The organism is Dorea sp. Marseille-P4042 (genome assembly GCF_900290215.1).
Classification (GTDB): Bacteria; Bacillota; Clostridia; order Lachnospirales; family Lachnospiraceae; genus Dorea; species Dorea formicigenerans.
The window spans coordinates 459,570-517,240 of record NZ_OLMI01000003.1 but is presented as its reverse complement, the minus strand read 5'-3'; the positions used below and the strand labels follow the sequence as shown (position 1 = coordinate 517,240).

Here is a 57,671-nt window from a genome sequence, read left to right as displayed (position 1 = left end):
GAAGAAGTGGCAGCAGTTGTTGAAAATAATACAGGTATTGAAATAGAGCCTTTATTTGAGGAGCAGGTTGATTTTGATACATTCTCAAAGTCAGACTTCCGTGTTGTAAAGGTAAAAAATTGTGAGGCAGTACCTAAGAGTAAGAAACTTCTTAGATTTACACTTGATGATGGTACAGAGAATGAAAGGACTATTCTTTCAGGAGTACATGCATTTTATGAGCCGGAGGAACTTGTAGGTAAAACTTTACTTGCAATCGTAAATCTTCCACCACGTTCTATGATGGGAATAGATTCATGTGGTATGCTTCTTTCTGCAATTCACAATGTAAATGGAGAAGAAAAACTGAATCTGGTAATGTTAGATGATGCAATCCCAGCAGGTGCAAAATTGTATTAAGAGTATAAATGTCACATGGTTGTTAATAACTGTGTGGCATTTTATCGTTGTTGTTGATAAGGAATGAAAAGATGTCTAAAATAGAAGGAGAGCCGGATTGCTGCTCCGACTCAATCTTCCACATGGAATACATCTTCCACTAGCATATTAAAGTACTTTGATATCCGCAGCATAAATTCGGCAGATGGGGTACTGTCCCCACGTTCTATCCTGCCGACAGTCTTGGTGCTGTATCCGATAGCAGCGGCAAGGTCATCCTGGTAAATGCCACGCTGTTCCCGGATTTCTCTGATATTATTAGTAACCGCCATAAAAATCCCTTCTTTCAGTTCTATAGATATTTTCTTATTTTCAATTATGCAAAATAATGTGTCCAATAAAAAGGACTTGCAATTTTATCAGCAATGTCCTGTGATAGCAGAAGCATCAGATTTTCCAAGAACTTTTCCAAATATGTCTAAGCGGTCGTTTTCTCCAACCTTGATAGGTGCATACTTTTCATTAAGCGAGATAAGGAAAATTCCGTCTTTATCGTTTTGTAATTTCTTGATGTAGGCTTCTCCGTTTAGAGCGAAGATGCCGATTTCTCCATTAGCAACAGATTCCTGTTGTAATACCCATGCAATCTGACCATCGTGGAATTCAGGTTCCATACTGTCACCACTAATGCGGACACCGAAAGTAGTATCTTCCGGCAGGATAGATTCATCTATGCGTACAGTCTCTTTCGGTCCGTCTACAAGGAAGTTACCGGTTCCGGCTGATACGGCATTTTCAAAAATATCAATGCTACGGAATGGAATTATCTTAGCAGTCTGCTTTTCATACATTCCGGATGCGTGGAGCAGATTGATATAATCCATAGCTTTTTCCCTGCCTTCATCAGTAAGTGATGAGAAAGGATCGGCAGGATTTACTCCAAAATATGCCTCATACATGTTAGTAATAGCAAGGATTCTACACACTTTGTAAAATATGGTAACGCTTGGTTCAGCAAGATTTCTCTCCCAGTTGGATATGGCTTTATAGGAAATGGTGATGCCTTCCTTTGCCAGTTCATCAGCGAGATCCTGTTGGAGCAAGCCTTTCTTTTTTCTATATGATGAAATGATTTCTCCGATTGAGTACATACATACGCCTCTTTTCTTTCATTTTGTTGATTTCAAATGTCTCTTTTCACTCCATAGTATATAGCAATAGTACCAATTATTCAAGTTAAAAATCCAATATAATGAGAAAAAAGGACACATGTGTCCGTTGACAGTCGATTATTCTTGGGGTTATACTATGCCCTGTAAGGAACATTACTCATATACTTGGACTAAAGGTTATGGTAGTGACAGATTAAATGCAGGAGGTGATGCAGATGGGAGACAGGGTAATACTTCATTCAGATATCAACTGTTGCTATGCTTCGATTGAGCATCTGCATCATCCGGAGCTTGCAGGAAAGCCATTGGCAGTAGGCGGTGACCCGGAGGCAAGACATGGGATTGTCTTAACAGCTGACTATATTGCCAAGAAGTACGGTGTGAAAACAGGAATGGCACTCTGGCAGGCAAAGCAGGTCTGCCCGGACATAACATTTGTTTCACCAAGAATGGACTTATATCTTCGGTTTTCAAGGATGGCTCGTGAGATATATGCAGAATATACGGACAGGCAGGAGCCATATGGGATTGATGAGTGCTGGCTTGATGTGACAGGGAGCAGCTCCCTTAAAGGGGATGGATTGCTCATTGCACAGGAAATCAGCAGGAGAATGAAGTCAGAGCTTGGCATCACAGTGAGTGTTGGTGTTTCTTTCAATAAGATATTTGCAAAGATTGGTTCAGATTATAAGAAGCCTGATGCAATCACAACTATGTATAAGAGTGAATTTAAGCAGAAGGCTTGGTCACTTCCGGTGGCAGATCTTCTATACGTTGGCAAAAGTACGAACAGAAAGCTTGCATTATTTGGTATTAAAACCATAGGTGATCTTGCAAGGGCAGATGAAGATGTGCTTAACAGTCACCTTGGAAAGATGGGCAGTATCTTATGGTCGTTTGCTAATGGCTATGATGATTCACCTGTAAAGCTGGAGAATACCCACGCTCCAATCAAATCGGTGGGAAACAGCACAACGACACCAAAGGATTTAGTATGCGATGAGGATGTAAAGATTGTTCTTTATATTTTGGCTGAGAGTGTTGCAGCAAGACTTCGTGAGAATGGATTCCGGTGCAGATTGGTTGAGATAAGTGTCAGGGATAATGAGCTATTCTCTTTTACCCGTCAGAAAAAGATTGACCACGCAACGAATATCACCGGAGAGATAGCTGCATACACTTATCAGATATTTAAGGAAAACTATAACTGGAGCAAGCCAATCCGCAGTGTTGGTGTCCGAGGTGCAGATTTAGTGACAGATAATTATTGGGAACAGATTGATCTGTTCTCAAGTGTGGAGAAGCGTGAAAAACAGATGAAGATGGATTTGTCGGTGGATGAGATACGCAGAAGATTTGGATTTTACAGTATCCAGAGGGGACTCATGTACCGGGACAGGATTTTGTCGGCAGTCAATGCAAAAGAAGAACACACAGTACATCCACATGGATACTTTGGATAAAGAGGGAGGCGGAACATGAGCGAAGCAGCAAGAATTGATCTGGCAGACAGAGCACCATTGACGGAGAAGCAACAGAATGTGTATGAAAGCATTATGCAGTATCAGCGTGTGAATGGTTATGCTCCTACTATCAGGGAGATATGCAAGATGGTAGGGGTGGCATCGACTTCAAGTGTTTATGCACATCTGAAAATATTAGAAGAAAAAGGCTATATAGTAAGGAAGATGGATGCTTCCAGAGCAATAGCAATCTTGTAAGGAAGGTGATTACATTGAACAATAAGGTATATGGTGATGTACTTGCAGAGTTTTCAAAGGACGGACTGCTCATTCCCAAAGAGATAACGTGGGAAGATGGCAGAAAGTATGAGATTACACGAGTAAAAGACAAGCGCAGAGCAACCAGTACAAGGGCTGGCGGAGTTGGAGAGCGTTATACCTGTGTGGTAGATGGAAAGGAAATATTCCTTTTCTATGAAGATAACAATATGTGGTTTATGGAAAGAGCCGGAGCCTGATGTGATTGTGTGCTGACAGCACAATTCATATCAGTTGGCTTTAGATCAGCAAAGCCGGGGAATGTGCAGACATTCATCGGAACTCCCGGCACAAGGCTTGCAAAGGTGATTTCCCTTTCCTTTACGAGTACAGAATTGTAGATTGATGATTTTGTATGAATAAGGAGCGAACTGAATTGAACAAAGGAAATGTTATAGAAATTAGATGTAAAAAATGCAACAAGTTAATGATGGAATACTTTGTATGCGGTGATGATTCCGCTGTAGCACTTCAGAATATTGGAATTAAGTGTGACAGATGCAAGCGAGTGATGATACTCAAGAAGTATTCCGAGGGAATGATGAAGGAACATTCTGAGAATGGGACTTTCAGAATATAACGATTGACAATTAAATTACAGCCCACCTGATAAGGGCACATCGAAAGATGGAAGCACCAGAGACGCAGGGGAAACGAACAGTATTTATGATACTGGTTTCCTCGTGCGTCTTTTTTTGTGCTGTAAAGGTAATCCGACTTGTTCGTTTCCAAGGGCGGCAAGGAGGATTTATGAGCAGTAGAGCACAGACAAGGGAAAAGGATTATGAGAGAGGACTGAGAATTGCTGACAGGAGAAAAGCAATGGGATTATCACAGGATGAGTTGGCTCATAGAGCTGATATAGGCAGACAAGCATTATCAGCTATTGAAAATGGTGGAGATTTTAAGACACAGACATTAGATAATCTGGCAATCGTACTTGGTGTATCTGTTGATTTCATAATGTATGGGAAGAATGAAGAAAATTCAGAACTATTATCTGAGGCAATGGATGTTCTTTCAGATATGGATGAATTGCAGGTTAGGCAATGCCTTGCAATGATTAAGGCAATGAAAAGCGTGTCAGTAGAAAAGTAATTGTCGTGTTTACACGACATAAGTGTCGCCTACACACGGTCGGCAATTAAAGGCTGGCAGGATACAATAATCATGTGCTTGAGATACAGCACACCACGAGAGTGGAGGCGCCAAAACTCTCCAATACAAAAATGTAAAGGAGACAACAAAATGGATAAAAGAGATTTTAACGTAGTAGGAAACGAAGGTACAGATAATCAGGAGATTGCAAAGGGAATTGCATTTGTAAAGTCCCGCAGAGCAGAACTCAATGTAGTCCAGATGGTCGAGAATATGCGTGATCAGGCAATGCCTAATGGAGTAATAATAAATGATGCATATTGTGATCGCTCAATGACAAGGGACTATGACAGAGAAGCACTGAATGCTTTCTTTGCAACACTTAAAGAGGAAGATTTTGAGGTTGTAGTAGTCAGAAGTCTAAATGAGATCACCGATGACATTTATGATCTGGAGGAATTTGTAAAGACGATCACAGATATGGGCATATGGCTCTATTCTCTTGAAGTCGGTCCGGTGCCAATTATTATATCTCATGCAGGGGATTTTGGATGCTAACGGAGTCCTTTGGTAGAGCGAGAACAGAAAATCATTCCGGTCGGGACAAACAAGTCCCGGCTGTGAAGGATTGCAGATTTACACAGACTGCATTCGGAACAGTAGTACATGATTCAAGTGGGAAGTGGCTTGGTCAGTACGAGACAGAAGATGCAGCTGTAGAGATGATTAGAGAAATGGCACAGGACATTGGAGGGTACGACGATGAAATATGAAGGATATAAAATTGGTCCGGTGATTCGTGATATCCGTAAGGACAAGGGACTTCTCATTGAAGAGGTTGCTACTAAAACTGGAATAAGTGTTTCGACACTTGGACAGGTGGAGCAAGGAGGAAGAAACCTGAGCATGAAAAATTTGTATATGCTTATGGAAGTTTATGAAACAGACGCAAATAGCTTACTTGCAATAGACTGTACACCGGATTCGTTAGATTCGAGACTAAAGCGGTTACCTGCAGATAAGCAGGATTATTTGAAAAAGACATTTGATTTTATGATAGAGCAGGCTTTGAAGTCAGCATAGGAGGCAGAGAATGAGAAGAAAGATTAAAAAGATGGATTGCATAGAATATCTTTCAGTGCAGGCTCCATTGGAAAAAGTAAATATGCTTGAAGACAAGCAGAGCAAATATATACATGAATTTGTAAAGAGAAAAGAATATACAATCGTGGGAAAGATGAGACGCAATGGCTTTTCGCAGAGAGATGTTGATCGCCAGTGGAATCAGATTGTGAATATGATCCGTAAAAAGCAAATCAGTGGAGTAGTTGTTGCGAATATGGCAGCTATATCCAGCAGTGTTGCAGATGCTTATTTTAAGGTAGGATTGGTTATTGAAGCAGGCGGCATTGTGGTGACTGTAGATGAGGGCAGATTGGATATGCACATCAAGAAGGGAGCATAGATATGAGTAGACGAACAGAAAAAAGAAGATATGGTAAATATAATAAATTTGATGTTGTGTATGCGGATTTTGGAAAAAATCCACATGGCATTCAGGGCGGAATCAGACCAGGAATAATTATTTCATGTGATGCAAGCAATCATGATGGTGCACCGCAGGTGTCAGTAGTCCCTTTGAGCAGTAAGTTAAAGGATATCCCGGTACATGTAATTTTAAATCCGAAGGATGTGAGTGGATTTGGATTAAGTAAGATCTCTGATTTTATGCCTGAAGATGCACAGACAATTTCAAAAGGCTGCATTAGAGCAAAAAGTGGAACTGTCATTGAGGATTCAGGCGTGAGAGAAGAAATAGACAGAGCATTGATACGACAGTTTGATCTGTTACCTGTAGCTCGCAAAATGGTAATGGAGGAGTTGGCAAATGGACAGCAGAACTAAAAAGACTAATAATAAAAGATTTGTCAGATATTCAGAAGGAGCAGAGATGTATTCAATGAGTGTGTCAAAGTTTATGCAGTTAGCGAAGGATGCAAAGGCATGTTACAAAGTGAATCAGCTGGTGTTGGTTAATCTGGATATTATTGACGAATATCTTGAAACTTTCCACATTGTAGATGACGAGTTTTATAAGTAATTATGAGAAATGACGCATTAGTATAGAAGAAATACAAACAAGTATGGAGAAAAATGAGCCAAAAGAGAAAAAATGTATTGACTTTCGGTCAGACCAAAAGTATAATATGATTAAGATATGAAGGAGGCATACAGATGGCTAGAACTGGAAGACCAAAAGCAGATAAACCTTTTGATCATAAGGTGACTGTTAAATTTAAAGAAGAGGAATACCAGATAATGGTTGAGTATGCTGAGACTCATAATCTATCCATTTCGCAATTGATTAGAATGGGTGTTGAATTACAAATGAAGCAACAGGCTAATCAGTAGAACAGGCTCTTTTCTCCGGAAAGGAGAGAATAATGGCTTGTAGAAAAGACGGTAAAGGCAGAGTATTAAGAAAGGGTGAGGGTTACAGAAAAGGCGACGGAAGATACTCATATGTATATATTGATCCATTAGGTAAGAAAAGGACCATTTATGCAAAGTCTTTGGTAAAACTTCGAGAAAGAGAAGAACAGTTACAAAAAGACCAGTTGGATGGACTTGATATCTATGTCGCAGGAAAGGCTGATGTAAACTTTTTGTTTGACAGGTACATATCAACTAAAACAGAATTGCGCAGCACTACTTACAGTAATTATTTGTATACATGGAATCATTTTATTCGTGATACATTTGGCAAGAAGAAAGTAAGAGATGTGAAATACTCAGACGTGTTGTTCTTTTATACAGACTTGATTAATAATCAGGGATTACAGATTAATACGCTTGAGACAATTAACACAGTATTAAGACCTACATTTCAGCTTGCCGTCAGAGATGATATTATAAGGAAGAATCCGGTAGACGGAGCATACTGTGAAGTAAAGAAGCGTAATGGTGGTGCCAGAAAAACAAGGCGAGCGTTGACTGTGGATCAGCAGAGAAAATTCATGGAGTATGTAGCAAAGAATCCGTTCTTTTATCACTGGTATCCATTCTTTGTATTTTTGTTAGGGACTGGATGCAGAATAGGAGAAGCAATTGGGATACGCTGGGATGATATTGATTTGGAGAATCGAATCATTGATATCAATCATAGCTTAACCTATTACCAGAGAGCGGATGATTCATATAAATGTGAGTTTAGAGTATCTTTGCCAAAGACGGAAGCTGGTAATCGTAGAATACCTATGATGCAGCAGGTATATGATGTGCTTCAGGAAGAATATGAGAGACAGAAGCANTATTACCAGAGAGCGGATGATTCATATAAATGTGAGTTTAGAGTATCTTTGCCAAAGACGGAAGCTGGTAATCGTAGAATACCTATGATGCAGCAGGTATATGATGTGCTTCAGGAAGAATATGAGAGACAGAAGCAGGAAGGCTTTTGCGTTGAGAATGTGGATGGAATGACCAATTTTGTATTTACAAACCGATTTGGGATGCCACATAACCCAGCAGCAGTAAACCGGGCAATCAAGAGAATTGTGGATACACATAATTCAGAAGAAGAGGTGGCTGCTAAAAAGGAGAAGAGAGAACCTGTTATGATTCCAAGATTCTCCTGCCATATCTTCAGACATACGTTTGCATCAAGATTTTGCGAGAATGAAACCAACATCAAAGTAATTCAAGAGGTAATGGGACATGCTGATGTATCGACTACCATGAACATATATGCAGAAGCAAACCCGGATGTTACCAAATCAGTAATTGAGAAATTATCAAAAAACATGGATATTTTTTAGAAAAGAGTCCTGCGATTGAACTCTTTGAAGATTGAAAAATATACCTATTCATACTGAGATAAATATGCTATACTCATCAAGTATTGTAGTGTTTGACATGTCAGTACATGTCTTAAAATAAAAAGACGTATTTGAAGGCGAATGACATCTTTTGGACGCACAAAAGTCAAAAAAACGTCCAAGAGTATCCAAGTATATAGAATACGGGAAAGCCCATTTTTCCAAGGGTTTGCAGGAATATACAAGAGTTAGCTTAGCAATCAAAAAAATTCCCGACAATGAAATCACTGGACGCTGACAAGAAGTCTGCGAAGTCAGAAAACAGCACTTCCACAGCAGCACCTGAGAAGGAAGAAGTTATCGACTTCTCCAAGGTAAAGGTAGAGCCTTTATTTGAGGAATTTGTTGATTTTGATACATTCAGCAAGTCAGATTTCCGTGCAGTAAAAGTTAAAGAGTGCGTTGCAGTACCGAAGTCAAAGAAGCTGTTACAGTTTACTCTTGATGACGGAACAGGCACAGACAGAACCATTTTAAGCGGTATTCACGCTTATTATGAGCCAGAAGAGTTAGTTGGAAAGACACTGATTGCAATCACTAACCTGCCACCGAGAGCCATGATGGGAATTGAATCTTGCGGTATGCTCCTCAGTGCTATTCATGAAGAAGAAGGCGAAGAAAAGCTTCATCTTCTGATGGTAGATGACCACATTCCAGCAGGTGCAAAGCTCTATTAAGATGAGAAACTGAGCCTTGCGGCGGTGTGCGCTTGCGAACACCGACATAAGGCGAAAAACGCACGGAGACGCCAGTCGACGTGATGTAAAGATGTACCGTTTCACCAAATAGACGGGACGTACTTCATTTGACAAAAAACTAAAAAAACAGCGATTTACATCAAACTTACATCAATTGATGCAGAAATCGGTACAGGCAAGAAAAAATCGCATAATTAGTGCAGTGAGTGGGCAATTCCAATCGGAGTTGCCCATTTTTAAAACAAACAGAAATACAAATCGGGATTGACCGAACTGAAGGTGAAGAATGCTTCTTGCCTAAGGGGCAAGAAGCTGGGGATTAGAAAGTGTTTTTTACAAGGAGGTGCTTAGGTGAATGATCAATTCATACAAGGAGTAATATTTGATTGGGATAAAATTGATAAGGATAGTTATCTGAAGGGAATCAGGGCTTTTAAGGGAGTTGAAAAACTTGATTTTAACAAACCAATTACTTTTTTTGTAGGGGAAAATGGCAGCGGTAAATCAACTTTATTGGAAGCACTTGCCGTAGCACATGGTTTTAATCCTGAGGGTGGAACGAAGAATTATGTTTTTTCTACGCATGATACACATTCAGAGTTGTGTGATGCGATAAGAATTGCCAAAGGCTATCGGAAGGAAAAGTGGGGATATTTTCTTAGGGCAGAAAGCTTTTATAATGTTGCAACGCAGGAAGAAGAATATGCAGATATTACACATCCTTCCGCTAAATATCATGAAAAATCACATGGAGAGAGTTTTCTCGCATTAGCACAGAATAATATGAATCCAAATGGCTTGTATCTTTTTGACGAGCCGGAAGCTGCATTATCGCCGCAGAGACAGCTTACATTGTTGATGCAAATATACAGATGTGCAAAAGAGGGAGCACAGTTTATTATAGTTACGCATTCGCCAATTTTGTTAGGAATACCAGATGCAGATATCTATTGTTTTGATAATGGATGCATACATCTGTGCGAATATGAGGATACAGAGAGTTACCAGGTAACAGAAATGTTTATAAATAATAGGCAGATGCTGTTGGATAGATTACTAACAGATTAGATAATAAAGAAATCGATTAATTCAAGTTTGGAGAATTGAGAAAATCGAAGTTTGTGATGGTAGATAATATGGAATGGTTTAATGTTTTTGGGCTGATTTTTATTGCAGTCATTATGATACCCAATGTTGTATTTGCGATTAAGTGCAAAGATGGATTTGATAATAAGTGGAACAATAAATATGTTGAGGTCACAGAACAAGTAGGGAGATTGGGTTGTTTCGGATTCATGATAATCAATATTCCGGGAACTTGGTTCGGGTGGTGGTCTGACGAAGCATTTGCACTATATCTGATTGTAGATACCATATTGGTAATGCTTTATTGTGCTATTTGGATTATATGTTTTAAGAAAAACAGCGTTTTCAGAGCATTAGCACTTTCTATTATTCCTTCAATGTTGTTCTTATTTAGTGGGATTATGAGTAGGTCAGTGCTATTGATTATTGCATCAGTATTATTTGCACCAAGTCATATTGTGATTTCATATAAAAATGTAAAATGATATTTACAAATTCCAGTTTGGAGAATTGAGAAAATCGAAATTTAACGCTTGAAAAAAGTCCAGCTAATAAATGTCAATAGTTAAATGAGAAAAAAATTATTTTGTTTTCTGACTAAAAAAGGGCAAACTTCCCCCTTGGTGAAAATATCATTTTTTGAAAGATATTGAATCATTGGGTTCATAGTATTTTATGCAGCTATGTCGCATTTAGCAGCATTGTATTGTTTGATATGCTCCTGAGGAGCAATGATTTTAAATGGTTTGTTGTCTCTGAGTATTGCAAATATCATATTGCATACCTTATGTGAAACAGCTCCCATTGCTACGAGCTTTGGTTTTGAGTCACATTTCTTGAGGTAGTACTCACGAAGAACTGGATTTTTAGCTTCTCCATTACGGGAGATACTGATGCTTTGTAAGGTTAACGTGTGAATCACACGTCTAGCTATGGCAGAACCACGCTTAGACATTTGAACCTTGGTACCTTCAAATTTTCCGGATTGTTTTACTGCCGGATCAAGACCGAAATAAGCGAAAAGTTGTTTTGGTTTTGAAAATGCTGAAAAGTCACCAATCTCACCCATGATGGATACAGCAGACAAGAAACCGGCACCTTTAAATGTTTCAATCAAATGAATCTGCTTGACAAAGTCGGCATCTTCATTAGCATCAACAAGCTCATGGAGCGATTCAAGAATGTTGTTGATTTCTTCATCATATTTACGTATGAAGCTGATATAAAGGCGAATACGCTTGATGTTGCTGTCTATGATGTAACCAAACTGATTTGCATCAGTTGCCGCCTGAATTATGGCATTATACTTATTTTGAGCATATGTAAGTCCAAAGCGAGCTGTTGATTTGATGATATCAATAATCTCTTGCTTGTCTGCTTTAAGAAAAGCTGATGGAGAGGTATAAGTCTCCAATAATGTAAGAGAAGTGTTGATAGTAACCTTGGAAAAGATGTCAAGATACTGTGGAAACACCATGCGTAATTCACCCTGAAGCTTATTCACATAGGCACTGCGATTATCCATTAAATCGTAGTATTCACGGCATAGGTTACGGCAGTTTAGAGCAAGATCTGAAGGCATAAGTGAAACCTTTAAATCAGGTTTCAAACCAACCAAAGCAGCTTTTTTAGAATCAAAACGATCATTATGTACTTTTCGTATGTTGATGTTTGTGCTATTCTTAGTGATGATAGGATTAATAACAGAGCAGTTAAAACCCTTATCACGAAGATAGCAGAAGAGTGGGTAATGATAAATTCCCGTGGATTCGAGGAAAATGTGACTTTCCAAAGAATACAACTCTTCTGCTTCTTTTATTTTAGAAACAGCGGTTGTAATGGAATCAATACTGTTATGTAGGATTTTGTAAGGTTTTCCTACGAATTGTTGGTTTGGAAGTGCTATAGACATCCATGAGAAATCAGCACCGATATCAATACCAACAGAGATGAATAAATCATCGAGATTAAAGAAAACTTTGTTTGACATGAGCAATAGCTCCTTTCTGATAGGAATCCATTTCCAATCTGGCAGGTACACAACCTAGCGCGTTATTCGGGTATGGCCTTCCGGCTCCCAACCAGCTAAAACATAAAACCCTGTCGAATGGACTAATTGACTTAATTACAGGTATCCACTGATAATCAGTGTCCCAAGGAGAAATACATTCTTTGTCCTATCCTAAGAGATGATACCTTATGTTTTATCTAGTGTCTATCAGGAACCGTCAGACATGATCATTATTATGGATAACATCTGATGAAGGAAGAATCCCTTCTTCTGTTATCTGATTTATAGAAACTTATTAACCAAGTAGTCTTGATTGACTACATCATTATTATACTAGGNTGTCTATCAGGAACCGTCAGACATGATCATTATTATGGATAACATCTGATGAAGGAAGAATCCCTTCTTCTGTTATCTGATTTATAGAAACTTATTAACCAAGTAGTCTTGATTGACTACATCATTATTATACTAGGAGAAATAAAATGAGTACAAAAAAAGCAATTAGCACATCATTTGTTGCCATATTTATTTTAATAATCACACAGATTATTGCACAAACCATTGCAAGTATGTTTGTTATAATAAAAATTCCAACTGGCATTTGTAATATTATCGCTGGAATTATATATGCTGGATTGACATATCTTATTCTGAAAATGTTTATTAGCAAAATTATTAAATTGCCGACTTCTGATTTCGGAATGCCTAAATTTGCTATTAAAATAAGATGGATTTTGATAGCTGTATTATTACCATTTGTTATAAAAGGAAGTTATCTTTTAATATTCAACGGTAAGTATGTATCCTCAAATATGAATGGAAATCAGATGTTCATTACTTTAAGTGCAGGGGTTGCATTTACCGGAATAGCGGCTGGATTTGTTGAAGAAATGGTGTTTAGAGGAGTTATACTTAATGCATTAAAGAAAAGATGGAATATTAAGGTGGCTGTAATTGTTCCATCAATGTTATTTGGTATTGTACATGTTCTTGGACAGGATTTTTCAATAGGCAGTTGTTTATTAGTAATTATCGCCGGAACGATGGTAGGCGTTATGTTTTCGATGATTGCAATAGAAAGTGGTTCAGTTTGGAATAGTGGAATAGTTCATGCTATCTGGAACGTTGTGATTATTGGTGGAGGATTAGCTATTGGGGAAAAAATGGATAAATATTCTATAATGACATATGTACTTAATTCAAAAGATTTCGCCATCACAGGTGGAGAATTTGGAATTGAATCATCTGTTATTTCATTGTTCGGATACATAATAGTTGCTGGTATAGCATTTTTTATGATTAAATCAAGAAAAAATTGATATAATAGGTTTGAAAATATGAAGCTATAAGGTACTTGTCAAATTCCAGTTTATTGGGAAGTCGCAGAGAACGAAAAATCGGAAGTTTACAGCGAGGTGAAAGAGGTTGAATTATGTAGAATATGGAAAAGAAAACAAATATGATGATAATATATTTTTTCAAAAATACAGTCAAATGAGTCGCTCACAGCAGGGACTAGCCGGTGCAGGAGAATGGGAAACATTGAGAAAGCTGCTACCGGATTTTAAAGATAAGCGTGTGCTTGATTTAGGATGCGGCTATGGATGGCACTGTATTTATGCGATGGAACACGGAGCGTCTTCTGTTGTAGGTGTTGATATTTCTCATAAAATGCTCGAGGTAGCCAAAGAAAAAACACATTTTCCACAGGTTGAATATAAATGCTGTGCTATAGAAGATGTGGAATTCCCAGAGGAGAGTTTTGATGTAATATTAAGTTCACTTGCGTTTCACTATGTAGCAGATTATGAGATTTTAGTAAAAAAGATATATAGAATACTGAAGTCTGGTGGTAAGCTAGTTTTTACGGTTGAACATCCTGTTTTTACTGCCTATGGAACACAAGACTGGTATTATAACGAAAAAGGAGAAATACTGCATTTTCCGGTGGATAATTATTATTATGAGGGCAAACGAACAGCTGTGTTTTTGGGAGAAAAGGTTACAAAATTTCATAGAACACTGACCACATATCTAAATACACTGCTTTCAAATGGTTTTATAATAAATCATATTGTGGAGCCGCAGCCGCCGGAATACATGATGGATATTCCGGGGATGCAGGATGAAATGCGCCGTCCCATGATGCTGATTGTATCGGCGAACAAAAAAGTGGATAGATAGAACTAAAACACCTATAAGGTATAAATGAAGGTAATTTATGTTTAAAGAAAAAATTATTATAGAGATGAAAGAAGTATTCAAAGAAATTCCTTTTGGCATAGAGCATACTCTCAACGTTTTGAAAAATGCAGAAGATATAATGAAAGGAGAAAATATCGGAGAGGAAGAAAAAGAATTCATCAGTATTATTGCTATACTACATGATATTGGTGCGGTTGAAGCACAAAAAAAATACGGTTCTATTGATGGTGTCTATCAAGAAAAGGAAGGACCAGAAGTAGCGAAAGAAATATTAAAAAAGGTAGGCTATAACAAAAATATTGATAGAATATGCTTTATAATAGGCAACCATCATACTCCATCTAAAATTGATGGACTTGATTTTCAAATACAATGGGAAGCTGATTTGCTTGAAAATTTAACGGTTATGGATAAAGAAAAAGAACAAGAAAAGATAAAAAAGTGTATAGATGAAAATTTTAAAACAAACACAGGAAAAAGGATAGCTTATAATCGCTTTATTTTAGATTAGTAGTAGATTATTACAGTTATGTATTTTATATCGCAAAGAAAAAATAGTAGTTAAGTTTAACCCTAGTATGATATTTGTAACGGATGCGAACCCTACAAAAATATTAGAAGAATAACGTATGCAAAACTTCCAGTTTGCCAACTTGCCCTTTGAGAGAGGAAAAATCCTTTTCTCAAAGGGCTTTTCAGGGGCATACTTGAGGGACGAAGATGAGGGTCTGGCTTTCGCCAGACCCTTTAAATTTTATGCGGATATTCGAGAACACACAAGGCACACAAGGTGCAAGGCACCATTAAATTTCTTTTATGTCCTTCAATGTTGAGTTGATTAAAAATAAACCAGTGATGCCAGCGGAGCATTGTCATTTCAGATGATCCGTTTGCAGTAGTCTCTGAAAATCAAATTTCCCTTACGACACACAGGACAAAGAAATTATAGAATTTTTGAAAAAAATTATGTATAATTAAGCAAGAAAACACGCAAGATAATAAGTAAGATAAAATGCTGAGAGGTGAAAAATTATGGCAGATTATACTCCACCGTTTACGATTACAAACACAATGTTGGATTGCGTTGCATCTATATCGGAGAAAATCGGAAAAATGAGTGTATTAAAAAAATTGGAAGCAAAACCTCATTTAAGAAAGAACAATAGGATTAGATCCATTTATTCATCTTTGAGAATTGAAGCAAATTCGTTGAGTATCGGTCAGGTAAGAGATGTTATCAGTGGACAACTTGTATTGGGCGAACAAAAAGAAATTCAAGAAGTAAAAAATGCATACGAAGCATATGCACAGATAAGCGTAATCAATCCGTATGATATAGAAGAATTGAAACGAATCCATGCAATTATGACGAAATATCTGGTAGATGAATCGGGATGTTTTCGACATGGAGAAGAAGGTGTGTTCAATGGAGAACAGTGTATTTTTATGGCACCACCAGCAAGATTGGTGCCACAACTTATAGATGAGCTGTTTGCTTGGATGAATCGTGTGCAAGGTGAAGTACATCCGTTGATTTTAGCAAGTGTATTTCATTATGAATTTGTATTTATCCATCCATTTTCAGATGGAAATGGGCGTATGGCAAGATTATGGCACACATGTCTTTTGTCAAAATGGAAGTCAGTTTTTCAATATATTCCAATTGAAAGTCAGATAGAAAAGTTTCAGGATGAATATTATAATGCAATAGCAAAGTGTCATATCAATGGGGATTCGAATGTTTTTATTGAATTCATGTTGAAACAGATAGATAAAATATTGGAAGAGATATTATTAAGAGCAGATGAACAGGATGAGCATGTAACAGAATATGTAAAAAAATTATTGAATGTTATGGAATACGAAGTGCCATATACAAGCACTGCTTTGATGGAAAAACTCGGACTTAAGTCAAAGGAAACTTTTCGCAAAAATTACATGAATCCGGCTATGGAACTTCAGTTGGTACAAATGACAATTCCAGAAAAACCGAAAAGTAGAAACCAAAGATATGTAAGAAGGTGACAACATGAAGAGAACCACAACATTTCGCATTATAATCTACACAGCCAGTATGTAGAGAGAAGGGGCATATCAAAATGACCGCCCCTTCTCTCTACATTTTTTTATAGGCGTTCCCCCATTCGACCATTGAGTCGAGAATAGGCTTCAGAGTAAGTCCAAGTTCGCTGAGACTGTACTCAACTCTTGGGGGAACCTCCGGATAAACGGTGCGAATAATGAGACCATCATTTTCCATGGAGCGCAAACTATCGGTAAGAACTTTCTGGCTGATTCCTTCGAGATCTTTTTTTAACTCATTGAATCGCCAGGGGCGTTCCAGCAGATTTCGGATAATCAGCAATTTCCATTTACTGCCGATGAGCGAAACAGTGGTTGCAACCGGACATTCCGGTAATTCTTCTTTTGTTAACATATGATTGCCTCCTCATATAACATTCCTTTTTGTTGTTATATTTCATTTTAATCTAACAATAAAAAAGAAGCAATAGGTTACAAAAAAGTAACCAGGGTCACCTTTTTATGCCTATGTAATAAAAAAGTGCGTACTTTTGTCGGTTAAGAACTCCTGATATTATAATCTTGCAACAAAGATAACAACAAACAAAAATATCAGGAGGTAACAAAATGGCATTATCAAATCTTTTCGGATGGAAAAAGAAAGCAGAAACAGAAACCAGTGCAGCATGCGGAACAGCGTGCGGAGCAGCAGGTAAACCGGAGGAAAAACCAGCAGCATGCGGAACAGCATGTGGAGCATCTGACAAACCGGAAGAGAAAACAACAGCATGCGGAACAGCATGTGGAGCATCTGACAAGTAAAATAAGTTAAGGAAGGAGTTGGATAGGATGAGTCAGTATTTTTCTTTTCAGTGGCATATTACAGATGAATGTGATCAGCGGTGTAAGCATTGTTATATTTTCTCAGGCGAAGGCTGTAAGGAATTAAAGTCCATGACCTGGAAGCAGATGACAGAGGTAGTGGCAAGCTGTGAGGATTTCTGCAAAGTATATGGCAGAGTACCATATTTTTACATTACTGGCGGAGATCCTATCCTTCATCCGGATTTTTGGAAATTAATGGTATTGCTGAAATCGAAAAAGATACCTTTTACCTTAATGGGCAATCCATTTCATTTGAACGACGAAATTTGCAGAATGTTAAAGGTTTGTGGTTGTGAGAAGTACCAGATGTCCCTTGATGGAATGAGAGAAACTCATGACTGGTTCAGAAAGCCGGGAAGTTTTGATCTGACGATTGAAAAAATCGGATGTCTGAACAGAGCAGGAATAAAAAGTGTAATTATGAGTACGGTATCCAAAACAAATATGGATGAGATACCGGATATTATTGATGAAGTTGTAAAAGCAAAAGCAAAGGTTTTTGCATTTTCGCGCTATGTGCCTACAGGTGGTGAAGTTGACACAAGCATGACACCGGAAGAATACAGAAAACTTCTGGAAGTCTGTGATGCAAAGTATAAGGCATATGAAAAGGCAGGATGCGAGACCTATTTTAATAAAAAGGATCATTTGTGGACGTTGTATGAATATGAAACGGGACAGTTTAAGCTTCCTGAGAGTACAGAGGCAGGAATGATCTATGGTGGCTGCAATTGTGGAAACTGTCATATTACCATATCTTCGAACGGAGATATTATGGCATGCAGAAGGGTGACAGACAGTAAAGTGGCCAATATTTTTGAAAATCGACTGGCAGATGTCTGGATCTGTCAGATGGAAAAATACAGGGATTACGATAAATTTGTAAAATGCAGCAAATGTGAACTTAAGGCATGGTGCCGTGGATGTCCGGCGGTTGCCAATGGAACAAGCGGTAACTTTTATGGGGCAGATCCGCAGTGCTGGAAGACAAGAAATGAGATTACCGGGGAGGTGCTTCCATGTTAATGGATATCATCAAAGCCAGACATTCCATTCGGAAATATACCGGTGAGCAGATAAGACGTGATGACCTGGAAAAGATTCTGGAAGCTGGAAATTTTGCACCGAATGCCGGAGGCGGACAGAGAAGTATGATGGTTGCAATCCATAATAAAGAACTGGCAGCTTATGTGGGAAAGATGAATATAGCAGATTTTGACCGTTCACATCTGGCAGGCAGTTTTGTCTCGAAGGAACAGCCAAGTACAATTGATGATCCGACCATAAAAAATGGATTTTATGATGCACCGACAGTTGTATGTGTATTCTGCCAGAATAATTTTCTTTTCAAGACAGCAGATGCCTTTTGTATGATGGAAAATATGATTCTGCAGGCAACAGAGCTTGGAATTGCATCATGTATTATCTCAAGGGGCTATGAAACATTTGATTCAGAAGAAGGAAGAAGACTGATGAACGAATGGGGAGTGCCAGAAGGATACGCATGTCAGGGATTTGTTATATTAGGATATATAGACGGTGAACAGCCGAACAGTAAACCAAGAAAACCAGAAAGAATTAAAATTGTAGAATAGGTGGAGAACAGATGGATTTAGCAACATGTCTGAAAAAAATGGAACTGGTGGGAGTGCTTGCATTTGCAACCGTGGACAGTGAAGGAGCACCACAGATACGGAATATCAGTGCGATTCATTATGAACCGGATGCACTCTATTTTTTTACCGCCAGAGGTAAAAATTTTTGTAAAGAATTAATGGAAGATGGCAGGGTTCAGATTCTTGCTTATACCAAATATAAAGAAATGATTCGTTTGTCAGGAAAGGCTTACGCAGTAACGGAAAACGAACAGAAAAAATGGATGGATATCATTTTTGAAGAACAGCCATATCTTGCGAATGTATATCCGGGGGATACAAGAGAAATCGGTATTATTTTCTGTATTGATAAGGCGGAATTGGAGTATTTTAATCTTGGCGTAAATCCAATTTTCCGGGAGACGTATATTCTGGGAAATGTAAGTGTAAAAGAAAAGGGATATTACATAACGGAATCCTGTATCGGCTGCGGGACATGCATGAAACATTGTCCACAGAAATGTATTGAGAAGGGAACACCTTTTGTCATCCAGCAGGAGCACTGTCTGCATTGTGGAAACTGTTATGAAAACTGTCCGGTGAAAGCGGTGATCAGGAAATGAATCAGAATGGCAGAAGAAAATGAGAAGAAGGGTATTGTCACATTTGCAGATATAAGGGAGGTACAGCCTGATCTTTCTATCTGGAAGGGTGATATTACAAGGCTTAAGGTGGGAGCAATCGTAAATGCGGCAAATAGCGGTATGACAGGCTGCTATCAGCCTTGCCATAATTGTATTGATAATTGCATTCATACTTATGCAGGAATTCAGCTTCGAAACTATTGCAATAATATGATGATAAAACAGAGACATGAAGAACCGACAGGGCAGGCAAAGATTACTCCATCGTTTAATCTGCCCTGTGATCATGTGATTCATACAGTTGGTCCGATCGTGCAGGGAAAGCTGACAAAGGAACATGAACGTTTACTGATATCCTGCTATGAATCGTGTCTTAGGATAGCTGATGAAAACGAAGTAAAGAGTATTGCTTTTTGTTGTATTTCGACAGGAGTGTTTATGTTCCCGAATAAAAGAGCTGCCGAGCTTGCAGTACAGACAGTAAAGCAATATAAAGAAAAGACAAAATCAAAGATAAAGGTGATATTTAATGTTTTTAAAGAGGAAGATGAACGACTCTATAAACAGTTACTCAGATAAGATATTACAGATAAAAGAAAAAATTGAGGAAGCAGATGCTATTATAATTGGGGCAGGTGCGGGATTTTCCACATCAGCAGGTTTTGTGTATAACGGTGAAAGATTTGAAAAATATTTTTCAGATTTCAGAAAGAAATATGGATTTTCTGATATGTATTCGGGAGGCTTCTATCCATATAAAACATTGGAAAAACACTGGGGATACTGGTGCAGATATATCTATATTAATCGATATATGGATGCGCCAAAACCGGTATATCAGAACTTGCATGATCTGGTGAAAGAGAAGGATTATTTTGTACTGACGACAAATGTGGATCATTGTTTCCAGAAGTCCGGGTTCGATAAAAACAGAATCTTTTATACACAGGGAGATTATGGTCTGTTTCAATGTAGTGAACCTTGCCATAAGGAAACCTATGACAATGAAGAGGCTATTAAAAAAATGGTGCTGAGTCAGGGATTCCAGATTAAAGACGGGGAACTGCAAAAACCGGAAAATGGAGAAATAAAGCTTACGGTTCCAACGGGGCTGATTCCATATTGCCCACACTGTGGCAAGCCGATGAGCATGAACCTCAGATCGGATCAGACATTTGTTGAAGATGACGGATGGCACCAGGCAGCAGAACGGTATGAGAAATTTATACAGGATCATAAAAAGCAGAAAATAGTGTTCCTTGAACTTGGTGTGGGATATAATACTCCCGGGATTATAAAATATCCGTTCTGGCAGATGACAAACAAATTTCAACATATATTTTATGTGTGTCTGAACCGGGGGGAAGCATATGCACCGGAAGAAATAGGGAGAAAGTCTGTCTGCATGAATGAAGATATCGGAGAGGTTCTGAAAGAACTGTAGACTTGACAGACAGATTCGATTGGAGTCTTAGAATAGAATTGCATAATAACGGTAATAGAGAAAAGCTACTTAGAACATAAGGTATGCTGATCTCAGCAGTACACGAGGAAGATGGCCACGAAGGACTGCACCTTCTGATGGTAGATGACAGAATCCTGGCAGGTGCAAAACTGTACTAATCGATGAAATGAATCGTTTGGTTCGTCGGTATAGACGTCCAATCAAGAAAAGTGGTTCCATGGATAGAAATAGTCTTATATGAAAACACAGGATGCCGAATAAGTCATGTTGTTCGTGGCAATAACAACAACGCCTTAGTGTTTGATACCCTAGACGAAGTCTTGCTTAAAAATCCTGGTGCACAACCGTTATTTCACAGTGACAGAAGATTTCAATATACGAATAGGGCATTTCATACAAAACTTGTAAATGCTGGAATAACACAAAGCATGTCGAGGGGTGCTAAATGTATCGACAATGGACCGATGGGAGGTTTTTGGGGAATTTTGAAGAGAGAACGATACTATGGAAAACGATTTACTGATAGAGTAACTCTCGTAAGAATGATCGAAGAGTATATAGATTACTACAATAATAAACGATTGCAAAGAAATCTCGGAATTTTAACACCAATGGAAAAATACGAAATTTACTTGCAAGCTGCATAAAAAACTGCCAGCAGATAAATTTCTACTGGCAGAAAAATTATATTTTTTCAATTGTCTACTTGACGGGGAGCGGTTCAAATGGCATTTTATCTATTTCCTGACAGCCCCTTTTCTCTGTAATCATGTTAACCGATTTTGATCGAGGTTACAATCGCTCTGCATGCGGAGTAAAAAATACCCACATCGACAGAATTGGCAATATATTTTACGCCCAAGGATTTCCAGTAGAGCGCATCTTTTGATGTGTCAACAAAAGTGCCGACAGCAACATTAGCATTTTGGGCTTTTTTAACAATAAGTTTCATTTGCTCGATTACCTTTGGGTGATGTACATTTCCTGGAAGTCCAAGTGACTGAGATAAATCGTAAGGTCCGATGAAAATAATATCGATCCCTGGGACAGATAATATTTCATCTAAATTCTGGATTCCCTCGATTCCTTCTATTTGCAGGATGATCATTGCTTTGTTTGCTTCTTTGAAATATTGAGATTTTTCAAGAGAAGAGTATTCTGCCGCTCTTACGTATCTGCATACGCCACGATTTCCCTGGGGATAAAATTTTGCATATTGTATGGCTTTTTCTGCTGCTGTTTTATTACTTATTTGTGGGATCTGAATCCCGGCAGCGCCTAGATCCAAAGCTTTGCTTATATATTCATCACAGTTATCGGCTACACGTACGATGGGCAGCGTATCCGTGCATTCGCAGGCGCGTATCAGATTGGGCAGGTGTTCATAGCTGACCGGACCATGTTCCATATCGAGTATGCAAAAGTCGATTCCGCTTTTTCCGGAACTTTCAATAAATGAACCATCGTTGGTTTTGGAAAAGATACCAATGACGCAATCGGAATCCATCTGTTGTTTAAATGTGCATATATTTGACAGTTTCATTGAGAAAGCCTCCTTTACTTAAATGATAGAGATGAAGAAAAGGTTATTCTTCCTTATTTGTTTCCGTGTTTGTATTTGACTCTTTCCTGATAAGATCCAGGTAATTATAAAGAGTAAATCGCGATACCTTTAAATGTTCACAAATTCGTTCGCTGGACTTAGTTACTAAAAAAGCGCCCTTTTGATCTAAATATCTGACGAATTCAATTTTTTCTTCTCGTGAAAGTCCGTCCACAGGTTTTCCAGCTCTCTTGTCAGCTTGGGCGATTAAAAATTCCAGTACTTCTGTAATATTATTTGCAAATACTTCTGAATCAGAAGGGGGATTAGAAGAGGAGTCAGAAGGCACGGTATTTGCTTCGGCGTGTTTTTTTGAAGTGGGAAGAATACTTTGGGCATTATCCTCCTCTATCTCATAGCTATTGTATCGCTTCAAAAATTCTTCTAATCGGACAGTTTCGGTGATGTCAAGATTGATGCACAGGCATCCGATCACATTGCCTTCGTCATTTTTGATGAACATAGTAGAGGAACGAAGGATTTTGCCATCTCTTGTGTATACAACATAATTGTAACGGTCTCCTTCCTGGACGGTACCGCGAAGGACTTCTAGACCAAGATTACTTCCGCAGTCTCCTATATTTCTATCTGTAATGTGTCCGTTTCTTATGTCGACAATTGTATGATTATAATCTTTTGTTAGATCATGAAGGATTATTTCGCAATTTGAACCAAATTGATATTCTAACATGGACATAAGTCGTTGCCATGTATCCCAATCGTCATAAAGAGTTTTCATTATAAAGTTCCATCTCCTTTATATTAGTTTTGATAATGAAATGTTAGCATATAAAATGTCATCTGTAAAGATGGAATATAACAAAAAGTATGATTTCGTGGATTATGAGTGAAAAAATAAATATAAAAAGGAATGAAACTGACAAAAAATTATAAGGTTATTAGGTGAAGACTGGAGAGAAACAGACAAATTGTATTGACTTTTTGCGGTTGAATAAGGATACAAAACATGGAAAAACAAGAGAAATAGAGTGAAAAAGGTTGCGAAAATTAAAAACTGTTGAATGTGCACAAAAATATAGGATATAATTATGAAAATTTACTATTTACAAAAACCAAATTAATTGTTAGTATTCAAATAAATAGTTTGATTAATCAAAAAGCACGTGTAAAATGAAAGTAACTAGAAAATTTAGTGAAGATGGAGGTTGGAATATGAGTGTAGAGGAAAGAGTAAAGGAATTAGGCATTATTCTTCCTGTTCCTGCAAAGCCGGTGGCAGAATATGTTCCTGTGAAGCAGGTAGGAAAGCTCTTATATATATCAGGGCAGGACTGTAAAAAGGATGGCAAACTTCTTTATGAAGGAAAAGTAGGAAAAGAACTTAGTGTAGAGCAAGGACAGGAAGCAGCGAGACAGTGCATGGTTAATGCACTTGCGGTTTTGAAACAATATTTGGGAAATTTAGATGAGATAAAACAAGTTGTGAAAGTCTTAGGTTTTGTCAATTCTGCAGATGGATTTGTGCTGCAACCGGCGGTGATAAATGGGGGGTCAAAGTTATTGGTAGAAGTATTCGGCGAAGAGGGAAGACACAGCAGAAGCGCCATATCTTCAAATGAACTGCCTTTTAATACACCGGTAGAAATTGAATTGATCGTGGAAATAAAGTAAAAGGACGATAGAGGAGGAGAGAGAATGGATATCATTACAATTTTGATTATGGCATCGATCGTAGTGTCTACGCTTTTGATGATCATTGGACCGATTTTGGAATTCAGAGGTAAAATTTTCTTCTTAGAAAGCAAACATGCGCCTGTTACAAGCAAGCGCTATGGAATGTGGATCATGACACTGGGTGCAGTTATGTTTATAGGCGGCTGTGTGCTGAGAAGCATGGTTTCCGGACAGATCATCAACATTCTTGTTCTTGGAGGATATGCAGTATGGTTTGTAGGTGGCTTTATTAGTGTAAGCCGAAATGAGGTTATTAAGATGTTGGAAAAATAAAGGGGGTGTTTTTGTGCATATTTCATTTCTTGATATTGCAATTATGGTATTATATTTAGTATTCACATTATTCATAGGATACTATGTCTCAAAAAAAGTAAATGGTTTTGAAGATTTTGCCTTGGGCGGCCGATCATTTGGACCATTTGCTTTGGCGGCAACATTTGGAGCAACGAATTTTTCTACATGGAGTATGGTTGGAAAGCCGGGGGTTGTGTACAATTCAGGTATCTCTGTTGTGTGGATTGCATTGAATGCCTGTGCCTGTGTATTGGCAGCGGTCGTGTTTGTACCTATTTATCGTAAGTTACGTTATACAACGATGTCAGAAATTTTTGAAGACAGATATGACGGAAAGGTACGAAGTGCGATCAGTGTGATCTGGGTGATTGCAGATACAATGAACCGTATGGGGGTTACCACTTATGCAGCAGCAGTGATTTTAAGTCTGTTATTCGATATTCCTTTGTGGATCGTGATCATCGGTACAGCAATCATTGTTTTGATCTATACATATCTTGGCGGTCTGACATCCGTTGTTGTAACAGATGTCATTCAATTCGTATTGATGTGGATCGGATTATTTATTGGAATGATATTTATTTTTAAAGAATTTGGCGGATGGACGGGACTGGTTGATGCGGTTCCGCCGGAAATCATGGAAGTGGTTCCGGGGATCGAACATCCAAATGGATGGCCGTACATTATTGCTATGACATTATTAGGCTTCCCGTATTTTATTACAAGTCAGTTTGTTATGCAGAGAGGCTTAGGAGCCAAAACAGTAAATGTTGCCAGATGGGGAATTTTAATTGCAGGACTGATTGCGATCCCAATGGCGATCATGGAAATCCTTCCGGGAATTGCTGCGAAAGCAATGCTTGATTCGGCTACAGTTGCGTCTATGAATCCGGATATGGTCGGACCGACTATCTTTATGCAGTTGCTGCCGACAGGCTTGCTGGGGATTTTCTTCTCCGCACTTATAGCAGCCGGACTGTCTACTGCTGATTCAGCGCTGTGCGCTTCCTCTTCTTTGATCACAGAAGATTTTTATAGAAAATGGAAACCAAATGAATCTTCAGAAAAGTACTTGAAAGTATCTCGTATCGTAACGATCATCATGGCTGTTTTAGGAACATGTTGGGCATTGTTAGTTCCAAAGATCGGCGGTGCATTGAATGCAATCCTGAATGTAATCGCAATAACAGATATGCCGATATTTGTAATTATTGTTCTGGGATTATTTGTGAAGAAGATTAATGCGACAGGAGCATTAACAGGACTGATCGCAGGAACTGTGTGCGGAGCAATCGTATCCTTTACCGGAACCGGTGGGATTCAGGCGCTGGCAACTACAACGGCTACAAGTACAGGTGTATCACTGATTATCTGCCTGCTTGTTTCTTATCTGACTAGAAGAGCAGTAGGAGAAGAAACCAGAATGAACAAGTTCTTTAACAGAATTTCTATGCCGGAAGAAGAGTAATGAAAAGAAGAGGGTGTCTTAATTTGCAGGATTAAGGGACCCTCTTTGATAAGTAGGAGGTTTATATGAAAAAAGTTAAATTTGGAATCGTAGGAGTCGGAGACTTTGGAGTCATGCATATTCAGGCTTTAAAACAATTGCCCGAGGCGGAAGTACATGCAGTCAGCTGCAGAACAGAAAGCCGATTGAAAGCAATCTGTGAGAAATATAAAATCCCTAACTGGTATACAAATGTGGATGATCTTATGAATGATCCAGAGATTGATGTGATCATTGTCGCAACAGGTGAGGATACCCATTACAGCTTTACAGAGAAAGCAATCCGGGAAGGAAAGCATGTGTTGTTAGAAAAACCGATTTGTTTAAATGTCGAAGATGGGAAAAAGCTGCTCGAATTAGAGCAAAGTACGGATCTATATATTTTGCCGGGACATATCTTGCGCTATGACGCATCTTACAATAATGCTTATAGAATATTACAAAATGAAGATATGTATGGCAAAATTTTATCTATTAGGGTAAAAAGGAACGTACCGATCGAGAGATTTTCGCTGCATTCAAGAACACATCCGGTTTTTATGGCATTGGCACATGATATAGATATCATTACATGGTTGACAAATTCTCGTATAAAAAGTGTCTGCGGGGTCCAGAAAAAATCGAAAGAGGAATATAGAAGTCCTGACATTGTGTTTGGAATCGCAGAAATGGAAAATGGTGTCGTATGTAATCTGGAAACGCAGTGGAGGCTGCCTAATGAATTTGGACAGTATTTGGATACGGAATTGACAGTGATGACGGAAAAAGGGCAGTTGAAACTGAATTGTCCGGGGAATACACTTGTATCCATGTTTGACGGAAAGTTGGAAAGTCATGATATGACATTATGGCCGGAAATTAATGGTGAGATTACAGGAGCGTTGGTAAATGAAAATAAGCATATGATCGATTTGGTTTTGGGGAGAACGAAGAAACCAATCGTGACTGTCGAACAGGCAGTGCGTGGCATTGAATTTTGCCAGTATTTGATTGAATCTTGTAATACAGGAAAGATTGTTGAAAGGGGATGCATGACCAAATGAGGTTGACAGAAGATATTTACTTGGTAGGGAGTGCGGAATTTGGGCTTTCCAATGCCTATGACTGTCATGTCTATTTACTCGACGGCGGCGAGGAAGCGACGCTGATTGATTGCGGCGTGGGTTATGATACCGGACAGATTATCCGAAATATAGAAAAATATATAGATATAGAAAAAGTAAAAAAAGTATATCTTACACACTTGCATGCAGATCATTGCGGGGGTGGAAGGGACCTGCAGGAGTTAGGGATAGAAATTGTTGCGCCCCGAAATGAATGGGAAGATATGCAGGCGCATCCGGATGAGGTAAGAGAAGCTTATGAAATTTCTCGAAATTCAGGGTGTTATCCGGAAGGTAAAGAATTTATTTTTCCCAACCCTGACGTATATGTTACGGATGGAGAAGAGCTTAAAGTAGGAAAATATACTTTAAGATGTATTGAATTACGTGGGCACAGTGCGGGGCTGATGGCATATTTTTTAGATGATGGGAAAAGAAAGATTCTGTTTTCGGGAGATTATGTCTTTGTCAATGGATTAGTCGGTTTGTTGAATTGTCCGGGATGTGATCTATCTTTATATAGAAAAGATATTAAGAAATTAAAAGGGCTTGAAGCCGATATCTTATTGCCGGGACATCGGATGGTCGTAATGGATCGTGCGCAGGAACATATAGACAAAGCCATTTATCATATGTCTAGAGCATTTATCCCGCCGTCGTTTTAAGAGTGAGAAGAGTATGAAAAGAGAAATTAGTCAGATATTAAAAGAGTTTGTTGAAATTCCAAGTGTAAATCCGGGAGATTGCAAGTTAGAAGATAACAAGTATTTCGGGGAAGCTGCTTTTGTGGAGCATGTGTATGAAATGTGCTGTGCAAATGGATATTATTGTGAGAAACAAGAAGTGCTGCCAGGAAGATCGAATCTGTTGATCCATATGAGTGAGTGCTTAGGTGAGAAACCTATTGTTTTGTTTCAGACGCACAGTGATGTTGTAGATGTAAAAGAGATGAAAGACGCATTTTCTCCAAAGATCCGTGAAGGGAAATTGTGGGGACGAGGGAGCTGTGACGCCAAAGGGCAGCTGTGCGCAATGTTTTTGGCAATGGAACAATTGAAGGAACAAAAGGAAAAACTTCCGTTTGATCTCTGTCTGGCTTTGTGTTGTGATGAAGAATTTCAGCATAGAGGTGTGGATGAGTTTTTAAATTGGAAATATAGAGATAAGGTTGTTTTTGCTGTGGTTGGTGAGCCGACAGAATTAAGGCTGGCCTGTGCCTGTAAAGGCAGTATTCGCTTTTGTATTGAGACAACAGGGATTGCGGCTCATACATCTATGCCGGAAAAGGGAGAAAATGCAATTTATTTAATGGCAAAGATCATCCAGATCTTTCAAAATAAAATCGAAAAACAGACAGTATGCAGATGTGACTCTGCATGCAAAAACGCAACAGTAGCCGTGTCGCTGATACAAGGAGGAACAATCGTAAATTCTGTTCCTGACTACTGTATTATTCATATAGATAGAAGAATGATACCAGGAGAAACGTGGGAAGTGGTATATCAAGAAATGCAAGATATGGTTTGTAAAGAATTAAGTGACAATGAAAAAATGCGTGTTATATTCCAAAAGCCATATTTGACAGATCCTTCCTATGGAACAAAGCTGGAAGAAGATAAGAAACAGATCGTCAAAGAAGTGTTAAAAAAGCATGGCTTGCATGAACAGATCATAGGTTTGCCTTATGGTTGTGATGCAAGCAAGTTAGCAAAATGGGGGATCCCGGTGTTTGTCTTTGGCCCCGGTTCCATAGAACAGGCACATACGAAAGAGGAATACATTGAAATCAATCAAATTGGGAAAGCGTCAGAAGTATTAAAAGATTTGGTTTTGAAATTTACAGAGAAGGAGTAAGGATATGGGGACTTTGGAAGAAATCATTCGTGATATAAGAAGTACGGCGCAAAAATGCTATTTAGATACAGGCGCCATGTCTTTGATGCCTAAGACTGTGTTTGAAGCGATTGAAGATTTTCATGAAAGTCGCAGAAGAAATGGACCGTCATTTGCAGAATATTGGAAAGAAGTAGACACACTGCGAAGCAGAACCGCACAATTGATCGGAAGTGCTCCGGAAGAGATCATGTTTTTGCAGAATACGTCCATGGGGATCAATCTGGCGGCAAAAGCTGTTGATCTAAAAGTGGGAGACAATGTTGTTGTTACAAATATAGAATTTCCATCTAATATATATCCATGGATGAATCTAGAATCACAAGGGGTAGAAGTGAGGATGATAGATATAAGTGATGGGAGACTTGACGAGGAGAAACTGGCAAAGATATGCGACGAAAAAACGAAGGTGCTGAGTATAAGCTGGGTACAGGCGTTAAACGGTATGGTGACAAATTTGCAGATGTGCAGTGAATTTTGCCAGACGCATGATATCGTCTTTGTCGTGGATGCGATACAGGGACTTGGTGTGCTGCCAATCGATGTGAAGAAAGTACATATTGATTTTTTGGTAAGCGGATTTTTTAAATGGCTTTTAGGACCGGATGGAATTGCGTTTGTTTATATTAATCAAGAAATACTGGGAAATCTGAACAATCCATTTATCGGCTGGGCGGGGATGAAAAATAAGTTTGATTACACAACATATAAATTTGATCTGCTGTTGGAAGCCAGGCGGTACGAAACAGGGAATATGAATTTTTCCGGAATTTTCGGAGCAAGGCAAGGAGTAGAAATTATTTTAGAACATCAAGAAGAGATAGGGGAAAAAGTACAAAATCTTACACAGTATTTGAGAGACGCAGTTCAAAAACTGGATGGAGCAGAAGTTTTGTCTCCGGCCGAAGGAGAAATGGCGGGAATCACACTCATAGGATGCAGAGACTCGAAGCAAAAATATGAGTTGCTACAAAAGAAAGGAATAACAGTAAATTATAGGAATGGTATACGGGTTTCTCTGCATTTCTATAATACAACGGAGGATATTGATTGTTTTTTAGGTACTATACGATAATATAGCAAAGGAAGATGATGTGGTTGTTATCAGTACACGGAGAATTGTATGAGATGGACCGTCGGCTGGTAAAGGACAGCCTGCTGCTACCGTTTATCTCATGAAAGGGGAAAGCTAGCGAGGACGAAACCTAAAAACCTATTCAATAGAAATCAGTGATCCTGCTGAATAACTGTTGATGATTAATTAGCCAAGGTGCATTGGCTGTTTCTATCGGACTCTAACACAGGGTATCATCAGAATAAGGAACATTGGAATACCATTATTTTGGATGGTTCTATTCCTGAAAATGAGATTCAAAGAATGATTTCCGAAAGTTATGATTTGATTACGGATAATCCGACGAAGAGAATTTATGAGGCAGTGAAGAAAATCCCCAAAGGTCATGTTGCGACTTATGGTAAAGTTGTTGAGATGGCAGGAGATGCAAAGATGGCAAGAGCAGTTGGAAATGCGCTTCATAAGAATTCGGCTCCAGAACATATTCCTTGCTTTCGTGTGGTCAATTCGAAAGGAGAATTAGCCGGTGCGTTTGCCTTTGGAGGAGAAAGTATGCAGGCGAAATTACTGGAGGCAGACGGGGTAGAGGTAATCGATGGAAAAGTAGATTTGAAGAAATATGGGATATAACAAAAAAATATAAAGAAAAAAAGAACCTAACGTACCGCTTAAGATGCGGGTTGCGTTGGGTTCTTTGAGTCCAAAAAGAGAGTGGCTTACATTGGTTGTCTTTAAATTGATAAAAAACATTACAGCCATATTCAAGCCATGCTTTTTCACGTTGGTAACTTTCGGATGCTAGGATTCCTAATATAACACATTTCATCCCTAATTCTTTTGCTTTACGGCGAAGTGGCTCCTTTTTTAGCTTGTCGCAACATTTATCAGAAATAGGTAATTCCATATATTTTTGATATTTCTTGAAGTTGCGCTCTATGTAATCAATAGAGTTTTGCTTGGTACGAGGAGTTTTTGCGTGTTGATATGTTCTGATGGCGTTTGAAACGCGTTTGGAGAACATAGGATACCCATAGTGTTCCACTACTTTTTTGAAATTCCACATTTCTCCCTTAGAATCTATAGGATAGACAATCATGATATTGGTATGATTTTCTTTGATTTCCCATTGGATGTGTTTTAAGGTTTCAGAATATTCGTTAGTGGTATTTGCAAATAAATGTAATATGTTAGGGTATAATTGTTTAGTAATATGAGATAACACCGTAGAGTCTTTTCCACCCGAATAAGATATGTAGCAGTGATCTTCTCCAAAAGTTCTAACAGCTTGATTAATAAGATACTTTGTCTGAATTATTTTGGCTTCAAGAGGCATAGAACGCAATGAAGCTAAAGTGTCACGTCGGTAAGTGAGATATTGAGTACGTTCTTCTCCACATTTCTTGCAGTATCTGGAATCACGACTATAACGCATGCTTTCATCGTACTCTTCATCACATTTTTTACAAACAAACATTGTTTTAATCCTCCTTTTCTGTTTTTGAACTAACAAATTCTTTGTATTATTATTATAATACAAAATAATTGTTAGTCAAGAGCGGAAATACAAAATTTTATTGTAAAAAAAGCATAATTATAGTACAATAAAAAATTGGAAAGGTGGGCATTTCTATGGAAATTGGAAGCAGATTATCTGAATTAAGAAAGAAATATGGATACACACAAAAACAATTAGCAGAGGCTCTCAATTTGTCTCAACAAAGAGTTAGTAACATAGAAAGGAATACCACGGCACCAGATGTGGAATTTTTACATGGTGCAGCTGATTTGTACAAGATTTCTTTAGATGAACTTATTGGTAGAAGAACACTTATCACTGAGGAAAGCAGCTATGAACAGCAGATATTAAATGTCGTTGAAACTATGGACGACACAAAAAAAGAGCTGAGTTTGCGTTTATTAAACGAAGTGGCTCAACAAAGAGGTGATAAAGATGGCGAATAGTTATTTTAACGAAAATACGCTTGAGGAGTTAATTGAAGAAATTAAGTATGTCTACAAGTCCGATGACAGACCATGGGTTATAGGATATAGCGGTGGCAAGGATTCTACAACAGTAGTAGAACTTGTTTATAAGATGTTATTGGGATTAGATCCAGATGATAGACATAAAAATGTTTATATTGTATCTTCGGATACTCTAATTGAAAATCCACTTATAAAAATATATTTAAGTAAAATGAATGATTTGTTGGGACAGGCAGCAGATAGAGATGGGCTACCAATAAAGTCGGCTATGGTTACACCTCCACCAAACAATTCGTTTTGGGCAAATGTTATTGGAAGAGGATTCCCTACACCTAGAATGAATGGAACATTCAGATGGTGTACAGATAGATTAAAAATAAATCCTAGTGGTGAATATATTCAAAGAGTTATTGATGAGGAAGAAAAAGAAGTAGTTGTTCTTCTTGGAGTCAGGAAAGCAGAAAGTATAGCACGAAAGAGAAGAATTGAAGGCAGAGAACTTGCAAATAGACTTCTAAATCGACATGAAACCATACAGGATGCATATGTTTATAACCCTATTGCAGAACTTACAACAGATGATGTATGGGATGTTTTACTTAGGTGTGATGGCGGAAGAACACCTTGGGGATCAGATAATAGCGAATTGGTATCGCTTTACGCGGATGCAGATAGTGGAGAATGTCCTTTTGCTGGTATTCATGCAGGTGGTCAGACACAGAGCTGTGGTAATTCACGTTTTGGGTGCTGGGTATGCACAGTTGTTAAAGAAGATAAGTCGTTAAATGGATTTATAAAGAGTGGACATAGAGAGTTGATACCACTTGCTGAATTTAGAAGTTGGCTTATGAGTATACGAGATAATGAAGAATATCGAGAGAAAAAGAGAAGAAATGGAACGGTATATCGTGATAAGCAAGGTAATATGGGATTCGGTCCATTTAACTGGAAAGCAAGAAAACTTATTCTTCGAAAGTTGTTAGAAACCCAACAGGTTATGGGATATGAACTTATAACATTAGATGAACTGAAAGCAATAGATGAAATCTGGGATCAAGAATTAGACTTATCTCGAAGAGTTTTAGTTGAATTATATGAGGAAATAACAGGGAAAAGACTTCCTTGGTATGACTATAAAGAACCTTTGATTGATAATGAAACTGTTGTTGAATTAGAAAATCTGGCTCAAAAAAATAATGTGCCAGAGGAATTGATCCGCAATCTGTTATTATCGGTTTATCGAAATAAAAACTATTCAAATCAAAAAATACTTAGAGATGGAATAGATAGGCTATTGAATCAGCAATGGCTACATTATGAAATAATAGAGGAGATTGAAAATGAAAATCAATAAAGTAAAATTACATAATTTCAGCTCCTATGAGGGTAATAATGAATTTGATTTCGAGATAACAGATGCTGGGAAAAACATTGTACTCATTGGTGGAAAAAATGGGGCAGGTAAAACTTCTCTTTTCACGGCAATAAAAGTTGCATTGTATGGACCATTAGCATATGGATATGTAGGTGTAAATAGTCATTATATTTCTAAAATTAAAGACTTAATCAATTCAAAAGCATTTCAACAGGAGGTTGTGGAATCGGAAGTACAGATAACGCTACAACTTAAGATCGAGCGTGATATTAGAAATTATGTGATAACAAGGAAATGGGATTATACCAATCAAAGGATTACAGAGAAATACACAGTAGAAAGAGATGGCAAGCAATTGAATGACCAAGAATTGTCATACTTTGAGAATTATTTGCGAAGTATTATCCCTCCGGACTTATTTGAATTTTTCCTTTTTGATGGAGAAGAGGTTGGTAATATTTTCTCTACCAGTGCATACAATACATATGTTAGGAATGCTGTATTCACAATGTGTGGAATGGATGTGTTTGAGATTATCCGTAAATTTACACAAGGATATGTAACAAGAAACAATTCTATAGATGATGATGACGCATACGACACATATGAGTCTGCAAAACAGCAGATGGAACTATTAGAAACAGAGAAGGAAAAACTTGATTCAAAAGTAAACAATTTAACAAAGGAATTAGAAGATATAGAGGTTCAACTTACTGAATTAGAAACTGCATTTAAAAATGCAGGAGGAATTTCGCGTAAAGAGAAGAAACAGTTAGAAAATGAGTATAATCATGCAGAGAAAGTGAAAACGGAAACACTCACAAATATTAAAATATTTGTGGAAGGACTTATGCCGTTTTATATATTGAAAGATTTTGCTAATCCAATTATGTCACAACTGGATTTTGAAGAAAAAGGTGAGATATTTTATTACGTTCAAAGCAAGCTGAAGCGAGATTCAATTTCAGAATTATTAAAAGGTGATGTGTCAGATTCAAAGGTGGATCAGTTGATGGATTATTTATTGGACACATTTAGACCAAAAGGTTTCCGTGATGATATGGAAATGATGTTTGATTTGTCAAAAGAGGACATTGGACGAGTAAATGGCATTGTATCGTCTTTAGATGATTTTGATGTATCTGCAATGGTTGATATGGTTAAAAAGAGAAAGGCAGCTTCTGAAAGAACAGCAGAGATTAATAGAATACTGAAAAACTCAATGAGTGAGGAGGATGTTAATACATTTGCTCAAAAGGAAAATGAAATTCTTAAGAAAAAGGATGACTTAACAAGTAGACTATATGACTCGCAACACAAATTAGAGGATATTGATAAAGAATTGCATTCGCAAGGGCAAATTAGAGATAAAGCGATGCAAATTCTTAAATCAAATGCTCAGAATAAGCATGTCTATGAGCTGAGCGCTGGTATTTCTTCTATGATGGAACAGTTCCTAGAAGAGAAAACTGTAAGCATAAGAAAGAAACTTGAGAAGGCTATTGTACAGAAATTGAAATCAATTTATAGAAAAAACAATTTGATAACACATATCGAAATTGGAAAGAATTTTGATTTTAATTTATATCAGGACGAGGAATACAACGGCAAAGAACTCTTGACACTGTACAAGAATTTGGGAAGTTCAGAGTTTACAAATCTTATTGGAACTAAAGGTGAAAAAAGACTGATTAAAATGTTACACGGTACATCTATAAATGTGCTGAAAAATAAATCTGAAGTCGAATTGGGCAAGGAACCAATTCAATTATATAAGAAAATTGAGCTAGGAAGATTGTCAAAAGGAGAACGTCAAATTTTTATCTTGGCATTGTATTGGGCGATTATCGAGATATCAGGACAGAATATTCCGTTTGTTATTGATACTCCATATGCGAGAATAGATGCAAATCATAGACGTGAAATCTCAGAAAAATTCTTCCCGAATATTAGTAATCAGGTAATTATTCTGTCTACAGATGAAGAAATAAATGAGGAGTACTATAAGATAATAAAACCTTATATTTCAAAAGAGTATCTGTTGATTAACGATGAAAATGAAAACAGAACTACGATTGAGAATAATTACTTTTTTGAGGTGTAGCCAATGATTTTTAGATTAAAAACATCAAAGAGAACACAAGAAATCTTTGAGGAACTAGAAAATAGAACAAATTATAAACCATATACCTTGGTTAAACATGCGATAGCATGGTCTTTGTTAGAAAAAACATCAGTCGCAGATTATAAGTCAGATTCTGATGGATTAGATTTGAATAGACAGACTATTACAGGTGATAATGATACATATTTCAAGGTGCTTATTGAACAGGTTGAAGGAAGATATTTAACAGACGAGGAATATTTTCCACAGTATGTAAAGGCACATATCGATAGAGGAAGTCAACTGTTGCTAGATATGTATAATCATGCTGGAAATATGGATAAATATATTCTTCAGGTTTTAGGAGAGGGGGATACAGTATGATTTATTTAGATAATAGTGCGACCTCTCCAGTTGATGAGGAAGTTAGAGATGCGATGCTTCCATATTTGAATGAGGAGTTTGGAAATCCATCAAGTAAATATTATTGCAAAGCAACCCATGCTAAGAATGCTGTCGAGGAAGCCAGAGAAAAGGTTGCAAGGTTGCTAGGTGCAAAGCCGGATGAGATTATTTTCACAGCTGGAGCAACAGAAAGTACAAATTTTATTATTAAGGGATATTTGGATTATAGAAAGTTTTACGGAGATGGCAAGAATCATGTGATTACATCTCTTGTAGAACACAAGGCAACATTAAACGCATGTAAGTATTTGAATGGTGAATTATATTCAAACAATGATCCTACTACATCTTTATTTGGTGTAAAGAAAAAAGTAGATAGAGGATATGAAGCTTCATTTGTTGGAGTTACTCCAGATGGTGAGATTAGTGTTGAAGAAATTACTTCTGCAATTAAAGAAAATACAGCACTTGTATCAATGCTTTATGTGAATAACGAAATAGGGACAATAAGTGATGTTGAGTCAGTGGCAGAAATCTGTAAGAAGAATAACATTGCACTTCATTCTGATTTGACACAGGCATTGGGCAAGACAGAAATTGATGTTAAGAAAATGGGAATTGACTATGCATCTTGTTCGGCACATAAAATATACGGACCGAAAGGAATAGGCGCAGCATTTATGAAGTCTGATGCTTATGGAATCGCACCCATTACAGCATTTATGCACGGGGGAGAACAAGAATTTGGATTCCGTGCAGGTACACATGCTGTTCATAATATTGTAGGTTTTGGCAAGGCTGCTGAAATTGCGCTTAGAGATCTTAAGGAAAATGAAGCACATATCAAAAGTTTGGATGATATGTTGATTGCAGGTATTTCACCAATTGATGGAATTCATACAACGGTAGATGCAGCAAAACGTTTACCAGGAATTGTGAGCTTGGTAGTAGATAAATCTGATTTTCATAATGAAAGATTTATTAAGAAGATTAGTGAAGAAGTGGCTTTATCGACAGGTTCAGCTTGTAGTGCAGGAGAACCATCTTATGTAATACAGGCACTTGGATTGGCAGATAAGGTTACAAAAGTACTTAGAGTGTCTATAAACAAATATACAACAGCAAAAGATATAGAAGAATTTGTAGGCATACTTAAAGCTGAAATTTAGGAGGAATAACACGTTATGGCACTAATGATGGATAACAAACCAACTGAATATAAAGGTGAAGCGTTAGTATGGGAAAAACTGTCTTCATTATTGCCTAACGATATTGTTGTCTACAATCATCGAGAGGTGGTTGATGATCGTGAATTTGATTTCGCATTACTTATAAAAAATGTTGGAATTATGGTCATTGAAGTAAAAGGATGGCAGTCTCAGTACATCTTTGATGTGAAAGGTCCTGATGAAATTGTGATTCAAGGAGAAACCCAAATTTATGGTTCTCCAGAGAAACAGGCAAGAGGATATAGATTTGATTGGCTGAATTTTTTGAATGACCAGTTTGCAATAAGTCCTGTTGTATTATCAATGGTATGTTATCCGTTTATATCAGAAAAAGAATATAAGGATGTAAGGTTAGACATTGTATCATCTAGGGATTTTACTATTTTCTCGGATGACCTGAATTCAGCAACTAAGCTAGGGCAGAAGATATCAAATGCATTTGTCAAGAAAAAGCCGTTAAACAGTACTCCGTTTGATGAAAAAGCAATGGCTATAGTAAGACAACATTTTGAACCATCATATAAGGCAAAGGATGATCAAATTATAGAGGTTTCGGATGCATATTCATTACTGAAGGTATTCAACAAAGAATTAACAGAAAAGGATTCAGATGAACTGATAGAAATGTATTTTGCCGGAACAAAGATTGTTACATTTGTTAAGAATGAAATAGATTTACTATCCGTATGCAATAAGCTGGAAGCAGGATTTAATGCCAGAGGTATTATTTCTGATAAAGGAAATGTGAGATTGGCAGAAGTAGATGAAAGAAATGATTTTAGTGGTGTATCTGGCTCATATAGAATATTTAATTTTGAAATTTATACCTATAATTTGGATTTGAATAATGATGAAATTATTGTAGAGGGACAATATACAGAACAACAAAAATTGATACTTGAAGATGTTGCAAATTCCACAAGCTGGAATTTTGATCAGTATAAGGTTGAACATGCAATGGGTGATAAAAATGTACTTGTTCAAGCAGGTGCGGGAACTGGTAAAACCTACTCAATGGTATCTCGTATTGCCTATTTATGCATGAGCAGAAAACGATTTGTAAATAATCTTGTAGATGAGATTGCTATGGTAACTTTTACGAATGAAGCTGCTGATAATATGAAGTTAAGACTAAAGCAGTATTTTATGAATTGTTATATTCTTACCAAAAACAAAAAAGTGCTACATGAAATAGAGGCTGTAGATTTAATGCAGATTTCGACCATACATAAATTTGCAAAAGCTGTTTTGCAAAGCAGTGCTATGGAATATGGACTGGGTGCGGATTTTGCAATTTCCTCAAGTGAGTATGCGAAAGAGCAGATATATGAGAAATATCTTAATAATTTTCTGGTTGAAAAGCAAAAGGAAGATGCGAATTTTGCCCAACAACTAAGAATGCCTGTTCATAAGTTTAGAAAATTGTTAATGAATTTTTCACAGCAATTATATAATAAAAGCTATGGGATTAAAGAACTTAAAGCAGAAAATTTGGGGACGTTTGAAGAGTGGTCATTTTTTAATGATGTCATAATGAAGGTTATGATACCAGCAGAAAATGAATACGAAGAACAGATATTCTCAAAAAATAAAATTGATTTGAAAGAAAGTATGCTGTTACTGAACGATGCAGTAAATGGTGCATTTAAGGAAAAATGTGGTCTTAAATATAAGTACTTATTTATTGATGAGTTTCAGGATACTGATGATGTTCAGATTGATTCTTTCTTAAAGTTGCAAAATGTGATTAAAGATACAAAGTTGTTTGTAGTTGGCGACTTAAAGCAGAGTATTTACCGTTTTAGAGGTGCGACAATTAGTGCGTTTGATCTGATTAGAACAGATAAAGAAAAATGGGAAGAATTTTCACTTACCATAAATTATAGAACTGATAAGAGATTATTAGATAAATTTGATGCAGTATTTTCTAAAATGGGCACAAAAGGGTATTTGCCATTTCGTAAAGGAAAGGATTCACTTACCAGTAGTGTTGAGACGTATCTATCGGAACATGAGTTAGTGACCAAATTAGAGTATGACGGCGATGAGCAGAGGATGGAACAGCTCTTTGCAGAAATCGCAAGGCAGAAAGATATTATAAAATATCTATCCAAGCATCATAAACTATCTTCTAAAGATATGATAATTGCCATTTTGGTAAGAGATAATTGGCAAATTCATAATATTTTGGAAGAAGCAAAGGTTCGAGGTGAGTTTATAGAAACTCAAGTAGGTGGAGATTTATATCAGCTTATGCCTGCTTTAGATTTGTATAAATTGGTAATTGCGCTGCTTAACCCGAGAGATCCAGTGAATCTTTTTAATTTGATAGATTCAAATTATGTAGGAATTCAGTTAGATATACAAGGATTACATGGTTTAGGCACAGAGGAGCAGGTAAAAAAGTTAACAGATGTACTTAATCAGTATTTCTTAACTGTGATGAACACAACATGGGAAAAGATAATTATGGATACTAAGGTTCAACCAATTTTAATGCTGCTGAGGAGTATCTATGAAGGATGTCAGCCTTGGTATCAATATTCAGATACCGATAGTGGGCAAAGATTCTATAAAGCAAATTATGAATTGGTATTAGAGAAAATAATTAAAACATATAGTGTAGATTACTTAACTCTCAATGTGATAGAACACAGTATGCACATAAATGTTATGACAAAGCAGGAAGAACTCGCACGAAATATAGAGGTTGAGACTGATGATATACGAGTGATTTGTACTACTGTTCATAAAGCAAAAGGATTGGAATATGGATGCGTAATTATGCCATATATGGGTATGGATATTGCATCAATGAAGAAAGCTGATTTAGATGTGTATGTAGAAAATGAAAAACTTGCATATGGAATTAGAATTGGAGATGAACAAAACAAGAAATATAATTCCAATTATGATGTATCGCAGGAACAAAATGAACGAGTTAACGAAGAAAGTCGAGTATTGTATGTAGCACTAACACGAGCTATCAGAAATGTTGTTTGGATGAAGGATATTAAATCAAAGAGCAAGATTTCGTGGCAGAATTTAATGGAGGTATAAAATGTCATTATCAATATATACTTACAGCAATCCATACGAAATAAATAATGAACCCTATTGGGATTCAATAAGAAACTGTGCTCATTTTTGTGTTTCGCAGACAATGGTAAATGGATTGTCAGCAGTATATGATGAATTGGATAATGGACAATTAGCAACAGTAGAAGAATTAGCAGAAGCATTATACCCAAGATGGTTTGATACAAAAACATACATTGAACAGTACACAATTTTAACCAATACACTAGATAAAGTGACGCCAAACATTGAACCTGATAGATGGAAAAAGATAAAACAATCTCTGCGATTTAATAAGAGTGCATTGTTGGATAGTATTCGACTGATGGCTGAAATGGGACTGTTATTAAAAAATATAAAAATTAAAAAGATAACAGAAGAGCAAATGTATTTAGTTGCTGCTTATAATGCAATTCTGCGAGGCGAGAATGCCGAGATTTTTGCTTTAAAAAAGAATTTCTCGGAAAGTGAAATTGATAATGCTGTCAAAACAGCACTGGTGGCAAAAGATAAAAGGCGAGGTAAGGAAGTAAAATCTATAGAGAGTGTTGATTGTAATACGGTAGTTATTCATGGAATACATCAATTTACTCCAACAATTCTTTCAATGCTTGAAGAGGTTTCAAAATACAAGCGGGTCGTGTTGTTATTTAATTATCAACAGCAGTATAACGAGATATATCAAACATGGTTGGATGTTTATTCCTGTTTTGATTTGAATATAAAGAGTCAGTTCAATAACGAATTTAAGCCAACAACATTGCTACAGCCGAGCTACGAAGGAAATATGCTCGCAGATCAAATTGGAAAATTATCTAATGGAATAATCATTGAAAAAAGCAAAGATATAAATAATGTAAAGGTTGTTGAGTTTGATAATATTACAGAATTTTCAGCATATGTTGCACGTATATATGAGGAGGCTGCTAAAGATTTTCATGCAGACGAACATAAGAACGGCTCAGTTCTTTCGTACATGAAGGAACAGTTTTATTCTGCCAATAATTCTGTAAATGATATATTGAAAGTTTATTTTCCAGAACAATTTGGAGAAAGACATTTCTTAGCTTATCCAATTGGTCATTTTTTCGTAGCTGTTACCAATATGTGGGACAGTGAAAATGGTGGTATTAGAATCGAGAATATGAATGATATTGCAGAATGCTTGTATTCAGGAGCTCTCTATGAAAAGAAAGTAGGATCATTAATTACTACCTTCAATCAGACAAAAAATTATTTTTCTAGGGCGACAAAGTTGAAAGGAGATAGCGAAACAGATGGCGTAATTGATTTGCTGAAAAAGCTAAAGAAACAAATGTCCAAGCTTAATAAAGGTAAAATAGAGTATATCGAACAATTAGCGAAGTTATCATATTTCAATGTTGAATTAGATGAAATAGATGAGCTGATTGAAGCACTTGAGGCACTTAATACTATTACAAAGATATTTTATGAAGATTTTGAAAATGAGAATAATAATTTTAAGCATTTTTATGAGAAATTAAAGGATTTTGTAGAAACACAAATTCTACCAACTGCAGACGCAGAATCTGAGTTTCAAGATATTTTACTGAGACTATTAGTTAGACTAGAAGAAATTGAAAAAATCGAGACAACTAGCACATTTGATTGTTTAAAAGATACAATGGCATATTATCTAAAACAGGAAAGTCAGAAAGGGGAAAGTGCGAACTGGATCGTCAGAGACTTTCAACAGATTGATGGAGATATATTGAAAAGTTCAACTCAGGATCCAGACATAATCTATCATTTTGCGTGTGTGTCCGATTCTGATATGAATGTAAAACGAGAAGATCAATTTCCGTGGCCATTGACTATAGAGTTTTTTGAAAGAGCATATGAACCATTAGATTGGAAATATCAGGTTTATGTTAAAGCAAGAAAAGAATTTAAACATTTTAAAAGATATGCACTGATTTATGGATTAGAGTTTAATAGATGTAAGTTTAAACTGAGTTTTATAAAAAACGATGATGATAAAGAAAATGAACTGTATTATATTTTAAAGCTGTTAGGGGTTAAAACAGAAAAAAATATTCATGATACGACCGAGGTTCATGAGAAACAAAATATCACATTTGATTTGGGTAAAAATACAAATAATTTTGTGGATTTAGATGGATTTAGAAGACGCATATGTGGATATAGATTTGCATTAGAGTCATTAATAGAAAATGGTACTAAGTATCAAGATAGATTCCTGCAGACAAAATATCTAGAGATAATTTTGGCAAATAATGTGCGGCGTAAATTAGAAGGTCAAATTGCCACAGAGGCAATAATGAATGAGGCACTTGATGATTCAGCAGAACGCTTGAGACGATATTTTAGATTTTTAAACGAATCTGAGATAACAGATATCAAATCAAATGCTAAGAATGCGATTATTCATCAAGCGTTGCAGGATGGTAAGATAAAACAGTTTCCAAAGGTAACAGATATTGATTCTGAAATGATGAGAAAGAAAGAAGAATTCATATACCTGCATTTGGAAAATGAAAATCAGGAGAATGTATTACTTGGCAAATTTAATGATTTGACGATGGCAGAAAAAAAACAGTTTTTACCGGATAATCTTAAAAATGCAAGTTACGACAAAGAAGCAAATATATGGTGTCAATGGTGTGCAGTAAGAGAGAAGTGTCTTGAAAACTACAAATCATTGGTTGAAATATAAGGGAGGTTAAGCTTTTGGAAAGAGGAATGTACATAAGATGTCCAATAGCAGAATTTGATGCCCCAAGAAATTTTATCGTAGGTCGCATAATTCAAGTGGATGATTTTACAGAGAATGTAACAGTGGCATTTTTAGATCCATTTGGATTTAGAAATTATTATGAGAATATACCGGAGAAAGCAGAATTACCATATGATTATGTAAAGAGATGTACTTTGCATCGAGAATCTTATGTTATTTATAGAGAAAATAGATATAAAATATTGTCAGCACTTAAGGCGGATGAATGGTATTACTACTACCTCAAAGAAGAATTTACAGATAAAGTTATAAAAATTAGAGAAGACGTCATAGATGCACCATTTAATGGTGGCAGAATTTCGCCAGCGGAGCAACTTAGAAGTTATGAGTTTCAGAATCCTGCATGGTATTTTGGAAGAAATGTCGTGAGTAAAACTGTAAAAGTTCTTGATAATTCAGTATTTGGATTCAAAGAATTAGCAGGATGTAAGATATTTTTAAAAGAACACCAGCTCAGAACTATTATGCGTTGTTTACAAGAAAAAAACTGTAGAGTGATGTTAGCAGATGAAGTTGGTATGGGTAAAACTATTGAGGCTGCTTCTGTTTTAAAAGTATATACATTACATAATTCAAATAAGAGAGTTTTAATAGCAGTACCACGACCTCTTGTAGCACAGTGGAGAGCGGAATTACTTATTAAGTTTGAAATAACACCAGGAAATAACGTGAATGATAATTATGTTGAACTTATTGCGGAAGAAGATATTGAGGAATATATTAACATCCGTTGGGACTTTGTTATAGCGGATGAGGCTCATAAACTTTTAGCAAACAAAAGGTTATATACATATTTTCATTCGCTTAGTAAGCGTTCAGAGAATATTTTGTTGTTATCAGCCACTCCGGTTCAACAAAAGAAGGAAGCATATTTGGCGTTACTTCAACTTATTATGCCTGACAAATATGACCATTTTTCAATAGAAGATTTTCAAACTCTTGTAGAAAAACAAAAAAATATTACCAGGAGTACATACCTTGTATTACAGGATTTTGATGACTATATAGATAATATTGCTGATACTTTGGAAGATGGTGAGAATCCTTTAGTAAATGATGATTGTACCGATTTGTTTGATGATATACAAAATGGCCTTAGAAGAATTTCTAGGCTTATTGAGGATAGAGGTTTCGATAAGGTTTTATCAGAAATAAATCTGGAGAGTAAAGACTATGGTAAGGGTGCAATACAAGAGGCTCTTCTGTATGTATGCGAGAATTATCAGCTTGAAAAAAATATTATCAGAAATAGACGTAGATATATGGAAGAGGAACTTCCACATAGAACAGTCAGAGAAATCGAATATGAGCTTAATCCAGATAAGAACACTTATGAGCATACAACATATGAAGCTATTGTTGATTGGATAAGCGGACAGGAAATTTCTGCACAAGATTTTGAAATACATTATATTCCGTTACTTACAGCATTTTTTAGCTCATCTTGGGCATTTAATAAGGAGATTGAGCAGCAAAGAAAAAGCGGATTAGCTATTAATCAGGATGTAGAAGAAAATGCAAAAGAATGGCTAAGTGCAGAAGAATGGATGCTTGAGGAGCTTGATAATGTACTGGCAGAGCCATATAACTATTCAAGTAGAATACTTAGCATAGTTGATTTCATTGATCAGGAAATATATGAGGAAAAAGTAGTAGTATTTACGAACTATGCAGAAACCTTTGAAAAATATGGTCAAGTACTGAGAGCATATTTTGGAGAAGAAAAGATAGCTCTCTTTAACAAGAATATGAACGAAGAAGAATTGGAATTGAGTATTTATCGTTTCCAAAATGATGATGAATGTAAAATACTTCTTTGTGATGAGACTGGTGGCGAAGGTAGAAACCTTCAGGGAGCAGACTTTGTAATTCATATTGATTTGCCTTGGGATGCAAATGCCATTGAGCAAAGAATAGGCCGATTAGACAGATTAGGACGACCAGCAGATAAAGATGTATGTTCGGTTGTAATTTATGCAAAAGAAACTTTGGAAGAAGAATTATATAATTTTTGGAATAAAGGATTGAATATATTTACTCAGTCTTTAAGCGGGTTGGAAATTATTATGAATGAAATCAATGAGAGCATTATTCATGCAGTAACAAGTGATTTCCGATATGGTATTTCTAATGCAATTAATGAGATTATAGAATCTTCACAACGAATGGAAAAAGAAGTGAGAGAGGAGCAGCACTTTGATTCGGCAGCGTTTATATATGCAACACTCAATCAAGAGCTAAAAAGACTTTTACACTACTACACATCCAATGAGAATGAATTGTTTGCCAATACAATGATGGGATGGGCAAATCTTGCAGGATTAAAAGGTCAGTTTAATAAAAATGGTGTTGTGAGATTTAATGAAAATTCATTCTCTATAAAGTCAGCAGAAAACTCAATGCTGATACCACCGAATTGGATGGAATATGTAAATCGTACATCAAATGCCTTTTCAAGGAGGGTTAGGGAATTATACGAAGAAAGAACTGGAAATAAAACATCTACAGGTAGCAGGGAAATTGTAGGAACCTTTAATCGTGAACTTTCTATTGAAAATGATTACTTACACTTCTTTGCACCAGGGGATGAGGTCTTTGATTGTATTGTAGATAATGCAATGAATTCGTACAAAGGAACTTGTACAGCTTTTGCACTTGAAGCGGACTTCAATTGGCGAGGAATCGTTTATACTTGGAATTTATACCCCAATGAGCAACTGTTATTGGAAAATGGGATTCCCCTAACTGCGATAAGACAATATAAGAGTTATGTTTCTGCTGATCAAGTCATAACTCCTATCAGTACACAAAAGTATGAGCATGTACCTACAGATAAGGTATTAAAACTTATTGATGCAGTTTCAAGAGAATCAACATCTGATATTAGGAGGGATGTAGTGCATCTAGGTAGAAGATCAGTAAAAACTGATGGGCTACATATTAAAGAAAGATATGGTTGTTCCAATGTTGATTGGTTTAGACAAAATTATCCAGAGGACAAGTGGATAAATTTTGTTTCTGCATCAATGAAGATAGCCAAAAATCAGGTAAAGGAAAAAATGAAGGCTAGTAGCAATTTAAAGCAAGCAGCAGCCAGTATAGAACAGACATTGAATGCAGAAGTTGCACAAGCTAAGTTTTTTGGTGTAGATGCAGGTGAAATTGAACAGAAAAAACAGGTTTATGAGACGGTGCTTGAAGCACTGAGGACAACTAGGGTAGAACTCGAGGCAGCAGCATTTGTAATGGTGAGGAAGACGCATGATTAAAGAGCAGATTCAAGAATGCATACAAAAAATTTTGGATAATGAACTAGGTGGGATAAGCACAAATAATTGTCCAAGAGGCGGAATAGAAAAATATAGATATATGACAGCATATAGGTTGTCTAAGTATGTGAATTTTTATAGAACACGCAGAATATCGCTGGATGACTTTTTGATTTCGCTTAGAAATTATCTGCTTGTTTTTCAGATAGCTGTACGATTACCTATTGATATTGATATCACAGATAATAAATATGGACTCCGTATCGACTCAGAAGGTCTTTGTTATGCAACCTTAAATTTGCCGGATTATCTCAACATAGATATTATCAAGCAAGGATTCATGGTAGACTATGTAGAACCAGAAAAAGATGAAAGATATTTTCTTGGGGTTACACCTAATATATATCGTTTAACAGGGTTCCAGAGATTCAAATCAATACGTCAAAAACTTGCGGTTAATGGTGCACTTAATATGCCAGAAGGGTATACAGCATTAGTTTCTTTGCCAACAGGTGGAGGGAAGAGCTTAATTACACAAACTATGGCGTATCAAAAAAAAGATGGACTGACTATCACTGTTGTACCAACTGTATCATTAGCAATGGATCAAGTTAGAGTTGCAAGGGATAATATTCGAGTCGCATCCAAAGCAGAAATCGCTTGTTATTATAGTGATTTAGCAAGTGAAGAGAAGAGAAGCATTATAGATAGAATAAAAAACAGAAAGCTACGATTATTGTTTATTTCTCCAGAAGCACTTATTAAGAATGAAGTATTTAAACAAGTGATAGAGACTGCTAATGATGCTGGATATTTAAGAAATCTTATTATAGACGAAGCACATATTGTAATTGAATGGGGAAATTTTTTTCGAGTTGATTATCAGTGTTTGGAACCTTGGCGTAATAACTTATACGAAAAGAATTCTAAATTGAAAACAGTGTTATTATCTGCAACGTACGAAAGAACAACAGTTAAGATTTTACAGAGTATGTTTGCTACTGGAGATAAATGGATTGAAATAAGATGTGATGCATTAAGAAGAGAACCAAGATTTGAGTTGGTATCAGCAACTTCATATCGGGATAAGAATGAAAAAACAAGAGAATTATTACGATGTTTACCTCGACCAATGGTTGTATATGTAATGAGACCTGATCAAGCTCAAAAGGTTAAGGAAATGGCAGCAGATATAGGTATTACAAATGTAGAGACATTTACTGGGAAAACGAAGTCTGATGAGCGTTCTAGAATTATAGAAGAGTGGTCAGAAAACAAGTTTGACATTATAATTGCAACTTCAGCATTTGGAGTCGGTGTTGATAAAAGTGATGTCAGAACAGTTTTACATTTATATGTACCAGATAATCCAAATGCATATTATCAGGAGTTGGGAAGAGGAGGGCGAGATGGTCTTCCTTGTCTTAGTGTAATGTGTGTATATCCAGAAGAGGATTTGGAATCGGCATTTGTTATGACTGACAAAGTTCTTGGAAGTGAAAAAATTCTTGGACGATGGGAGAGTATGCTTAATAGCCATACTTCCACAAGAGGGATAGATTCATATACTTTGGATACATCTGTTAAGCCTAATTATAATAGTGTGGATTATGCGGAGGATACCAGTACTGTTGATCAAAAGTGGAATATCTATGTAATTCTTCTGTTAAGAAGATACAATTTGATTAAAATTTTAGATATGGTCGTAGATCCTCATACACAGGTATATTTTATAAGAATATCTATTTTGGATAAAAGATTACTGCAGACTTCGGAGGATACAAAACGGTTGATAGAAGATGTTCGTACTAAAGAATGGAATAAGAATGAAAGAGCATTTAAGACCATGAGTCGTTCTGTTAAGCTTGGAAAGCGCATGTGCTGGTCAGAGATGTTCTTTAATTCTACATATAGTAGGGTTTCAGAATACTGTGCTGGTTGCGACAATCATAAGAATATTGTTGAATCAGATCCAAATAGATTTGAGTTGGTAAAGAAAATTCCGGCTCCAACAAGAAAGTTTTCTGTTGAGTTGAATAATATGTTTGCTAATTCTAATGAGGCTATTTTATTTGCGGATAGTGATAATACAGAGTTAATAGGAAATGTAATTAATAGAGGATTTTCAACTGTTATTATAAATGATGATCAAAGCAGTTATTTTAATTTGTTAAATAGTATTTCAGAATGGACAGATGTAAATTTGCTGGGAATGAATGAGTTTGTTCGGTTGGTTGACCATGGAGATTATTATTTCTTTGCAGGAGATGCAGTTGTTTTGTATGGAAATAAATACTCGGGCATATATAAGAAAATTAGTAGATTACGGAAATCATTACAAACCGGTGAAATACGATTATTGCATGTTTTCAAAGAAGATATTTTTTGTAATGAAATAGGTAAAACCGTTTCATCAATTGTCGATGGACCGGTACTTGAAGAATATTTGATAGAAAGGATGTAGAGATATGTTTGAAGATAGAATGAAAACATCTGCAATTCCGGAAAGGGTATATGCCCTTTGCCAAGCGATTAAAAGCAGAACAATGAAGGAAAGCGATTTGCGAGAGTTGTTAGAACCATCGGATTTAGGTGGTACAACAAAATATTTTGGAATGGTTCGTGATGCAGCAAGACAGTTAGGGCTTATTTCTGTAAAGGAAGGTGATATATCATTGGCAATAGACTCAAAGTATGTATCATCATATGATTCAATGCGAGAATATATTGTAGGCAATATAGATACAATATCGGAAGGATTATTCTTTGCTGTATCAAAAGAATATATATCGATGAATGAACAAGTGTTTAGGTTTAAAGGAGTGTCTGAAGCTGCATTAGTAGAACATATGTCAAAAGTTATAGGAAAACCAGTATATGAAGATGATATGAGAGCTTGGAGATTCTGGGCTACATATTTGGGGCTTGGTAATCTTCATGATATGCTTTTATTGCCTAACATGTATACGTATCTAAAAGCCGTATTAGCAGTATGCAACATAAAAAAGGGAGAAGAATACACATTTACTGATTTCGTGGCTGCAATAAAGCCGTATGCTGAAATAGGGTTATCCGATATTGATGGAAATAAGAAAATCAATCTTGCTATGTCAAGTGGTTTACGAGCATTACATGATGAAGGAATTATCCAATTATCACACAAGCTTGATAGTGGTGATATGTGGTTCCTATATGAAGCAGAATTACATCCAATTAAATCAACAGTTACTCATGTAACAGTAAGGAGATAGCTTATGAATTCAGAAATTGCAAAAAGTAGAATAGGTGAAGTAATTCGTATTGATACTGTTACGAGTACACAAGCTGATTTCTTAGCTACTCATGTGCCTGTTCAAAATATTCATATAAGAAAAAAGTGGGATAGTAAAACAGACAAAATTATGTCTGAAGAGAAAGTTTTTTATAAATATGTCTTGAATACTGAAAATGAGCATCAGTTTATTATAGTGATAGGCTCAAGTGGTGCTGGAAAATCACACCTTATTAGATGGTTTGCGGCTAGATTAGAACAGGCGGCACCAGAAAATGAAGTAGTTCTTTTTGTTCGTAGAAGTGATAATAGTTTGAAAGGAACGATAAAGCAATTACTCGAATTGCCGGAAGTTGCCAATATACCGAATAAGGCTGTGTATGACAGGCTGGTTCGAGCAACTTCAACGATTGACAATAAAAAGCTTAAAGATATGATATATCAAAACTTCATTGTTGAAATCAAGAACGATGAAAATGATGAGATTATAAGTAATAATGAAAAGAAGAGATTAGTTGAATTATTGCAATACGAACAGTTTCAACTAAATCTAATGAAAGAAGAAGGTGCTATCGATCGTATTTATCAAAAAGTAGCTGAAAATGAAACTGGTGATAGCAGAGATGTAATGGCGTTGTTTGAAACTTCAGATTTTGAAGTGGATGTTAATTTTTGCGATGATATGTTTACCAATGGTGCAGCTAAAAATGCCATGAAAATGGCAAATGCCATTCTTGCGGATGATGAAATGCCAGAAAGACTAGCTGATTATATGAATACTCTGGTAAATAAGGTTATTCAGACATGTGCTGGATTGGAACCAGGAGATTTTGAACAGGTCTTTGTGGAAATTAGAAAAGAGATTAAAAGACAGGGTAAAAATCTTACTCTATTGATTGAGGATGTTACAGCATTTACTGGTGTAAATGTTGCACTGCTAAATGTTTTGACTACTGAACATACTGGAATGTATGAAAGTCAAGAACTTTGTAGAATTTCCTCTATTGTAGGAACAACTGAAAAATATTTTAACGTAAACTTTATGGATAACCATAAGGATAGAGTTACACAATTCTTTGTTATTCCAAATGATGTGTTCGGTGAAGATCAGAATTCGCTGTATGAATTTGTTGGTAGATATCTAAATGCAATGTCTTTGCGTGGCGATATTTTAGATGACTGGGCGAAGAATGGTGCTTCTATGAAAGAGTATCCTATTCATAAAGGAGAGGAAAAATCTCTTTGGGATACAGTTGAAATTGCAAAGGGGAAGGAATTATCGTTATTCCCATTTACTAAAAAAGCAATTACGAATCTATATATGTGTATTTTGCAGCCGGATTATAGAACTCCTAGATATCTATTAAGAGATGTTATTGAGAGAGCTATGAGAAATTATCTATTCAAAAAGGAGAGTTTTCCTGAATTTGCAATTGAAAGGATTAATGATATTCCATTTGAGAGTCTATATGTAAGTACTTATATTCATCAGCAAGTTGAAGAAAGCCAAGCAGACAGAGTTGAAAGATTCATAAGAGTTTGGGGTAATGCATCAGATCTGGAGTATGAAGAAAGCGGTATAAAATATTTAGGTGGAATGCCAATTGGATTTTTTGATGATTTAGGAATTCCAACTTTTACAGGAAGAAAAGGTGATAAGCCGGTTAAAGCATCTGTAGATTCAGTAAAACAACTATCGGATGGCTCAGATATTACTCAACCACCAGAACATATAGTACCGAAAGTTGATCCGGCAATGGCTGATTTCTTGCTGGGACAGAGAACACTGCAAATTTGGATTGATGGAGGAGAACTAAATGTAGGTGCTACAACAAAAGACGTTGTTAATATTACAAAAGCTAGAGATGAAATAAATAAAAGATTCTTGATATCTGCAATTAATTGGCAGATAGAAGGCGTATCTTTGGATAATTTGAATCGTGTAAAAGCTACAAAGGACTTTATAGGATTTGAAAGACAGAAAAGAGCAGCTAAGAATGCATTAACAATTTTGCCAGCAGATAGAGAAACGCAAGGTGTATTAGAGGCGTTTTTGGCATATGTAACATTAGGAAATGGAAGCTGGAATTTTGAAAATTCTGCTATGATGGTGTATCGAGTTCAGACTTGGCTTGAAAAGTGGAAAAAAACAATTATTCAGACTGTAAATGTTTTTGATAATCAATCAGTAGATTATCAAGATTGTGCGATTGCTACTGAAATGATACGAGAGATAATGCAAGGAGTGTTTACAGGAACAAAAGTTGAAGGTATTCCAACAACAAATCTGATGGCTAAAAATCTGAAAAAAACTGTACAAAATTCACATTGTACAGAATGGAATTCGCTTGTGAATATGCTTTTGAATAATGATGAAAAAGTAAAAGATGTGATTACGCAGTATTACAATATTATTCAAGGTAACTTGAAATCATCGCAGGTGTTTATTAGAGCGACAGAATTTAATTCCGATGTACGCAAAGTTCAGAAGGCAAAGTTATTGATACCAGATGAACAAATTCTGTTAAACGATCCAATTCCACAACGTCGAGAAATTCGTGAGATATATGAAAAGATATATACGCGTATTCCAAAAGTTGCGGAAGCAGAAAAAGAAAAAGCAAATCGGTTACTGGAACAAATTGGTATGTATTTGGATTATGAGGATATTGACGATGAAGATATAGAAGATCTTATTGACAAAATAAAGCTCTTTTATGAGACTGCAAGCAGTTCATTGGTTAATATTCATGGGAATATTCAGGTATTGGATGGAATAAAAAAAGATGCTAAGACCATTTCAGTAGCTTTTAGTGAGGTGGGAAAGGGCATTGCGAGTACAGATGATTTAGATACATTGCTGATGTTCTCAAAAGACCCTTTGTCAAAAATTGAACGTATATTGTCAACTTTACAGGCAGTACAAAAGGATATTGAATATGTTGCACGAGATGTTGAAAAACGAAGAGGCAATATTTTTGTAGATAATGGTGGTGACTTGAGTACGAGATATGTGGAATCACGCAATACGATTGAGGCGGATAGTAAGACTGTTATGGATTGGAAGGTGATGTAATGTTAGTAGATTTATTAGATCAGAGCATAATTGCTATGAAAGAAATATATGAATTAGAAAAATCTTCTAATGATGTACAGAAGCAGGAAAAGAACGATAAGATTTTTTCTAACGTAGTAAGTGAGAATCATCTGATGGTTAAGGCTGTTACAAACAGTATGTCTCAATTGGGATTTGTTATCTCGCAGGAAACTAGGGGAAAGGTTATTGGCTTGCTTAAATCATCGTGTGATGCAGTATCGAGAGGGTTGATACAAGAATCTACTGCTAATTATTTGCAAAAGGAAGTATTTAATATTAAGAAAGCAATACGTCAAGAATGGTCAGACTACTATCATAGAGTGGCAGACCAAAAGATAAATATGCTTCAGACTATAAAAGGTATTGCACCAGAGCGAGAAAAAGTAGATTATGCATCCAATAAAATTAAATTAGGTGCTTCTTGGGATTTTAAACAGGATAATCTGGACAAGATGGAAAAAGGTTTGCAGGAAGCAGACGAGATAATAAATAGTTTGGGCTTTGGAGAAGATGGTGCCGAAATTCTTGTTTTCCTCAAGAAAGTTGCATCTGGAAAAGCAAGTGTTCATGATTTAACCCCAGATATATTTAATTGGTTAAAGGAAAACAACATGACATCTAAACTTGCAGTTAGTTTTAGATAAAGGTGGTAATGAATTGTATGGATTTAAATAGTACACATTCATGTGATTTTTCTTATCATAACATAACAAGAAGTCAGATCTCGATTGATAAATACAATGGCGAGAGTAAGCGGATTAATATACCGGAAAAGATTTCAGGACAGGAAGTAGTAGAAATAGGAGAAAAAGCATTCTCGAATAATTTAATAATTGAGCATATACAATTGCCTGATTCAATATTAAGAATTAACGATTTTGCTTTTTTTGGATGTCGTAATTTAAGAAAAGTAAAATTTGGATTAGGTATTAGAAAAATTGGCGATAATGCATTTGCTGAGTGTGAGTCACTGCAAGACATACAGATTCGTTCGGAAATGGATTGTATCGGTGTTAATGCATTTACATTATCAAGTATTGAATCTGTTGAAATAAATGCTATAGAGGATTTACGAGAAGAAAGCTTTGCTCTGTGTAGTAGGTTAACATCTTTTTCAGTGAAAAAAGTTGATCGAATCCCTGAAAATTGTTTTGCGCATGATATATATTTGTCGAGTGTAAGAATGGAATGTAAGACTGAAGTTGCTGATAGTGCATTTGCAGATTGCAGAAGATTATCGGATATAGAGTATGGTCAATGGGAGTTTTCAGATAATGAAGATCTATATATTTCCGATGCACCAATGCGTAAAATGAGGAGACAATTTTTTAGAATTAAAGTGATACTTAAGAAAGAACCAAGATTTGAGAGTGGGATTGTAATGGAGAAAGCGAAAAGATTATATGAGTATATTGCAGAACACTCTGACCTACAGAAGGAAATTTCTAATATTTTGCCAGATGATATTATAAGCAATATTTTGAATGGCTCACTACCGGTGTTCCCACATGAAGATCTTGGTATAATAGTAGATGAGAATGAACTTATTCATTATATGAATCATGCAGTATTATATAAAGAAGTTGGTGATGGACAGTATATATCTATTAAAGGAAAACTGTACCTGTTTTCTAACAAAATTGGATTTTATGGTGGAAGTGATACATATGAGATTCTGTTGGACGATATTGCGGCAATAATGGAATTTGAAGGAAGCCCAATAATATTAGAAGTACTGACTAATGGTGAGAACCTATATATATCGACACCAAATACGGAAGTATTATTTAAAGTATTGCATACTATTGAATCTTCAAAAAGTGAAGATGATATGAAGTATATGAAAATAGAGACAACTATTGAAAAAATCATAGAAGGGGCAGACTTGGATTCATATATTTTTTATTTTGAAGATGTACAGCATAGTCAAATAAGCGAAGATATGGAAAAGCAAATTGGTATTCTTATAGAAAAGTTACACAAACTTAGTACAGCTCTGGAAAAGTATCCAGATAAGGTAGAGGGTACGCATAGATTTTCAAATTACTATTTGCCAGAAACATTAAGGTTAATATTTGCACATCAGCAGTATTTAACGGCTGGTGTATCGAAAGGACAGATTGATAAAGTATATATTAAGGTTATGGAATCGATTGACACAGTAATAACGGCAGTGGAGAGAAAAATTGATAGCATATATCAGGTCGCAACTATGGATACCATAGCAAAAGCGAATGCCTTGCAGAAAATAATGGGACAAGATGGATATGTTAAGGGCGAAGGTACATTAAAACACTAATGCGTAAATTGAAAGGAGACCAGCTATGGAAAATCAAACAAAAACAACACTTACATTAAATCCGGAAGAAGAGAAACAGTCAAATATCTTACTAGAGGGTGTTCTTGTGATGCAGACAGTTCAACCTATTGTACAGACACAGGCTGAATATAGTGCTGGATCTATTGATGAAAGTATGCTTAATAATGATGAAAAGGAAATGATAGCACAGTTTGCAAATGAGATTGACATTTCAAATGCCAAGCAGGTTATTCAGTATGGTTCCAGTGCACAAAAAAGTATTTCAGATTTTTCTGTAAATATTTTAGGAAAAGTAAAAATTAGCGAACTGGGAGATGTAGGAGATGCGTTAAAAGAACTTACTGTTGCTTTGGATGCAATCACAGAACCTGAAAAGAAAGGAATTTTGGGAATATTCCAAAAAGCTAAAAGGGGCGTAGATTCTATTAAGGCTAATTATGCAAAGGCAGAAACAAATGTTTAAAGAAAGAAACAGAGCCATCAATGGATATTAAGTCATTCGTGGATAGTTTATTTAAAGCAAGTGATGAAGAAAATAAGGCACTGAAAGTTACAGCACAGGCAGATAAGAAATCGAAAAAGGTATCGGGAAAGATTATTGATATTGATGATGACAATTTTGAACTAGACTTATAGTTGAGACTTCGGGTACGGGCTGTTTTTGTGTATGTGCCTATAATGTGTAACCAGGTATTGAGATTAATTATGTAACAGAAGATAGTAAGATAAAAGACTAGATGAAGGGAGGTTCGCTTATGGCAGGATGGAATCTAAAAGCTGGAGCTATAACTGAATATGTTGTAAGCGAAGACAGAATTTGGTCGTTGTTTAATTTTGTATTCTCAGATGCTTGCAAGAAGAGAAACACATATAAATTTGGATTGATAAAGTCTTTGTTAGATAGCACTTTTTCTGGAGAGATGACGGAACAAGGTGTCAAATATAGTTACGAAGAGTTGTTTGGTCGATTTGCATATAATTATTGGAATTTAGTAGTGAAATATGATTTGCGTCAGATGAGAAAAGATGGGAGATCAGAGTTCTCAAAGATCGAGTTGATATTTAAAGATGTTATTAAAGAAAATAATATATTTATTAATTTAGAATTTGAATCACTTGGTGCGGATATTAAAAATAAAATTATTAAGCAGGTAACAGTAGAGTGTAAAAGATTTGTTATTGGTGCTTTGTATGATGACTTTGATGGAATAATTTACAGTTTCAATCTAAAAGAAGATGGAATTGTTCTCAATCCCAGAGTGTATGATTTCATGCTGAAGTACAAAGCAGAATTAGAAAAGTTAAATTATTATGCATGGGCACGATTTTTAGAACAAATAAATGATGATAATGTGTTGGTGCGTGTAATAGATAAATTAGAATTGGCAACACCTAAGAGAGAAGATTTGTCAGTTTACAGAGAAATATTAAGAAAAGAATTTGAAGAAGATACTTGTTTTTATTGCGGGAAAAAGCTTGGAAAGAATATACATGTGGATCATTTTATTCCGTGGTCATTTGTGAAAGATGATAAGTTATGGAATTTTGTATTATCATGTGCAAGATGCAATGAGAGAAAGAGTAACAAGTTGCCTAAGCAGGATTTTCTTATAAAAATAGAACAGAGAAATAAGGGGATACAAGTAGTAGACAATATCATTGTTCAAAAGGACTTTGAGAGGTATTCTCAGGGCCTCTTAAACAGAATGTGGAAATACGCCAAAATGAGCGGGCTAAAAGAAGTTGAAATGCGAACATAAATTATATTTGAATAAAGCAGATTTGAGGGAAAATGCAGATATTTGTAGATGCAGATGCATGTCCGGTAGTGGGCATTGTAGAAGCGAGAAGCTTGTGCTGTTGGCACAGGCGAAGGAAGGTGAGCAAAATGGAGCTGTTTAAGAAGAAAGGTGTAGTACAGTCTTATGATAAGGAAAACAAGAAGCCGGTAATCAAAGCAAGCATTTGTAATGGCGAGCAGGTTGCAGGATTTAAGGATATACATACAGGTAAGATAGGAGAGGTAATGCTGATAAAAAGTCCGGCAGATCTCGAACATTTTAAGGCTATGTATGGAATAGATGAAGAGATAGTAAAGGAATACTGATTATGAATATACAGATATTTGGGACTAAGAAATGTAACGACACTAAGAAAGCGGAGCGTTTCTTCAAAGAGCGAGGCATCAGGTATCAGTTCATTGATATGAAAGAGAAAGGCATGAGCAAAGGTGAGTTTAACTCTGTGGCTCAGGTCAACGGTGGTCTGGACAACATGATTAACTGGGAAGGTAAAGACAAAGATTTACTTGCACTTATTAAATATACTGCTGATGAGGACAAGCTGGAAAAAGTGCTTGAGAATCCGCAGGTAATTAAAACTCCGGTAGTAAGGAATGGAAATCAGTCCACACTTGGTTATCAGCCGGATATCTGGAAAGGATGGAACTAATGATAAAGAAAATAGTAAAAGATCCATTGTTTCTTGCACAGAAATCTGTGGATGCGACAGAGGCAGATAAGCAGGTGGTAACGGATTTGCTCGATACATTGCGTGATAATCTTGATCATTGTGTAGGCATGGCGGCAAACATGATAGGTGTTAAGAAGAATATTATTGTGGTGGCTGCAGGTCCATTTCAATTTCCAATGATAAATCCGATAATAA

Annotated in this window: 60 protein-coding genes and 3 pseudogenes (2 of these 63 cut by a window edge); 55 read left to right on the top strand and 8 right to left on the bottom strand. The window is 36.3% G+C overall.

The window, feature by feature from the left end:
- On the top strand, positions 1 to 399 hold the 3' portion of the coding sequence (locus C7E02_RS16075; protein WP_044986709.1) for a methionyl-tRNA formyltransferase. It extends 24 nt beyond the left edge of the window; the window shows 399 of its 423 coding nt (coding positions 25–423); its start codon lies beyond the left edge, outside the window; its stop codon occupies positions 397 to 399.
- 110 nt (positions 400 to 509) lie between these two features.
- On the opposite strand, the gene C7E02_RS16070 is transcribed toward C7E02_RS16075, so the two are convergent.
- Both C7E02_RS16070 and C7E02_RS16065 read right to left on the bottom strand, forming a co-directional pair.
- The gene (locus tag C7E02_RS16070) at positions 510 to 710 is read right to left on the bottom strand and encodes a helix-turn-helix transcriptional regulator (protein WP_004611564.1); all 201 of its coding nucleotides are present in this window, start codon (positions 708 to 710) and stop codon (positions 510 to 512) included.
- 87 nt (positions 711 to 797) lie between these two features.
- On the bottom strand, positions 798 to 1,529 hold the full coding sequence (locus C7E02_RS16065; RefSeq protein WP_105310139.1) for a helix-turn-helix domain-containing protein: 732 nt from the start codon (positions 1,527 to 1,529) through the stop codon (positions 798 to 800).
- 236 nt (positions 1,530 to 1,765) lie between these two features.
- On the opposite strand from C7E02_RS16065, the gene dinB reads away from it, so the two are divergent.
- The 16 genes and pseudogenes from dinB to C7E02_RS15980 all read left to right on the top strand — a co-directional run bounded on the left by dinB (position 1,766) and on the right by C7E02_RS15980 (position 10,576).
- Complete coding sequence (gene dinB / locus C7E02_RS16060) at positions 1,766 to 3,013, top strand: DNA polymerase IV (protein WP_105310138.1); 1,248 nt, start codon at positions 1,766 to 1,768, stop codon at positions 3,011 to 3,013.
- A gap of 15 nt (positions 3,014 to 3,028) precedes the next feature.
- Complete coding sequence (locus C7E02_RS16055) at positions 3,029 to 3,271, top strand: LexA family protein (RefSeq protein WP_105310137.1); 243 nt, start codon at positions 3,029 to 3,031, stop codon at positions 3,269 to 3,271.
- Between the two features lie 14 nt (positions 3,272 to 3,285).
- On the top strand, positions 3,286 to 3,531 hold the full coding sequence (locus C7E02_RS16050; RefSeq protein WP_442873154.1) for a hypothetical protein: 246 nt from the start codon (positions 3,286 to 3,288) through the stop codon (positions 3,529 to 3,531).
- Between the two features lie 176 nt (positions 3,532 to 3,707).
- Positions 3,708 to 3,911 carry a hypothetical protein gene (locus C7E02_RS16045; RefSeq protein WP_022172035.1) on the top strand — a complete coding sequence of 68 codons (204 nt, stop codon included), beginning with the start codon at positions 3,708 to 3,710 and terminating at the stop codon, positions 3,909 to 3,911.
- A 170-nt stretch (positions 3,912 to 4,081) separates the two neighbouring features.
- The gene (locus C7E02_RS16040; RefSeq protein ID WP_105310135.1) at positions 4,082 to 4,429 is read left to right on the top strand and encodes a helix-turn-helix domain-containing protein; all 348 of its coding nucleotides are present in this window, start codon (positions 4,082 to 4,084) and stop codon (positions 4,427 to 4,429) included.
- 150 nt (positions 4,430 to 4,579) lie between these two features.
- Positions 4,580 to 4,987 (top strand): recombinase family protein, encoded by a 408-nt coding sequence (locus C7E02_RS16035; protein ID WP_105310134.1) that lies wholly within the window; start codon positions 4,580 to 4,582, stop codon positions 4,985 to 4,987.
- A complete protein-coding gene (locus C7E02_RS16030; RefSeq protein ID WP_005342346.1) occupies positions 4,981 to 5,202 on the top strand; it encodes a hypothetical protein in 222 nt (73 codons plus the stop codon). The genes C7E02_RS16035 and C7E02_RS16030 overlap by 7 nt, the downstream gene beginning before the upstream one ends.
- Entirely contained in the window at positions 5,192 to 5,512 is a 321-nt protein-coding gene (locus C7E02_RS16025; protein WP_005342347.1) for a helix-turn-helix domain-containing protein, read from the top strand. Before C7E02_RS16030 ends, C7E02_RS16025 begins: the two co-directional genes overlap by 11 nt.
- A 10-nt stretch (positions 5,513 to 5,522) precedes the next feature.
- Complete coding sequence (locus C7E02_RS16020) at positions 5,523 to 5,894, top strand: recombinase family protein (protein WP_005342349.1); 372 nt, start codon at positions 5,523 to 5,525, stop codon at positions 5,892 to 5,894.
- A gap of 2 nt (positions 5,895 to 5,896) precedes the next feature.
- On the top strand, positions 5,897 to 6,334 hold the full coding sequence (locus tag C7E02_RS16015) for a type II toxin-antitoxin system PemK/MazF family toxin (RefSeq protein ID WP_004611638.1): 438 nt from the start codon (positions 5,897 to 5,899) through the stop codon (positions 6,332 to 6,334).
- Positions 6,318 to 6,530, top strand: a complete 213-nt coding sequence (locus tag C7E02_RS16010; RefSeq protein WP_004611639.1) for a DUF6462 family protein — start codon at positions 6,318 to 6,320, stop codon at positions 6,528 to 6,530. Before C7E02_RS16015 ends, C7E02_RS16010 begins: the two co-directional genes overlap by 17 nt.
- Before the next feature lie 134 nt (positions 6,531 to 6,664).
- Positions 6,665 to 6,841 (top strand): DUF6290 family protein, encoded by a 177-nt coding sequence (locus C7E02_RS16005; protein WP_004611640.1) that lies wholly within the window; start codon positions 6,665 to 6,667, stop codon positions 6,839 to 6,841.
- Positions 6,842 to 6,873: 32 nt separating this feature from the next.
- Positions 6,874 to 8,247 (top strand): tyrosine-type recombinase/integrase, encoded by a 1,374-nt coding sequence (locus tag C7E02_RS16000; protein WP_105310133.1) that lies wholly within the window; start codon positions 6,874 to 6,876, stop codon positions 8,245 to 8,247.
- 269 nt (positions 8,248 to 8,516) lie between these two features.
- Positions 8,517 to 8,984: pseudogene (locus C7E02_RS15995) on the top strand (lysine--tRNA ligase); the annotation flags it as partial.
- Between the two features lie 372 nt (positions 8,985 to 9,356).
- On the top strand, positions 9,357 to 10,073 hold the full coding sequence (locus C7E02_RS15985) for an AAA family ATPase (RefSeq protein ID WP_105310131.1): 717 nt from the start codon (positions 9,357 to 9,359) through the stop codon (positions 10,071 to 10,073).
- Between the two features lie 35 nt (positions 10,074 to 10,108).
- Positions 10,109 to 10,576, top strand: a complete 468-nt coding sequence (locus C7E02_RS15980; RefSeq protein ID WP_242978944.1) for a hypothetical protein — start codon at positions 10,109 to 10,111, stop codon at positions 10,574 to 10,576.
- 188 nt (positions 10,577 to 10,764) lie between these two features.
- Here C7E02_RS15980 and C7E02_RS15975 read toward each other — a convergent pair whose 3' ends face one another.
- Positions 10,765 to 12,081, bottom strand: a complete 1,317-nt coding sequence (locus C7E02_RS15975) for an IS110 family transposase (protein WP_105310130.1) — start codon at positions 12,079 to 12,081, stop codon at positions 10,765 to 10,767.
- Positions 12,082 to 12,587: 506 nt separating this feature from the next.
- Between C7E02_RS15975 and C7E02_RS15970 the strand changes: the two genes are divergently transcribed.
- The 4 genes from C7E02_RS15970 to C7E02_RS15945 all read left to right on the top strand — a co-directional run bounded on the left by C7E02_RS15970 (position 12,588) and on the right by C7E02_RS15945 (position 16,335).
- On the top strand, positions 12,588 to 13,424 hold the full coding sequence (locus C7E02_RS15970) for a CPBP family intramembrane glutamic endopeptidase (protein ID WP_105310129.1): 837 nt from the start codon (positions 12,588 to 12,590) through the stop codon (positions 13,422 to 13,424).
- A gap of 175 nt (positions 13,425 to 13,599) precedes the next feature.
- A complete protein-coding gene (locus tag C7E02_RS15965; RefSeq protein WP_044912397.1) occupies positions 13,600 to 14,289 on the top strand; it encodes a class I SAM-dependent methyltransferase in 690 nt (229 codons plus the stop codon).
- 37 nt (positions 14,290 to 14,326) lie between these two features.
- Positions 14,327 to 14,821, top strand: coding sequence for an HD domain-containing protein (locus tag C7E02_RS15960; RefSeq protein WP_005342362.1), 495 nt, complete (start codon positions 14,327 to 14,329; stop codon positions 14,819 to 14,821).
- A 521-nt stretch (positions 14,822 to 15,342) separates the two neighbouring features.
- Complete coding sequence (locus C7E02_RS15945) at positions 15,343 to 16,335, top strand: Fic family protein (RefSeq protein WP_005339349.1); 993 nt, start codon at positions 15,343 to 15,345, stop codon at positions 16,333 to 16,335.
- A 91-nt stretch (positions 16,336 to 16,426) separates the two neighbouring features.
- Here C7E02_RS15945 and C7E02_RS15940 read toward each other — a convergent pair whose 3' ends face one another.
- The gene (locus C7E02_RS15940; RefSeq protein ID WP_005339351.1) at positions 16,427 to 16,747 is read right to left on the bottom strand and encodes a winged helix-turn-helix transcriptional regulator; all 321 of its coding nucleotides are present in this window, start codon (positions 16,745 to 16,747) and stop codon (positions 16,427 to 16,429) included.
- 212 nt (positions 16,748 to 16,959) lie between these two features.
- On the opposite strand from C7E02_RS15940, the gene acgA reads away from it, so the two are divergent.
- The 7 genes from acgA to C7E02_RS20130 all read left to right on the top strand — a co-directional run bounded on the left by acgA (position 16,960) and on the right by C7E02_RS20130 (position 21,568).
- Complete coding sequence (gene acgA / locus C7E02_RS15935) at positions 16,960 to 17,154, top strand: ACGX-repeat peptide (protein WP_105310127.1); 195 nt, start codon at positions 16,960 to 16,962, stop codon at positions 17,152 to 17,154.
- Between the two features lie 27 nt (positions 17,155 to 17,181).
- The gene (gene acgM / locus C7E02_RS15930) at positions 17,182 to 18,243 is read left to right on the top strand and encodes a radical SAM/SPASM domain protein, ACGX system (RefSeq protein WP_105310126.1); all 1,062 of its coding nucleotides are present in this window, start codon (positions 17,182 to 17,184) and stop codon (positions 18,241 to 18,243) included.
- Positions 18,237 to 18,812 carry a nitroreductase family protein gene (locus tag C7E02_RS15925; RefSeq protein WP_203226978.1) on the top strand — a complete coding sequence of 192 codons (576 nt, stop codon included), beginning with the start codon at positions 18,237 to 18,239 and terminating at the stop codon, positions 18,810 to 18,812. Before acgM ends, C7E02_RS15925 begins: the two co-directional genes overlap by 7 nt.
- Before the next feature lie 11 nt (positions 18,813 to 18,823).
- Positions 18,824 to 19,435, top strand: a complete 612-nt coding sequence (locus C7E02_RS15920) for a 4Fe-4S binding protein (protein ID WP_105310125.1) — start codon at positions 18,824 to 18,826, stop codon at positions 19,433 to 19,435.
- A gap of 6 nt (positions 19,436 to 19,441) precedes the next feature.
- Positions 19,442 to 20,035: a protein-ADP-ribose hydrolase gene (locus C7E02_RS15915; RefSeq protein ID WP_105310124.1), complete on the top strand. Its 594-nt coding sequence runs from the start codon at positions 19,442 to 19,444 to the stop codon at positions 20,033 to 20,035.
- Positions 19,986 to 20,900, top strand: coding sequence for an SIR2 family NAD-dependent protein deacylase (locus C7E02_RS15910; protein ID WP_105310123.1), 915 nt, complete (start codon positions 19,986 to 19,988; stop codon positions 20,898 to 20,900). The genes C7E02_RS15915 and C7E02_RS15910 overlap by 50 nt, the downstream gene beginning before the upstream one ends.
- Before the next feature lie 230 nt (positions 20,901 to 21,130).
- The gene (locus tag C7E02_RS20130; RefSeq protein ID WP_330406846.1) at positions 21,131 to 21,568 is read left to right on the top strand and encodes an IS3 family transposase; all 438 of its coding nucleotides are present in this window, start codon (positions 21,131 to 21,133) and stop codon (positions 21,566 to 21,568) included.
- A gap of 125 nt (positions 21,569 to 21,693) precedes the next feature.
- On the opposite strand, the gene C7E02_RS15900 is transcribed toward C7E02_RS20130, so the two are convergent.
- Together C7E02_RS15900 and C7E02_RS15895 are read right to left on the bottom strand one after the other, a co-directional pair.
- Entirely contained in the window at positions 21,694 to 22,464 is a 771-nt protein-coding gene (locus C7E02_RS15900; protein WP_105310122.1) for an HpcH/HpaI aldolase family protein, read from the bottom strand.
- Between the two features lie 43 nt (positions 22,465 to 22,507).
- Positions 22,508 to 23,263 carry a helix-turn-helix transcriptional regulator gene (locus tag C7E02_RS15895; RefSeq protein ID WP_105310121.1) on the bottom strand — a complete coding sequence of 252 codons (756 nt, stop codon included), beginning with the start codon at positions 23,261 to 23,263 and terminating at the stop codon, positions 22,508 to 22,510.
- 434 nt (positions 23,264 to 23,697) lie between these two features.
- Here C7E02_RS15895 and C7E02_RS15890 point away from each other — a divergent pair, with 434 nt between their 5' ends.
- The 8 genes and pseudogenes from C7E02_RS15890 to C7E02_RS15855 form a co-directional block, all read left to right on the top strand.
- A complete protein-coding gene (locus C7E02_RS15890; RefSeq protein ID WP_105310120.1) occupies positions 23,698 to 24,156 on the top strand; it encodes a RidA family protein in 459 nt (152 codons plus the stop codon).
- A gap of 24 nt (positions 24,157 to 24,180) precedes the next feature.
- Positions 24,181 to 24,492: a hypothetical protein gene (locus C7E02_RS15885; RefSeq protein ID WP_105310119.1), complete on the top strand. Its 312-nt coding sequence runs from the start codon at positions 24,181 to 24,183 to the stop codon at positions 24,490 to 24,492.
- Positions 24,493 to 24,505: 13 nt separating this feature from the next.
- On the top strand, positions 24,506 to 25,981 hold the full coding sequence (locus C7E02_RS15880; protein WP_158683084.1) for an SLC5 family protein: 1,476 nt from the start codon (positions 24,506 to 24,508) through the stop codon (positions 25,979 to 25,981).
- 65 nt (positions 25,982 to 26,046) lie between these two features.
- Positions 26,047 to 27,063 (top strand): Gfo/Idh/MocA family protein, encoded by a 1,017-nt coding sequence (locus C7E02_RS15875; protein ID WP_105310117.1) that lies wholly within the window; start codon positions 26,047 to 26,049, stop codon positions 27,061 to 27,063.
- Positions 27,064 to 27,065: 2 nt separating this feature from the next.
- Positions 27,066 to 27,788, top strand: coding sequence for an MBL fold metallo-hydrolase (locus C7E02_RS15870; RefSeq protein ID WP_158683082.1), 723 nt, complete (start codon positions 27,066 to 27,068; stop codon positions 27,786 to 27,788).
- Between the two features lie 13 nt (positions 27,789 to 27,801).
- The gene (locus C7E02_RS15865) at positions 27,802 to 28,977 is read left to right on the top strand and encodes a M20 family metallopeptidase (RefSeq protein ID WP_105310115.1); all 1,176 of its coding nucleotides are present in this window, start codon (positions 27,802 to 27,804) and stop codon (positions 28,975 to 28,977) included.
- 4 nt (positions 28,978 to 28,981) lie between these two features.
- On the top strand, positions 28,982 to 30,091 hold the full coding sequence (locus C7E02_RS15860; RefSeq protein WP_105310114.1) for an aminotransferase class V-fold PLP-dependent enzyme: 1,110 nt from the start codon (positions 28,982 to 28,984) through the stop codon (positions 30,089 to 30,091).
- A 228-nt stretch (positions 30,092 to 30,319) separates the two neighbouring features.
- Positions 30,320 to 30,721 (top strand): annotated as a pseudogene (locus C7E02_RS15855) (methylated-DNA--[protein]-cysteine S-methyltransferase); the annotation flags it as partial.
- A 439-nt stretch (positions 30,722 to 31,160) separates the two neighbouring features.
- Here the strand turns inward: C7E02_RS15855 and C7E02_RS20570 are convergent.
- Both C7E02_RS20570 and C7E02_RS20125 read right to left on the bottom strand, forming a co-directional pair.
- Positions 31,161 to 31,424 (bottom strand): annotated as a pseudogene (locus C7E02_RS20570) (phosphoadenosine phosphosulfate reductase domain-containing protein); the annotation flags it as partial.
- 14 nt (positions 31,425 to 31,438) lie between these two features.
- Positions 31,439 to 31,561: a hypothetical protein gene (locus tag C7E02_RS20125; protein ID WP_278336564.1), complete on the bottom strand. Its 123-nt coding sequence runs from the start codon at positions 31,559 to 31,561 to the stop codon at positions 31,439 to 31,441.
- A gap of 159 nt (positions 31,562 to 31,720) precedes the next feature.
- On the opposite strand from C7E02_RS20125, the gene C7E02_RS15845 reads away from it, so the two are divergent.
- The 19 genes from C7E02_RS15845 to C7E02_RS15760 form a co-directional block, all read left to right on the top strand.
- A complete protein-coding gene (locus C7E02_RS15845) occupies positions 31,721 to 32,053 on the top strand; it encodes a helix-turn-helix domain-containing protein (protein WP_021922306.1) in 333 nt (110 codons plus the stop codon).
- Positions 32,043 to 33,431: a DNA phosphorothioation system sulfurtransferase DndC gene (gene dndC / locus C7E02_RS15840; RefSeq protein ID WP_105310113.1), complete on the top strand. Its 1,389-nt coding sequence runs from the start codon at positions 32,043 to 32,045 to the stop codon at positions 33,429 to 33,431. Before C7E02_RS15845 ends, dndC begins: the two co-directional genes overlap by 11 nt.
- Positions 33,418 to 35,556: an AAA family ATPase gene (locus C7E02_RS15835; protein WP_105310112.1), complete on the top strand. Its 2,139-nt coding sequence runs from the start codon at positions 33,418 to 33,420 to the stop codon at positions 35,554 to 35,556. Before dndC ends, C7E02_RS15835 begins: the two co-directional genes overlap by 14 nt.
- 3 nt (positions 35,557 to 35,559) lie before the next feature.
- Positions 35,560 to 35,940 carry a DndE family protein gene (locus tag C7E02_RS15830; protein WP_105310111.1) on the top strand — a complete coding sequence of 127 codons (381 nt, stop codon included), beginning with the start codon at positions 35,560 to 35,562 and terminating at the stop codon, positions 35,938 to 35,940.
- Entirely contained in the window at positions 35,937 to 37,130 is a 1,194-nt protein-coding gene (locus tag C7E02_RS15825) for a cysteine desulfurase family protein (protein ID WP_105310110.1), read from the top strand. Before C7E02_RS15830 ends, C7E02_RS15825 begins: the two co-directional genes overlap by 4 nt.
- A gap of 15 nt (positions 37,131 to 37,145) precedes the next feature.
- Positions 37,146 to 40,250, top strand: coding sequence for a UvrD-helicase domain-containing protein (locus C7E02_RS15820; protein ID WP_105310109.1), 3,105 nt, complete (start codon positions 37,146 to 37,148; stop codon positions 40,248 to 40,250).
- 1 nt (position 40,251) lies between these two features.
- On the top strand, positions 40,252 to 42,966 hold the full coding sequence (locus C7E02_RS15815; RefSeq protein ID WP_105310108.1) for a hypothetical protein: 2,715 nt from the start codon (positions 40,252 to 40,254) through the stop codon (positions 42,964 to 42,966).
- Positions 42,967 to 42,980: 14 nt separating this feature from the next.
- Positions 42,981 to 46,316, top strand: a complete 3,336-nt coding sequence (locus C7E02_RS15810) for an SNF2-related protein (RefSeq protein ID WP_105310107.1) — start codon at positions 42,981 to 42,983, stop codon at positions 46,314 to 46,316.
- A complete protein-coding gene (locus tag C7E02_RS15805; RefSeq protein ID WP_105310106.1) occupies positions 46,309 to 48,780 on the top strand; it encodes a helicase-related protein in 2,472 nt (823 codons plus the stop codon). The genes C7E02_RS15810 and C7E02_RS15805 overlap by 8 nt, the downstream gene beginning before the upstream one ends.
- A 4-nt stretch (positions 48,781 to 48,784) precedes the next feature.
- Positions 48,785 to 49,567, top strand: coding sequence for a hypothetical protein (locus C7E02_RS15800; protein ID WP_105310105.1), 783 nt, complete (start codon positions 48,785 to 48,787; stop codon positions 49,565 to 49,567).
- A 3-nt stretch (positions 49,568 to 49,570) separates the two neighbouring features.
- The gene (locus C7E02_RS15795; protein WP_105310104.1) at positions 49,571 to 52,663 is read left to right on the top strand and encodes an ATP-binding protein; all 3,093 of its coding nucleotides are present in this window, start codon (positions 49,571 to 49,573) and stop codon (positions 52,661 to 52,663) included.
- Complete coding sequence (locus tag C7E02_RS15790; RefSeq protein ID WP_105310103.1) at positions 52,663 to 53,328, top strand: hypothetical protein; 666 nt, start codon at positions 52,663 to 52,665, stop codon at positions 53,326 to 53,328. Before C7E02_RS15795 ends, C7E02_RS15790 begins: the two co-directional genes overlap by 1 nt.
- A 17-nt stretch (positions 53,329 to 53,345) precedes the next feature.
- Positions 53,346 to 54,983 (top strand): leucine-rich repeat domain-containing protein, encoded by a 1,638-nt coding sequence (locus C7E02_RS15785; protein WP_158683080.1) that lies wholly within the window; start codon positions 53,346 to 53,348, stop codon positions 54,981 to 54,983.
- 25 nt (positions 54,984 to 55,008) lie between these two features.
- Positions 55,009 to 55,467, top strand: coding sequence for a toxic anion resistance protein (locus tag C7E02_RS15780; RefSeq protein WP_105310101.1), 459 nt, complete (start codon positions 55,009 to 55,011; stop codon positions 55,465 to 55,467).
- A gap of 20 nt (positions 55,468 to 55,487) precedes the next feature.
- The gene (locus tag C7E02_RS19265; RefSeq protein WP_158683078.1) at positions 55,488 to 55,640 is read left to right on the top strand and encodes a hypothetical protein; all 153 of its coding nucleotides are present in this window, start codon (positions 55,488 to 55,490) and stop codon (positions 55,638 to 55,640) included.
- 119 nt (positions 55,641 to 55,759) lie between these two features.
- Complete coding sequence (locus tag C7E02_RS15775; protein ID WP_158683076.1) at positions 55,760 to 56,764, top strand: HNH endonuclease signature motif containing protein; 1,005 nt, start codon at positions 55,760 to 55,762, stop codon at positions 56,762 to 56,764.
- Positions 56,765 to 56,892: 128 nt separating this feature from the next.
- Positions 56,893 to 57,111: an aspartate dehydrogenase gene (locus tag C7E02_RS15770; RefSeq protein ID WP_105310353.1), complete on the top strand. Its 219-nt coding sequence runs from the start codon at positions 56,893 to 56,895 to the stop codon at positions 57,109 to 57,111.
- Positions 57,112 to 57,113: 2 nt separating this feature from the next.
- Positions 57,114 to 57,455: an arsenate reductase family protein gene (locus tag C7E02_RS15765; protein ID WP_105310099.1), complete on the top strand. Its 342-nt coding sequence runs from the start codon at positions 57,114 to 57,116 to the stop codon at positions 57,453 to 57,455.
- On the top strand, positions 57,455 to 57,671 hold the 5' portion of the coding sequence (locus C7E02_RS15760; protein WP_105310098.1) for a peptide deformylase. It continues 176 nt past the right edge of the window; the window shows 217 of its 393 coding nt (coding positions 1–217); it begins with the start codon at positions 57,455 to 57,457; its stop codon lies beyond the right edge, outside the window. The genes C7E02_RS15765 and C7E02_RS15760 overlap by 1 nt, the downstream gene beginning before the upstream one ends.

Coding starts and splice junctions, on each gene's coding strand:
- C7E02_RS15860 (WP_105310114.1), top strand. CDS start 28,982: ATGGGGACTTTGGAAGAAATCATTCGTGATATAAGAAGTACGGCGCAA.
- C7E02_RS15765 (WP_105310099.1), top strand. CDS start 57,114: ATGAATATACAGATATTTGGGACTAAGAAATGTAACGACACTAAGAAA.
- acgM (WP_105310126.1), top strand. CDS start 17,182: ATGAGTCAGTATTTTTCTTTTCAGTGGCATATTACAGATGAATGTGAT.
- C7E02_RS15795 (WP_105310104.1), top strand. CDS start 49,571: ATGAATTCAGAAATTGCAAAAAGTAGAATAGGTGAAGTAATTCGTATT.
- C7E02_RS16005 (WP_004611640.1), top strand. CDS start 6,665: ATGGCTAGAACTGGAAGACCAAAAGCAGATAAACCTTTTGATCATAAG.
- dndC (WP_105310113.1), top strand. CDS start 32,043: ATGGCGAATAGTTATTTTAACGAAAATACGCTTGAGGAGTTAATTGAA.
- C7E02_RS19265 (WP_158683078.1), top strand. CDS start 55,488: ATGGATATTAAGTCATTCGTGGATAGTTTATTTAAAGCAAGTGATGAA.
- C7E02_RS15885 (WP_105310119.1), top strand. CDS start 24,181: ATGGATATCATTACAATTTTGATTATGGCATCGATCGTAGTGTCTACG.
- C7E02_RS16020 (WP_005342349.1), top strand. CDS start 5,523: ATGAGAAGAAAGATTAAAAAGATGGATTGCATAGAATATCTTTCAGTG.
- C7E02_RS15925 (WP_203226978.1), top strand. CDS start 18,237: ATGTTAATGGATATCATCAAAGCCAGACATTCCATTCGGAAATATACC.
- C7E02_RS15805 (WP_105310106.1), top strand. CDS start 46,309: ATGATTAAAGAGCAGATTCAAGAATGCATACAAAAAATTTTGGATAAT.
- C7E02_RS15800 (WP_105310105.1), top strand. CDS start 48,785: ATGTTTGAAGATAGAATGAAAACATCTGCAATTCCGGAAAGGGTATAT.
- C7E02_RS15945 (WP_005339349.1), top strand. CDS start 15,343: ATGGCAGATTATACTCCACCGTTTACGATTACAAACACAATGTTGGAT.
- C7E02_RS15895 (WP_105310121.1), bottom strand. CDS start 23,263: ATGAAAACTCTTTATGACGATTGGGATACATGGCAACGACTTATGTCC.
- C7E02_RS15780 (WP_105310101.1), top strand. CDS start 55,009: ATGGAAAATCAAACAAAAACAACACTTACATTAAATCCGGAAGAAGAG.
- C7E02_RS15845 (WP_021922306.1), top strand. CDS start 31,721: ATGGAAATTGGAAGCAGATTATCTGAATTAAGAAAGAAATATGGATAC.
- C7E02_RS15940 (WP_005339351.1), bottom strand. CDS start 16,747: ATGTTAACAAAAGAAGAATTACCGGAATGTCCGGTTGCAACCACTGTT.
- C7E02_RS16010 (WP_004611639.1), top strand. CDS start 6,318: ATGGACAGCAGAACTAAAAAGACTAATAATAAAAGATTTGTCAGATAT.
- C7E02_RS15815 (WP_105310108.1), top strand. CDS start 40,252: ATGTCATTATCAATATATACTTACAGCAATCCATACGAAATAAATAAT.
- C7E02_RS15910 (WP_105310123.1), top strand. CDS start 19,986: ATGTTTTTAAAGAGGAAGATGAACGACTCTATAAACAGTTACTCAGAT.
- C7E02_RS16015 (WP_004611638.1), top strand. CDS start 5,897: ATGAGTAGACGAACAGAAAAAAGAAGATATGGTAAATATAATAAATTT.
- C7E02_RS15875 (WP_105310117.1), top strand. CDS start 26,047: ATGAAAAAAGTTAAATTTGGAATCGTAGGAGTCGGAGACTTTGGAGTC.
- C7E02_RS15835 (WP_105310112.1), top strand. CDS start 33,418: ATGAAAATCAATAAAGTAAAATTACATAATTTCAGCTCCTATGAGGGT.
- C7E02_RS15865 (WP_105310115.1), top strand. CDS start 27,802: ATGAAAAGAGAAATTAGTCAGATATTAAAAGAGTTTGTTGAAATTCCA.
- C7E02_RS15790 (WP_105310103.1), top strand. CDS start 52,663: ATGTTAGTAGATTTATTAGATCAGAGCATAATTGCTATGAAAGAAATA.
- C7E02_RS16065 (WP_105310139.1), bottom strand. CDS start 1,529: ATGTACTCAATCGGAGAAATCATTTCATCATATAGAAAAAAGAAAGGC.
- C7E02_RS15775 (WP_158683076.1), top strand. CDS start 55,760: ATGGCAGGATGGAATCTAAAAGCTGGAGCTATAACTGAATATGTTGTA.
- C7E02_RS15965 (WP_044912397.1), top strand. CDS start 13,600: ATGAGTCGCTCACAGCAGGGACTAGCCGGTGCAGGAGAATGGGAAACA.
- C7E02_RS15960 (WP_005342362.1), top strand. CDS start 14,327: ATGTTTAAAGAAAAAATTATTATAGAGATGAAAGAAGTATTCAAAGAA.
- C7E02_RS15900 (WP_105310122.1), bottom strand. CDS start 22,464: ATGAAACTGTCAAATATATGCACATTTAAACAACAGATGGATTCCGAT.
- C7E02_RS15970 (WP_105310129.1), top strand. CDS start 12,588: ATGAGTACAAAAAAAGCAATTAGCACATCATTTGTTGCCATATTTATT.
- C7E02_RS16035 (WP_105310134.1), top strand. CDS start 4,580: ATGGATAAAAGAGATTTTAACGTAGTAGGAAACGAAGGTACAGATAAT.
- acgA (WP_105310127.1), top strand. CDS start 16,960: ATGGCATTATCAAATCTTTTCGGATGGAAAAAGAAAGCAGAAACAGAA.
- C7E02_RS16025 (WP_005342347.1), top strand. CDS start 5,192: ATGAAATATGAAGGATATAAAATTGGTCCGGTGATTCGTGATATCCGT.
- C7E02_RS15770 (WP_105310353.1), top strand. CDS start 56,893: ATGGAGCTGTTTAAGAAGAAAGGTGTAGTACAGTCTTATGATAAGGAA.
- C7E02_RS15820 (WP_105310109.1), top strand. CDS start 37,146: ATGGCACTAATGATGGATAACAAACCAACTGAATATAAAGGTGAAGCG.
- C7E02_RS15825 (WP_105310110.1), top strand. CDS start 35,937: ATGATTTATTTAGATAATAGTGCGACCTCTCCAGTTGATGAGGAAGTT.
- C7E02_RS15785 (WP_158683080.1), top strand. CDS start 53,346: ATGGATTTAAATAGTACACATTCATGTGATTTTTCTTATCATAACATA.
- C7E02_RS16055 (WP_105310137.1), top strand. CDS start 3,029: ATGAGCGAAGCAGCAAGAATTGATCTGGCAGACAGAGCACCATTGACG.
- C7E02_RS16040 (WP_105310135.1), top strand. CDS start 4,082: ATGAGCAGTAGAGCACAGACAAGGGAAAAGGATTATGAGAGAGGACTG.
- dinB (WP_105310138.1), top strand. CDS start 1,766: ATGGGAGACAGGGTAATACTTCATTCAGATATCAACTGTTGCTATGCT.
- C7E02_RS15915 (WP_105310124.1), top strand. CDS start 19,442: ATGGCAGAAGAAAATGAGAAGAAGGGTATTGTCACATTTGCAGATATA.
- C7E02_RS16070 (WP_004611564.1), bottom strand. CDS start 710: ATGGCGGTTACTAATAATATCAGAGAAATCCGGGAACAGCGTGGCATT.
- C7E02_RS16030 (WP_005342346.1), top strand. CDS start 4,981: ATGCTAACGGAGTCCTTTGGTAGAGCGAGAACAGAAAATCATTCCGGT.
- C7E02_RS15890 (WP_105310120.1), top strand. CDS start 23,698: ATGAGTGTAGAGGAAAGAGTAAAGGAATTAGGCATTATTCTTCCTGTT.
- C7E02_RS15975 (WP_105310130.1), bottom strand. CDS start 12,081: ATGTCAAACAAAGTTTTCTTTAATCTCGATGATTTATTCATCTCTGTT.
- C7E02_RS15920 (WP_105310125.1), top strand. CDS start 18,824: ATGGATTTAGCAACATGTCTGAAAAAAATGGAACTGGTGGGAGTGCTT.
- C7E02_RS15830 (WP_105310111.1), top strand. CDS start 35,560: ATGATTTTTAGATTAAAAACATCAAAGAGAACACAAGAAATCTTTGAG.